At 65.0% G+C, this 56,825-nt stretch carries 49 protein-coding genes and 5 tRNA genes; 30 read left to right on the forward strand and 24 right to left on the reverse strand.

Going from position 1 to position 56,825, the window contains the following annotated elements; genetic code table 11:
* Positions 1-13 precede the first annotated feature (13 nt).
* From FHT09_RS07025 to ykgO, 4 genes are all read right to left on the reverse strand, one after another.
* Complete coding sequence (locus tag FHT09_RS07025) at positions 14-898, reverse strand: carbon-nitrogen hydrolase (RefSeq protein WP_104537168.1); 885 nt, start codon at positions 896-898, stop codon at positions 14-16.
* 80 nt (positions 899-978) lie between these two features.
* Positions 979-2,013: an agmatine deiminase family protein gene (locus tag FHT09_RS07030; protein ID WP_181141212.1), complete on the reverse strand. Its 1,035-nt coding sequence runs from the start codon at positions 2,011-2,013 to the stop codon at positions 979-981.
* A 232-nt stretch (positions 2,014-2,245) separates the two neighbouring features.
* Positions 2,246-2,575 (reverse strand): hypothetical protein, encoded by a 330-nt coding sequence (locus tag FHT09_RS07035; protein ID WP_104604708.1) that lies wholly within the window; start codon positions 2,573-2,575, stop codon positions 2,246-2,248.
* Between the two features lie 240 nt (positions 2,576-2,815).
* Complete coding sequence (gene ykgO / locus FHT09_RS07040) at positions 2,816-2,941, reverse strand: type B 50S ribosomal protein L36 (protein WP_005913193.1); 126 nt, start codon at positions 2,939-2,941, stop codon at positions 2,816-2,818.
* Between the two features lie 172 nt (positions 2,942-3,113).
* On the opposite strand from ykgO, the gene cmk reads away from it, so the two are divergent.
* The 9 genes from cmk to FHT09_RS07085 all read left to right on the forward strand — a co-directional run bounded on the left by cmk (position 3,114) and on the right by FHT09_RS07085 (position 11,678).
* Positions 3,114-3,797 (forward strand): (d)CMP kinase, encoded by a 684-nt coding sequence (gene cmk, locus FHT09_RS07045; RefSeq protein WP_104604706.1) that lies wholly within the window; start codon positions 3,114-3,116, stop codon positions 3,795-3,797.
* A 183-nt stretch (positions 3,798-3,980) separates the two neighbouring features.
* A complete protein-coding gene (gene rpsA, locus FHT09_RS07050; RefSeq protein ID WP_016903550.1) occupies positions 3,981-5,666 on the forward strand; it encodes a 30S ribosomal protein S1 in 1,686 nt (561 codons plus the stop codon).
* An 88-nt stretch (positions 5,667-5,754) separates the two neighbouring features.
* Positions 5,755-6,066 carry an integration host factor subunit beta gene (locus tag FHT09_RS07055; protein ID WP_104537172.1) on the forward strand — a complete coding sequence of 104 codons (312 nt, stop codon included), beginning with the start codon at positions 5,755-5,757 and terminating at the stop codon, positions 6,064-6,066.
* Positions 6,067-6,131: 65 nt separating this feature from the next.
* Complete coding sequence (locus FHT09_RS07060) at positions 6,132-6,437, forward strand: LapA family protein (protein WP_104537173.1); 306 nt, start codon at positions 6,132-6,134, stop codon at positions 6,435-6,437.
* A 6-nt stretch (positions 6,438-6,443) separates the two neighbouring features.
* Positions 6,444-7,622 (forward strand): lipopolysaccharide assembly protein LapB, encoded by a 1,179-nt coding sequence (lapB, locus tag FHT09_RS07065; protein ID WP_104537174.1) that lies wholly within the window; start codon positions 6,444-6,446, stop codon positions 7,620-7,622.
* Positions 7,622-8,599: a glycosyltransferase family 4 protein gene (locus FHT09_RS07070; RefSeq protein ID WP_104604704.1), complete on the forward strand. Its 978-nt coding sequence runs from the start codon at positions 7,622-7,624 to the stop codon at positions 8,597-8,599. The genes lapB and FHT09_RS07070 overlap by 1 nt, the downstream gene beginning before the upstream one ends.
* A 13-nt stretch (positions 8,600-8,612) precedes the next feature.
* Positions 8,613-10,520, forward strand: a complete 1,908-nt coding sequence (locus tag FHT09_RS07075; RefSeq protein WP_181141211.1) for a nucleoside-diphosphate sugar epimerase/dehydratase — start codon at positions 8,613-8,615, stop codon at positions 10,518-10,520.
* A complete protein-coding gene (gene galU, locus FHT09_RS07080; RefSeq protein ID WP_104604702.1) occupies positions 10,520-11,413 on the forward strand; it encodes a UTP--glucose-1-phosphate uridylyltransferase GalU in 894 nt (297 codons plus the stop codon). The genes FHT09_RS07075 and galU overlap by 1 nt, the downstream gene beginning before the upstream one ends.
* 94 nt (positions 11,414-11,507) lie before the next feature.
* Positions 11,508-11,678: a hypothetical protein gene (locus FHT09_RS07085; protein WP_166774689.1), complete on the forward strand. Its 171-nt coding sequence runs from the start codon at positions 11,508-11,510 to the stop codon at positions 11,676-11,678.
* Here FHT09_RS07085 and FHT09_RS07090 read toward each other — a convergent pair.
* Positions 11,660-11,980, reverse strand: a complete 321-nt coding sequence (locus FHT09_RS07090; protein WP_104604700.1) for a DUF1244 domain-containing protein — start codon at positions 11,978-11,980, stop codon at positions 11,660-11,662. The genes FHT09_RS07085 and FHT09_RS07090 overlap by 19 nt on opposite strands.
* A gap of 49 nt (positions 11,981-12,029) precedes the next feature.
* On the opposite strand from FHT09_RS07090, the gene folD reads away from it, so the two are divergent.
* The 3 genes from folD (at position 12,030) to guaA (ending at position 16,128) form a co-directional block, all read left to right on the forward strand.
* Positions 12,030-12,914 carry a bifunctional methylenetetrahydrofolate dehydrogenase/methenyltetrahydrofolate cyclohydrolase FolD gene (gene folD, locus FHT09_RS07095; RefSeq protein WP_104604698.1) on the forward strand — a complete coding sequence of 295 codons (885 nt, stop codon included), beginning with the start codon at positions 12,030-12,032 and terminating at the stop codon, positions 12,912-12,914.
* Positions 12,915-13,004: 90 nt separating this feature from the next.
* Positions 13,005-14,462, forward strand: coding sequence for an IMP dehydrogenase (gene guaB, locus FHT09_RS07100; RefSeq protein ID WP_104537180.1), 1,458 nt, complete (start codon positions 13,005-13,007; stop codon positions 14,460-14,462).
* A gap of 100 nt (positions 14,463-14,562) precedes the next feature.
* Positions 14,563-16,128 (forward strand): glutamine-hydrolyzing GMP synthase, encoded by a 1,566-nt coding sequence (gene guaA / locus FHT09_RS07105; RefSeq protein WP_104604696.1) that lies wholly within the window; start codon positions 14,563-14,565, stop codon positions 16,126-16,128.
* On the opposite strand, the gene FHT09_RS07110 is transcribed toward guaA, so the two are convergent.
* Entirely contained in the window at positions 16,083-16,271 is a 189-nt protein-coding gene (locus FHT09_RS07110; protein WP_146096431.1) for a hypothetical protein, read from the reverse strand. The two genes, guaA and FHT09_RS07110, sit on opposite strands and share 46 nt — an antisense overlap.
* Positions 16,272-16,292: 21 nt before the next feature.
* Positions 16,293-17,639 carry an Nramp family divalent metal transporter gene (locus FHT09_RS07115; RefSeq protein ID WP_104604693.1) on the reverse strand — a complete coding sequence of 449 codons (1,347 nt, stop codon included), beginning with the start codon at positions 17,637-17,639 and terminating at the stop codon, positions 16,293-16,295.
* Between the two features lie 145 nt (positions 17,640-17,784).
* On the opposite strand from FHT09_RS07115, the gene mntR reads away from it, so the two are divergent.
* The 3 genes from mntR (at position 17,785) to orn (ending at position 19,419) form a co-directional block, all read left to right on the forward strand.
* A complete protein-coding gene (gene mntR, locus FHT09_RS07120; protein ID WP_104604901.1) occupies positions 17,785-18,252 on the forward strand; it encodes a manganese-binding transcriptional regulator MntR in 468 nt (155 codons plus the stop codon).
* Positions 18,249-18,764 (forward strand): tRNA adenosine(34) deaminase TadA, encoded by a 516-nt coding sequence (gene tadA / locus FHT09_RS07125; RefSeq protein ID WP_181141210.1) that lies wholly within the window; start codon positions 18,249-18,251, stop codon positions 18,762-18,764. Before mntR ends, tadA begins: the two co-directional genes overlap by 4 nt.
* 70 nt (positions 18,765-18,834) lie before the next feature.
* The gene (gene orn, locus FHT09_RS07130; RefSeq protein ID WP_104537879.1) at positions 18,835-19,419 is read left to right on the forward strand and encodes an oligoribonuclease; all 585 of its coding nucleotides are present in this window, start codon (positions 18,835-18,837) and stop codon (positions 19,417-19,419) included.
* Positions 19,420-19,612: 193 nt separating this feature from the next.
* On the opposite strand, the gene FHT09_RS07135 is transcribed toward orn, so the two are convergent.
* Entirely contained in the window at positions 19,613-20,578 is a 966-nt protein-coding gene (locus FHT09_RS07135) for a mechanosensitive ion channel domain-containing protein (RefSeq protein ID WP_104537230.1), read from the reverse strand.
* Entirely contained in the window at positions 20,578-22,956 is a 2,379-nt protein-coding gene (ppsA, locus tag FHT09_RS07140) for a phosphoenolpyruvate synthase (protein WP_104537231.1), read from the reverse strand. Before ppsA ends, FHT09_RS07135 begins: the two co-directional genes overlap by 1 nt.
* A 142-nt stretch (positions 22,957-23,098) precedes the next feature.
* Here ppsA and FHT09_RS07145 point away from each other — a divergent pair, with 142 nt between their 5' ends.
* The 3 genes from FHT09_RS07145 to FHT09_RS07155 all read left to right on the forward strand — a co-directional run bounded on the left by FHT09_RS07145 (position 23,099) and on the right by FHT09_RS07155 (position 25,180).
* Entirely contained in the window at positions 23,099-23,920 is an 822-nt protein-coding gene (locus tag FHT09_RS07145; protein ID WP_104537232.1) for a pyruvate, water dikinase regulatory protein, read from the forward strand.
* 197 nt (positions 23,921-24,117) lie between these two features.
* Positions 24,118-24,627, forward strand: a complete 510-nt coding sequence (locus FHT09_RS07150; RefSeq protein WP_104537233.1) for a DUF1249 domain-containing protein — start codon at positions 24,118-24,120, stop codon at positions 24,625-24,627.
* A 64-nt stretch (positions 24,628-24,691) separates the two neighbouring features.
* On the forward strand, positions 24,692-25,180 hold the full coding sequence (locus FHT09_RS07155; RefSeq protein WP_104604900.1) for an 8-oxo-dGTP diphosphatase: 489 nt from the start codon (positions 24,692-24,694) through the stop codon (positions 25,178-25,180).
* 323 nt (positions 25,181-25,503) lie between these two features.
* Here the strand turns inward: FHT09_RS07155 and FHT09_RS07160 are convergent, their stop codons facing one another.
* Positions 25,504-26,265, reverse strand: a complete 762-nt coding sequence (locus FHT09_RS07160; RefSeq protein ID WP_104604898.1) for a 3-hydroxybutyrate dehydrogenase — start codon at positions 26,263-26,265, stop codon at positions 25,504-25,506.
* 82 nt (positions 26,266-26,347) lie between these two features.
* Here FHT09_RS07160 and FHT09_RS07165 point away from each other — a divergent pair, with 82 nt between their 5' ends.
* The 5 genes from FHT09_RS07165 to FHT09_RS07185 all read left to right on the forward strand — a co-directional run bounded on the left by FHT09_RS07165 (position 26,348) and on the right by FHT09_RS07185 (position 30,085).
* On the forward strand, positions 26,348-27,010 hold the full coding sequence (locus FHT09_RS07165) for a CDP-alcohol phosphatidyltransferase family protein (protein WP_181141209.1): 663 nt from the start codon (positions 26,348-26,350) through the stop codon (positions 27,008-27,010).
* A gap of 55 nt (positions 27,011-27,065) precedes the next feature.
* Positions 27,066-28,223: a class III poly(R)-hydroxyalkanoic acid synthase subunit PhaE gene (gene phaE, locus FHT09_RS07170; RefSeq protein WP_104604897.1), complete on the forward strand. Its 1,158-nt coding sequence runs from the start codon at positions 27,066-27,068 to the stop codon at positions 28,221-28,223.
* Positions 28,220-29,296 carry a class III poly(R)-hydroxyalkanoic acid synthase subunit PhaC gene (locus FHT09_RS07175; protein WP_104604689.1) on the forward strand — a complete coding sequence of 359 codons (1,077 nt, stop codon included), beginning with the start codon at positions 28,220-28,222 and terminating at the stop codon, positions 29,294-29,296. Before phaE ends, FHT09_RS07175 begins: the two co-directional genes overlap by 4 nt.
* A gap of 103 nt (positions 29,297-29,399) precedes the next feature.
* Positions 29,400-29,600, forward strand: coding sequence for a PspC domain-containing protein (locus tag FHT09_RS07180; protein WP_104537237.1), 201 nt, complete (start codon positions 29,400-29,402; stop codon positions 29,598-29,600).
* A complete protein-coding gene (locus FHT09_RS07185; RefSeq protein WP_104537238.1) occupies positions 29,570-30,085 on the forward strand; it encodes a hypothetical protein in 516 nt (171 codons plus the stop codon). Before FHT09_RS07180 ends, FHT09_RS07185 begins: the two co-directional genes overlap by 31 nt.
* Here the strand turns inward: FHT09_RS07185 and FHT09_RS07190 are convergent.
* Positions 30,043-31,254, reverse strand: coding sequence for an FAD-dependent oxidoreductase (locus tag FHT09_RS07190; protein WP_104604687.1), 1,212 nt, complete (start codon positions 31,252-31,254; stop codon positions 30,043-30,045). The genes FHT09_RS07185 and FHT09_RS07190 overlap by 43 nt on opposite strands.
* A 192-nt stretch (positions 31,255-31,446) precedes the next feature.
* Here FHT09_RS07190 and FHT09_RS07195 point away from each other — a divergent pair, with 192 nt between their 5' ends.
* Positions 31,447-31,674 carry a hypothetical protein gene (locus tag FHT09_RS07195; RefSeq protein WP_016904406.1) on the forward strand — a complete coding sequence of 76 codons (228 nt, stop codon included), beginning with the start codon at positions 31,447-31,449 and terminating at the stop codon, positions 31,672-31,674.
* A 245-nt stretch (positions 31,675-31,919) separates the two neighbouring features.
* Positions 31,920-34,286 carry a Tex family protein gene (locus FHT09_RS07200; protein ID WP_104604685.1) on the forward strand — a complete coding sequence of 789 codons (2,367 nt, stop codon included), beginning with the start codon at positions 31,920-31,922 and terminating at the stop codon, positions 34,284-34,286.
* 388 nt (positions 34,287-34,674) lie between these two features.
* Here the strand turns inward: FHT09_RS07200 and FHT09_RS07205 are convergent, their stop codons facing one another.
* On the reverse strand, positions 34,675-38,448 hold the full coding sequence (locus FHT09_RS07205; RefSeq protein ID WP_104604683.1) for a PAS domain S-box protein: 3,774 nt from the start codon (positions 38,446-38,448) through the stop codon (positions 34,675-34,677).
* A 203-nt stretch (positions 38,449-38,651) separates the two neighbouring features.
* Positions 38,652-39,032 (reverse strand): response regulator, encoded by a 381-nt coding sequence (locus FHT09_RS07210; RefSeq protein WP_104537243.1) that lies wholly within the window; start codon positions 39,030-39,032, stop codon positions 38,652-38,654.
* A gap of 139 nt (positions 39,033-39,171) precedes the next feature.
* Between FHT09_RS07210 and FHT09_RS07215 the strand changes: the two genes are divergently transcribed.
* Positions 39,172-39,258, forward strand: a tRNA-Leu gene (locus tag FHT09_RS07215).
* Between the two features lie 302 nt (positions 39,259-39,560).
* Positions 39,561-39,737: a hypothetical protein gene (locus tag FHT09_RS07220; protein ID WP_043909075.1), complete on the forward strand. Its 177-nt coding sequence runs from the start codon at positions 39,561-39,563 to the stop codon at positions 39,735-39,737.
* A 208-nt stretch (positions 39,738-39,945) separates the two neighbouring features.
* Here FHT09_RS07220 and FHT09_RS07225 read toward each other — a convergent pair.
* From FHT09_RS07225 to FHT09_RS07250, 6 genes are all read right to left on the reverse strand, one after another.
* Positions 39,946-40,021, reverse strand: a tRNA-Glu gene (locus FHT09_RS07225).
* Between the two features lie 48 nt (positions 40,022-40,069).
* A tRNA-Ala gene (locus FHT09_RS07230) sits at positions 40,070-40,145 on the reverse strand.
* Positions 40,146-40,650: 505 nt separating this feature from the next.
* A tRNA-Glu gene (locus FHT09_RS07235) sits at positions 40,651-40,726 on the reverse strand.
* 45 nt (positions 40,727-40,771) lie between these two features.
* Positions 40,772-40,847 (reverse strand) — tRNA-Ala (locus tag FHT09_RS07240).
* 104 nt (positions 40,848-40,951) lie between these two features.
* Positions 40,952-41,413, reverse strand: coding sequence for a cytochrome c (locus FHT09_RS07245; RefSeq protein ID WP_104604681.1), 462 nt, complete (start codon positions 41,411-41,413; stop codon positions 40,952-40,954).
* Positions 41,414-41,421: 8 nt separating this feature from the next.
* The gene (locus tag FHT09_RS07250; RefSeq protein WP_104604679.1) at positions 41,422-41,808 is read right to left on the reverse strand and encodes a cytochrome c; all 387 of its coding nucleotides are present in this window, start codon (positions 41,806-41,808) and stop codon (positions 41,422-41,424) included.
* Positions 41,809-42,012: 204 nt separating this feature from the next.
* Here FHT09_RS07250 and FHT09_RS07255 point away from each other — a divergent pair, with 204 nt between their 5' ends.
* From FHT09_RS07255 to FHT09_RS07265, 3 genes are read left to right on the forward strand one after another with little or no spacing between them, the layout of a single operon-like run.
* Complete coding sequence (locus FHT09_RS07255; RefSeq protein WP_181141208.1) at positions 42,013-43,146, forward strand: efflux RND transporter periplasmic adaptor subunit; 1,134 nt, start codon at positions 42,013-42,015, stop codon at positions 43,144-43,146.
* Positions 43,143-46,655 carry an efflux RND transporter permease subunit gene (locus FHT09_RS07260; protein ID WP_104604677.1) on the forward strand — a complete coding sequence of 1,171 codons (3,513 nt, stop codon included), beginning with the start codon at positions 43,143-43,145 and terminating at the stop codon, positions 46,653-46,655. The genes FHT09_RS07255 and FHT09_RS07260 overlap by 4 nt, the downstream gene beginning before the upstream one ends.
* The gene (locus tag FHT09_RS07265; RefSeq protein ID WP_104604675.1) at positions 46,652-49,738 is read left to right on the forward strand and encodes an efflux RND transporter permease subunit; all 3,087 of its coding nucleotides are present in this window, start codon (positions 46,652-46,654) and stop codon (positions 49,736-49,738) included. Before FHT09_RS07260 ends, FHT09_RS07265 begins: the two co-directional genes overlap by 4 nt.
* Before the next feature lie 941 nt (positions 49,739-50,679).
* Here the strand turns inward: FHT09_RS07265 and FHT09_RS07270 are convergent.
* From FHT09_RS07270 to zwf, 5 genes are all read right to left on the reverse strand, one after another.
* Positions 50,680-51,339, reverse strand: coding sequence for a bifunctional 4-hydroxy-2-oxoglutarate aldolase/2-dehydro-3-deoxy-phosphogluconate aldolase (locus FHT09_RS07270; RefSeq protein WP_104604672.1), 660 nt, complete (start codon positions 51,337-51,339; stop codon positions 50,680-50,682).
* A 52-nt stretch (positions 51,340-51,391) separates the two neighbouring features.
* Positions 51,392-53,308 (reverse strand): phosphogluconate dehydratase, encoded by a 1,917-nt coding sequence (edd, locus tag FHT09_RS07275; RefSeq protein WP_104537307.1) that lies wholly within the window; start codon positions 53,306-53,308, stop codon positions 51,392-51,394.
* A 94-nt stretch (positions 53,309-53,402) separates the two neighbouring features.
* On the reverse strand, positions 53,403-54,122 hold the full coding sequence (gene pgl / locus FHT09_RS07280) for a 6-phosphogluconolactonase (RefSeq protein WP_104537308.1): 720 nt from the start codon (positions 54,120-54,122) through the stop codon (positions 53,403-53,405).
* A complete protein-coding gene (gene glk, locus FHT09_RS07285; RefSeq protein WP_016902597.1) occupies positions 54,119-55,126 on the reverse strand; it encodes a glucokinase in 1,008 nt (335 codons plus the stop codon). The genes pgl and glk overlap by 4 nt, the downstream gene beginning before the upstream one ends.
* The gene (zwf, locus tag FHT09_RS07290) at positions 55,123-56,553 is read right to left on the reverse strand and encodes a glucose-6-phosphate dehydrogenase (protein WP_104604669.1); all 1,431 of its coding nucleotides are present in this window, start codon (positions 56,551-56,553) and stop codon (positions 55,123-55,125) included. The genes glk and zwf overlap by 4 nt, the downstream gene beginning before the upstream one ends.
* Positions 56,554-56,825: the final 272 nt, after the last annotated feature.

Consider the following 56,825-nt stretch of genomic DNA (forward strand, 5'->3'; position numbering starts at 1 on the left):
GACAGGCATGCGGTCAGTCGATGTAGCGCTTGAGCAGGTCGCCATACGCATCGATGCGGCGATCGCGCAGGAACGGCCAGATGCGGCGCACGTGTTCGCTGCGCTGCAGGTCGACGTCGCACACCAGCACCGTCGGGTCCTGTCCGGCTTCGGCGATGAACTCGCCCTGCGGCCCCAGCACATGGCTGTTGCCCCAGAACTGGATGCCCGACGCGCCCAACGGCGAGGGCTCATGGCCGACGCGGTTGCACGACAGCACCGGCACCCCATTGGCGACCGCATGGCCGCGATGGCTGAGCACCCAGGCATCGCGCTGGCGCTCCTGCTCGGGTTGCTGGTCATCCGGATCCCAGCCGATCGCGGTGGGGTAGAGCAGCAGTTCCGCACCGGCCAGCGCCATCAGGCGCGCCGCTTCGGGGTACCACTGGTCCCAGCACACCAGCACGCCGAGCCGGCCGACCGAGGTGTCGATCGGCGCAAAGCCCAGATCGCCCGGGGTGAAATAGAACTTTTCATAGAAGCCCGGATCGTCCGGGATATGCATCTTGCGGTACTTGCCGAGCAGGCGGCCGTCCTTTTCGAACACCACGGCGGTGTTGTGATACAGCCCGGCCGCGCGGCGCTCGAACAACGAGGCCACCAGCACCACGCCGTGTTGCTTGGCCAGCGCGCCCAGCCGCTCGGTGCTGGGGCCGGGGATCGGCTCGGCCAGGTCGAATTCGTCCACCGACTCGTGCTGGCAGAAATACGCACCGTTGTGCAGTTCCTGCAGCAGCACCAGCCTGGCGCCCTGTGCGGCAGCTTCGGCCACGCGCGATTCGATGATGGCCAGATTGGCCGCGGCGTCGCCGTGGTTGCGCTCCTGGATCAGCGCGACGGGAAGGAGATGACGGGTCATGGCGATTCGTCCAGCTAGGTGACGCACTAAGGTAGCGCGCGATGGTGTAACACCGGCCTGCCGGCCGGAACAGGAGTGACTCAGGCGGCCAGCAGACCGGCGGGCAGTTGCATGGTCAAACAGTGCAGGCTGCCGTTCTGCCAGATCAATGGGCGGCACGGCACCGGCACGATGGCGTGCTGCGGAAACGCCTCGGCCAGCACTGCCTGCGCGCTCGCGTCGGCCTTGTCGCCGTAAGCCGGCATCAGCACCGCACCGTTGACGATCAGGAAATTGGCGTACGAGGCCGCCAGGCGCCGGCCTTGATCCAGGATCGGCTCTGCCCAGGGCAACGCGAACAGGCGATACGGCTGCCCATCGGCCTTGCGCAATGTAGCCAGTTCGGTGCCCATCGCCTGCAGTTCGGTGTAATGCGAATCGCTGGCCACATCGCAGCCCTGGTAGACGATCGCATCCGGGCCGGCGAAGCGCGCCAGCGTATCGATATGCGCGTCGGTGTCGTCGCCTTCCAGATAGCCGTGATCCAGCCACAGCACGCGGTCCTGCGCCAGCCACGCGGCAAGATCGGCACTCAGCGAATCGCGCGTGCGCTGCGGATGCCGCTCGTGCAGGCATTTCCAGGTGGTCAGCAAGGTGCCCGCACCATCGGTCTCGATTGCACCGCCTTCCAATGCAAAGTCGACCGTCTGCACCTGCGAGGATACGAACACCCGGGCCGCGTCCAGCGAGGTGACCAGTTGATCGTCCAGGCTGGCCTCGAACTTGCCGCCCCAGCCGGTGAAGCGGAAATCCATCAGGCGGAAACCGCCATCCTGGCGCAGCGTGATCGGGCCGGAATCGCGTAGCCAGGTGTCGTTGTAAGCCGCAATCACGAAGCGCACCCGCGCCATATCCACCCGTGCCGAGCGCAGCCGCGCTTCCGCATAGATCTGCAGATCGTCATCGGCCACGCACACGATCACCGGCTCGAAACGGGAAATCGCCGCGACCAGCGCGATATAGGTCTCCTCCACCTCGGCAAGACGCTCGGCCCAGTCGGTGCCCGCGTGCGGCCACGCAATCAACACGGCGGACTGAGGTTCCCACTCGGCAGGAAAGCGAACGCTATCGGTCATAACTTGCAACTACCTAATCAATGCCAGGCAACGCCGGGCCGTTAATTCAATCCCCGCACATGGACGTGCGGGCTCTTGCGAGGGACTCGCGTCAAATCGGCTCTTGCGAGGGATTGACGTCAAATCGCCCTTTCGAAGGATTCGCCTTGGCGACCCACGGTGATCGCTTTTTGCATCATCGGATCAGCCCACTGTTGCAGTCTCCATCCGCTGGAGCCCGAACAACCCGCGATCACCTGATCGGCGGTTTGGGCCCGATCTCGTTGGCATTGGCCTGATTGGCCACCACGTCGATCACCCGGCTCTTTTCGAAGTACACGGTGAAGGCCGGATACACCCAGCGATGGATCGTCGGCCACTGGCGCTTCTGGCCACCGCGCGGTGCCAGCTTTTCCTGCGGCGCGCCGTAACGGCCTTGGACCTGACTCATGCTGTCGCCGCGCAAGGGCAGGGCAGCGGCAGGCTTTTGCTGTGCACGGTCGACCAGTAGCGTATCGGCCCAGGCAACGGCACTGATCCCCATCAACGCGATCAACGGCAGGCCAAACAAACGGTTGCGCATGTCATCTACTCCCCAGTGGACAAGATTCGGATGGTGATTACAGCAAAAACCAGGACGGGCGTGCTTGCAGAGCAGTGTCACCCAACGCCGCCCCGGATGCCTGCCAGCTCCACCGTTACGCGGAGCCGGCCAAGACCTGAGACAGTGCAGCCGGCATGTCGCAACCACCGACCTGAGACACCGGCCAAGAAAAAACCGCCCGGAGGCGGCTTTCTCGGGTCTTGCGCGCGCGGCAAAGGCTTAGCGCTGACGCGCCTTGAAACGCGGGTTCGACTTGCAGATCACGAAGACCTTGCCGCGGCGGCGGACCACCTTGCAGTCGCGGTGACGGGTCTTCGCAGACTTCAGGGAGGACAGGACTTTCATGGCACACCTCGGCGTAAACGGTTGGATTCGATGGAAGAGTGCCCGCAATCGAGGGTGCACCCGGAATTAAGCCGGCAATTCTAACCGGCTTTTCGTCGTGCTTTCAAGTGGTTGCATCCGAATTCCAATCAGCGGCGCTACACTACCGCCTGATGACCTTCCGGAAACCTGAATGACCGACCTTTCGCCCGTTCTCACCATCGATGGTCCCTCCGGCGCCGGCAAGGGCACCGTGAGCCGGATCGTAGCCGCACGGCTGGGCTGGCATTACCTCGATTCGGGTGCGCTGTACCGCGCGGTGGGCGTGGCGGCGAGCTGGGCCGATCTGGACGTTTCCGACCCGGCCGCGCTGGTGCGCTGCACCTTCGACACCAAGGTGGACTTCGACGATGCCGGCGAGGCGGGGCTGCGGGTACTGGTCAACGGGGTGGATGCCACCGGCGAACTGCGCCTTGAGACGACCGGTGCGCTGGCTTCGGCGATTGCCGCCATCCCTGAGGTGCGTAGCGCACTGAAAGAGCGGCAACGCGCATTCAGGCGGGCGCCCGGCCTGGTCGCAGACGGGCGCGACATGGGTACGGTGATCTTCCCCGATGCCGCCTACAAGGTGTTTCTGACCGCCAGTGCTGAAGAACGTGCGGGCCGTCGCCATAAACAGTTGATGGAAAAGGGTGTTTCGGTTATCTTTGAGGACCTGCTGCGCGAGATCATGGCTCGAGATGCCCGTGATGCGCAGCGGGTGGTGGCGCCATTGCGGCCGGCCGAAGACGCCGTGCTGATCGATACCAGCGGAATGGGGATCGAGGATGTCGTCCAGCGTGTGGTTGGGTTGTTAGCCGTTCGCACGTCGTCGTAAGCGTTCCGCAAGCGGGTATGTCCCGCCGACCGTAAGGCGTTCCAAGGCTCCGTCGCACATCCCGTGTGGCGGTTCTATTACTACTTAACCGACTCGCTGTCCGGAGTCGACCAACAGGCTGGGCGCTTGGCATCTGTCGTATTCGACGATCAACGCCCGTGTGTTCAACTGAGTAAAATTCAAATGACAGAATCTTTTGCTGAACTGTTCGAAGCCAGTCAAGCCAATCTGGCGAAGCTGAAGCCGGGCTCGATCGTCACCGGTACCGTCGTGGAAGTGCGCGGCGACGTGGTGGTGATCAACGCTGGCCTGAAGTCCGAAGGCATCGTGCCGATCGAGCAGTTCCGTAATGACGCTGGCGAGATCGATGTCGGCGTCGGCGACCAGGTCAAGGTTGCCCTCGACTCCATCGAGAACGGCTTCGGTGAGACCGTGCTGTCGCGCGAGAAGGCCAAGCGCGCAATGGTGTGGGACGAGCTGGAAGAGGCGTTGGAAAAGAACGAAACCATCACCGGCCGCATCAGCGGCAAGGTCAAGGGTGGTTTCACCGTGGACATCAAGGATGTCCGCGCGTTCCTGCCTGGTTCGCTGGTGGATGTGCGCCCGGTGCGCGACCCGGCCTACCTGGAAGGCAAGGAGCTCGAGTTCAAGCTGATCAAGCTGGACCGCAAGCGCAACAACGTGGTGGTCTCGCGTCGTGCCGTGGTCGAGAGCGAGCACTCGGAAGAGCGCGAGCAGCTGATGGACAAGCTGCAGGAAGGCGCGATCCTGAAGGGCGTGGTCAAGAACCTGACCGATTACGGCGCGTTCGTGGACCTGGGCGGTATCGACGGTCTGCTGCACATCACCGACATGGCCTGGAAGCGCGTGCGCCATCCGTCCGAAGTCGTCAATGTCGGCGACGAGCTGGACGTGCGCGTGCTGAAGTTCGATCGCGAGCGTAACCGCGTCAGCCTCGGCCTGAAGCAGCTGGGCGAAGATCCGTGGGACAACATCGCACGTCGTTACCCGGCCAACAGCCGCGTGTTCGGCAAGGTCTCCAACGTCACCGATTACGGCGCATTCGTCGAGATCGAGCCGGGCGTCGAAGGTCTGGTGCACGTCTCCGAGATGGATTGGACCAACAAGAACGTCAACCCGTCCAAGGTTGTGCAGGTTGGTGACGAAGTCGAAGTGATGGTGCTGGATGTCGACGAGGAGCGTCGCCGCATCTCGCTGGGCATGAAGCAGGTTGCCGCCAATCCGTGGGAAACCTTCGCCGCCACCCACAAGAAGAACGACAAGGTGTCCGGTCAGATCAAGTCGATCACCGACTTCGGCATCTTCATCGGTCTGGACGGCGGCATCGACGGCCTGGTCCACCTGTCCGACATCAGCTGGAACACCACCGGCGAAGATGTCGTGCGCAACTACAAGAAGGGCGACACGCTGGAAGCCGTTGTGCTGGCAGTCGATCCGGAGCGTGAGCGCATCAGCCTGGGCGTCAAGCAGCTGGAGCAGGATCCGTTCGGCCAGTACATGGCTTCCAACCCGAAGGGTTCGAAGGTCGAGGGCGTGGTGCGTGAAGTGGATGCCAAGGGCGCCACGATCGACCTGGCCGATGGCATCGAAGGCTACGTTGCTGCACGCGACATCGCCAACGAGCGTGTGGACGATGCGACCCAGCACCTGAAGGTCGGCGACAAGATTGAAGCCAAGTTCGTGGGCATGGACCGCAAGGGCCGCACCCTGCAGCTGTCGATCAAGGCCAAGGACGATGCCGAAATGCGCGAAACGCTGGAGGAATACCAGTCTTCGGCCGCATCCGGTGGCATGACTCAGCTGGGCGCGCTGCTGCGTGCACAGTTGAACAGCAACAAGTCCGAGTAAGCGCGTAGCGCTCGCAAGAGCGTGATGGATCGGCCCGGGCTTGCCCGGGCCGATTCCGATGTGTCAGTCGAAAAAAGCAAGTCTTCCCATGACCAAGTCCGAATTGATTGAAATCCTGGCGCAACGTCAAGCGCATCTGAAGGCGGACGACGTGGATCTGGCAGTCAAATCGCTGCTGGAAATGATGGGGCAGGCGCTCTCCGATGGTGATCGGATCGAAATCCGCGGGTTTGGCAGCTTCTCGCTGCATTACCGCCCGCCACGTCTTGGCCGTAATCCGAAGACCGGCGAGTCGGTCGCGTTGCCTGGCAAGCATGTTCCGCATTTCAAGCCCGGCAAGGAATTGCGTGAGCGTGTCAGCTCCGTGGTCCCGGTCGATCTGCTGGATGCGGCTGACTAAAGTCGTTCTGCCGCTGTGTTTATGTCGGCTCGGTTAAGCTAAGCCTCTTTCGACGGAGTCTGGCCATGAAGGTGTTTCGTTTGCTGGTGATGCTGGCCTTCCTGCTGGTCGGTCTGATCATCGGTGCGGTCAATTCCCAGGACGTCACTCTCGACTTCCTCTTCTCCAGTGTGCGCACGACCTCCGGGATCGCGATCATCGTCGCGCTGCTGGTCGGCGTGTTGATCGGTGCCGGCATGGTGCTGGTCAGTGTGGTGATTCCCCTCTATTCCAAACTGCGCCAGGCCAACAAGGCTGTTGCAGTCAGTCGCACCGACGCCAGGCCCATTGCGCCTGCCGCAGTCGAGCCGCGCCCCTTTGATGGACTGTAAGCGCGTATGGACTTTCTGACCGAGTGGATCTGGTTCTTCCTGTTCGTGCCGTTGGCAGCGTTGGGGGGCTGGATCGTTGGCCGCCGCGGTGGTCAACGCCACGGCGATACCCAGGTCAGTCGCCTATCCAGCACCTACTTTCGCGGTCTGAACTATCTGCTCAACGAGCAGCCGGACAAGGCGATCGAACTATTTCTGCATATCGCCGAACTGGACAAGGAGACCTTCGAGACCCAGGTCGCGTTGGGGCATCTGTTCCGCCGTCGCGGTGAAGTCGATCGCGCGATCCGGCTGCACCAGGGTCTGGTGCAACGTGCCGACCTGACCGATCAACAGCGCGTGCAGGCCTTGCTGGCGCTGGGCGAGGACTATATGAAGTCCGGCCTGCTGGATCGTGCCGAGACCGTGTTCACCGAACTGGCGCAACTGGATCAGCGTGCCCCACAGGCACTGCGTCATCTGATCGGCATCTATCAGGCCGAGCGCGATTGGGAAAAGGCGATCGACAACGCCACCCGTTACGAAGAAGTCACCGGCGAGCCGATGGGCAAGCTGATTGCGCAATTCGAGTGCGAGCTGGCCGATCGCTATCGTGGCCTGAGCAAGCCCGACGAAGCGTTGCAGGCGATCGCGCGCGCGTATCAGGCCGATGGCACTTCGGTACGCGCCGGCATTCTGGAAGGACGCATCGAAGCCGAGCGTGGACACGATGAAGCGGCCGTGCGCGCATTCGAACGCGCCGCCCGGCATGATCCGGAGTACCTGCCTGAAATCATCCCTGCGTTGATGGCGGCCTATCGCCGGGTCGGCGATATCGCCGGTGCGCGTAATTTCCTGTCGGAGATGACCGAGCACTACCGCGGCATCGCCCCGGTGCTGGCATTGACGCAGCTGATGGAAGCGCAGGACGGCGTGGCCCCTGCGCTGGCTTACCTGGGTCGTCAGCTCAAGGACCGACCATCGGTCCGCGGCGAGTCGGCGTTGATCGACCTGACCCTGGCCGAAGGCAGCGACCCGGTCGGCACCCTGCAGGATCTCAAGCACATCACCGACCAGTTGTTGGTGCGCAACCCGAGCTACCGCTGCACCCGCTGCGGCTTCGGCGCGAAGACGCACCACTGGCAGTGCCCGAGCTGCAAGGAATGGGGAACGGTCAAGCCGCTGTTGAACTACGCGGTGGTCTGATGCCGCAGGTCTGGCTGTGGTGGTGTCTGTTGCACCTGACGGTCGCGGCAGTGGGGACCTGGTTGCTGCGACGCTACGCGCTGCATCGGCGTCTGCTCGATCATCCGGGCGAACGTCGCAGCCATGGGGTCGCCACTCCGCGTGGCGGTGGCATGGCAATCGTTGCCGCGCTGCTGTCCGGGTGCCTGACGGCAAGCGTGTTCTGGCCGGCGGCAGGCTCGGTCATCTATTGGTTCGCTGCCGGGCTGGTGCTGGTGGCCGGGGTAGGTTGGTGGGACGACCATCGTCCGCTCTCGGCCAGGCTGCGGTTCGCGATCCATCTGCTGGCGTCGGCCATGCTGGGTTGGCTGGTCAGCCGTTACACGGGCCAGCTCTGGGATGGCGTGCTCACCGCCATGGCATCGGTGATATTGATCAATGTCTGGAACTTCATGGACGGCATCAACGGCCTGGCCAGCAGCCAGGCGGCGCTGGCCGCACTGGCGTTTGCTGCGGTCGTGCCTGCCGCATGGGCGTGGGCGGGTCTTGCCGTCGCTGCATCCTGCCTGGGATTTTTGCCGTTCAACTTTCCGCGTGCGCGCATCTTTCTGGGCGACGGCGGCAGTGGTGCATTGGGATATGTACTGGCTGCATTGCTGGCGCTGACGGTGGCCAGCGGGCAAGTGAGTTGGTGGATCAGCTGGTTGCCGCTGACCGCGTTTCTCGTAGACGCCGGCTTCACGCTGCTGTCTCGCATGCTCGCCGGGCAACGGTGGTGGGAGCCGCATGCCCAACATCTCTATCAGCGGCTGGCACGCAGGCTTGAGACGCACGTTCCGGTAAGCGCTATTTATTTTGCTTTCAGCGTCGCTGCTGTCTGCTTGTATGTGTTAATTCGTCATGATGCAAATTGGCTGCAGGTCTCTGGAGCCTTGGTATGGGGTCTAGGTGCCACCGCAATCTGGCATTTTCTGCGCGACGGACTGCGCAATTGCTGAGTAATGGACGTTTATGATTTCCTGGCGTGACCATTTGACCAAGGCCCTGCCGCAGGCTGCGGTGGTGCTGCATGACCTGTTGATGGTGTGGGTGTGCTGGCAGCTGTTGCATGCCGGCCGCTACTCCATGCTGCGCGAGGCTCCCGATCTGCCGTTGTGGGATTGGCGCACCGCCGTGGTCCTGGTGGCACAAGGCCTGGTGTTCTGGAAGATGGGCCTGTATCGCGGGCTGTGGCGCTTCGCCTCGGTGCCGGACTTGTGGAACATCTTCAAGTCGAGTTTTCTGGGTCTGGTCGCGATCGTGCTGGCGCTGTCCTACGACCGCCTGGATGGGGTGCCGCTGTCGGTGTTGGTGGTCTACCCGTTTGCCCTGTCGGCATTGCTGGGTACCCCGCGGCTGCTGTATCGCGCCTGGAAGGATTACCAGATCGCGCACTCCGGCGATGCGGCGCAACGGGTGTTGATCCTCGGCGCGGGTCGCGCTGCCGAGGGTCTTGTCCGTGATCTGCGCCGCACCGGTGCATTCGTGCCGGTCGGGTATCTGGACGATGCCAACAATCTGCATGGCGCCAAGATTCAGGGCCTCAACGTGCTGGGCAACCTGGACCAGGCCGCAGCCATCGCCAAGGAGACGGCAGCCAAACTGCTGGTCATCGCGATTCCGTCGCTGGACGCCTCGGGCATGCAGCGCGTGGTGGCCATCTGCGAAAGCACCGGGCTGCCGTTCCGTATGGTGCCCAAGCTGATCAACGTGCTGGAAGGGCGCTCGTTGCCCGGCGAGTTGAAGGAAGTCGCGATCGAGGACCTGCTCAATCGCAAACCGGTCACGCCGGATTGGCGCCTGATTCGCGACTGGTTGACCAACAAGACGGTGATGGTGACCGGCGCGGGTGGCTCGATCGGTTCGGAAGTGTGCCGCCAGTGCGCCCGTCACGGTGCGCGGCGCATCGTGCTGCTGGAAATCGATGAGCTGGCATTGCTGACGATCGATTCTGACCTGCGTCGGTTGTTTCCCGATATCGAAGTGGTGCGTGTGCTTGGCGATTGCGGCGACCCGGCCGTGGTTGCGCATGCCTTGCACACCGCCCCGCCGGATGCGGTGTTCCATGCAGCCGCCTACAAGCAGGTGCCGTTGCTGGAAGAACAATTGCGCGAGGCGGTACGCAACAATGTGCTGGCCACCGAAAACGTGGCGCGCGCCTGTCAGCGTGCACGCATCGAGACCTTCGTCTTCATCTCCACCGACAAGGCGGTCGAGCCGGTCAACGTGCTGGGCGCGAGCAAGCGCTACGCAGAGATGATCTGCCAGAGTCTTGACGCGCGCGATGCGCCGACGCGCTTCATCACCGTGCGCTTCGGCAACGTGCTGGATTCGGCCGGCAGCGTGGTGCCGTTGTTCCGTGAGCAGATCCGGCAGGGCGGCCCGGTCACGGTGACGCATCCGGATGTGACGCGTTACTTCATGACCATTCCGGAAGCCTGCCAGCTGGTGGTGCAGGCTGCGGCCTCCGCCTCGCATGGCGCGATCTATACATTGGACATGGGCGAGCCGGTGCCGATTCGCCTGCTCGCCGAACAGATGATCCGTCTTGCCGGCAAACAGCCCGGTAAGGATGTGGCGATCCTCTATACCGGCTTGCGTCCGGGAGAGAAGCTGCACGAAACCCTGTTCTATTCCGACGAGCACTATCGCCCCACCGCGCATCCCAAGATTCTGGAAGCAGGTGTGCGCGAGTTCTCGCACGAGCAGGTATTGCAGCTGGTGACGCGCTTGCGTGAGGCGGTCAACCGCTATGACATCAAGGCGATGGAAACTGTGCTGGGCAGTCTGATGCCGGATTTTGCGGCTGCTCGACGGAAAGTCGACGCGCGATCTGATACGGTCGTTCCATTCCCCGCACGTGAGGTCAGAAGACTTTAATGAGCAAGCGTATTCGCAAGGCCGTATTCCCCGTCGCAGGTCTTGGGACCCGCTTTCTTCCGGCAACCAAAACGGTTCCGAAGGAAATGCTGCCAATCATCGACAAACCGCTGATCCAGTACGCCGTCGACGAGGCCATCCAGGCCGGTTGCGACACGCTGATCTTCGTGACCAATCGCTACAAGCACTCGATCGCCGACTACTTTGACAAGGCCTACGAGCTGGAGCAAAAGCTCGAGCGCGCCGGCAAGCTCGAACAGCTGGAGCTGGTGCGGCATGCCTTGCCGGAAGGCGTGCGCGCCATTTTCGTGACGCAGGCCGAGGCGCTCGGCCTGGGGCACGCCGTGCTGTGTGCCCAGGCCGTGGTCGGCGACGAGCCGTTCGCGGTGTTGCTGCCGGACGACCTGATCTGGAACCGTGGTGACGGTGCGCTGACCCAGATGGCGGATGTGGCCGAGGCCTCGGGCGGCAGCGTCATCGCCGTCGAGGATGTGCCGCACGACAAGACCGCCAGTTACGGCATCGTGGCCACCGATGCGTTCGATGGCCGCAAGGGGCGCATCAACGCCATTGTGGAAAAGCCCAAGCCGGAAGTGGCACCGAGCAATCTGGCGGTGGTCGGTCGTTATGTGCTCAGCCCGGCGATCTTCGAGTTGCTCGAACAGACCGGTGCCGGTGCTGGGGGCGAAATTCAGCTGACCGATGCAATCGCCGGACTGCTGCAGCAGGAGACCGTCGACGCCTATCGCTTCGAAGGCCGTCGTTTCGATTGTGGTGCGCACATCGGCTTGATCGAGGCGACCGTGCATTTCGCGCTCGAGCACGAGAAGCACGGCGGGCCGGCCAAGGAAATCCTGCGCACTGCATTGGCCGAGGCCGACGCGCGCGGCTGATCGTCTGGCCATCGGCTGCATCCACGAACGACGCCATCTGGCGTCGTTCGTCATTGAGATCTTCTGCCTGCGGGCCCTCCAGGTCGCGGTCCGCGTGCTGGTGCTGACCGGCATCGGCGTGTTGCTCGGCGTCACGCCGCCGCTGGCATTCGTCGCCGTGTCCGGCGTCGTGCCGACCTCCACGGCGGTGCTAGGGCAGCTGGCCGAGCCTGGCGATGTCGCCTGGCTGCAGGGTCACAAAAGCGTTCAGCCGTGCCGGCGTTGAGCGGCCGCGAAGGCTTCCAGCTGCGCAGGCGTGGCGTCTTTCTGGTGCCGCTGTTTCCAGTCGGCAAACGGCATGCCGTACACCGCTTCGCGTGCCTGCTCCTTGCTCATCGGCTGGCCATGCGCTTCGGCGGCTTCGCGGTACCAGTCGCCCAGGCAATTGCGGCAGAAGCCGGCCAGGATCATCAGATCGATGTTCTGCACATCCGGGCGCTGCTGGTTGAGATGCTGCAACAGACGGCGAAATGCGGCCGCTTCGATGGACGTGGTGATGGAATCGGGTGTCGAGGTGGTGTCGGTCATGACGGAATCGGGGACAATAGACGGCCTTCGACTCTACACCTGACGCCCCATGACCGTTTCCGCGCCAGCTGCCTCTGCTCCGGCCCGCCTTCTCGATGGTCGCCGCATCGCCGAGGAACTGCTCGACGGGCTGAAGCTGCGCGTGGATGCGCGCCTGGCGGCCGGCAAGGCGCGCCCTGGGCTGGCGGTGGTGCTGGTCGGCGGTGATCCGGCCTCATCGGTGTATGTGCGCAACAAGCGGCGTGCGGCCGAAAAGGTCGGCATCGAAGCCTTCGATTACGACTTGCCGCAGGGCACCAGCGAGGCCGAACTGGCGCTGCTGATCGACCAGCTCAATGCCGATCCCAAGATCCACGGCATCCTGATCCAGCTACCGTTGCCGGGGATTCCCGATGCCAACCGCTTGATCCAGCGCATCGATCCGCGTAAGGACGTCGACGGCTTCCATCCGCAGAATGTCGGGCACCTGGCGCTGCGCGAATTCGGCCTGCGTCCGTGCACGCCGCGTGGCATCGTGACCTTGCTGGGGCACACCGATCAGCCGGTGCGTGGCCGCAACGCGACCATCGTGGGCGTGAGCAATCACGTCGGCCGGCCGATGGGCCTGGAGCTGCTGATCGCCGGTTGCACGGTCACCAGCTGCCACAAGTTCACCCCGCCCGAGGTGCTGGAAGCCAGCGTGCGCAACGCCGACATCCTGGTGGTGGCGGTGGGTCGGCCAGGCCTGATTCCGGGCGAATGGGTCAAGCCGGGCGCGGTGGTGATCGATGTCGGCATCAATCGCCTGGACGATGGCCGCCTGGTCGGCGATGTCGGTTTCGACGCGGCGGTGCAACGTGCGGCCTGGATCACGCCGGTGCCGGGTGGAGTCGGGCCGATGACGGTCGCCACGCTGATGCAGAACACGCTGGAAGCGGCCGACGCGGCTGGCTGAGGCGCGCGTAACGCTGCATTGCAGTCGCGTTGTGTCTTCGTGAAGGCTTTCAGGGTAAAATGCCGCGCTTCCCCAAACTCGGGTCCGCCGATGCTCCGCATCCAGGCTGAAGCTCTCACCTACGACGACGTTTCCCTCGTCCCCGCTCATTCGATCGTCCTGCCCAAGGACGTCAGCCTGGAAACCCGGCTGACTCGCGATCTGCGCCTGAAACTGCCGATTCTCTCGGCCGCGATGGACACAGTGACCGAACACCGCCTGGCGGTGGCCATGGCCCAGCTGGGCGGCATCGGCATCATCCATAAGAATCTGACCCCTGCGCAGCAGGCCGGCGAAGTCGCCCGGGTCAAGAAGTTCGAATCCGGCGTGATCACCGAGCCGTTCACGGTGAGCCCGGACACGACCATCGGCGAGGTGCTCAAGCTGACCCGTGCGCGCAACATCTCCGGTGTGCCGGTGGTGGATGGCAGCGAACTGGTCGGCATCGTCACCAGCCGCGACATGCGCTTCGAGAAGAAGCTCGACGATCCGGTCCGCCACATCATGACCAAGAAAGATCGCCTGATCACCGTGCGCGAAGGCGCCAGTGACGAGGAAGTGCTGGAGCTGCTGCACCGCAACCGCATCGAAAAGATCCTGGTGGTCAACGACAGCTTCGAGCTGCGCGGCCTGATCACGGTCAAGGACATCCAGAAGAAGACCGACAACCCCAACGCCGCCAAGGACGGGTCCACGCGCCTGCTGGTCGGCGCAGCGGTCGGCGTAGGCGGCGACACCGAGCAGCGCATCGAACTGCTGGCGGCGGCCGGCGTGGACGTGGTCATCGTCGATACCGCGCATGGCCATTCGCAGGGCGTGATCGATCGCGTGGCCTGGGTCAAGAAGGCGTATCCGCAGCTGCAGGTGATCGGCGGCAACATCGTCACCGGCGATGCCGCGCTGGCGCTGATGGACGCCGGCGCCGATGCGGTCAAGGTCGGCGTGGGCCCCGGGTCGATCTGCACCACGCGCGTGGTCGCCGGTGTCGGCGTGCCGCAGATCACCGCGGTGGACATGGTCGCCGAAGCGTTGCAGGACCGTATCCCGCTGATCGCCGATGGCGGCATCCGCTACTCCGGCGACATCGGCAAGGCGCTCGTCGCCGGCGCCTCCACGGTAATGGTCGGCGGCCTGTTCGCCGGCACCGAGGAAGCGCCCGGCGAGGTCGAACTGTTCCAGGGCCGTAGCTACAAGAGCTACCGCGGCATGGGCAGCCTGGGCGCGATGGAGAAGGGGTCCAAGGACCGTTATTTCCAGGATTCCAGCGATGCCGACAAGCTGGTGCCCGAAGGCATCGAAGGGCGCGTGCCGTATCGCGGCCCGGTCGGTGGCATCGTCCATCAGTTGATCGGCGGCCTGCGCGCGACGATGGGTTACGTGGGCTGCGCGACCATCGAGGAGATGCGCACCAAGCCGAAGTTCGTCGTCATCACCGGTGCCGGCCAGCGCGAAAGCCATGTCCATGACGTGCAGATCACCAAGGAACCGCCGAATTACCGCATGGGCTGATGCCCATGCGTGAATGGGGAATCGGGAGTCGGGAATCGATGAACCAGCGTCTGCGCCGCTTTGCCCATTCCCGATTCCCCGTTCCCGATTCCCGGCGCCAATGACCAACATCCATAGCTACAAGATTCTCATCCTCGACTTCGGCGCGCAGTACACCCAGCTGATTGCGCGGCGTATTCGCGAGATCGGGGTGTATTGCGAGATCTGGGCCTGGGATCATGACCCGTCGGAGATCGCCGGTTTCGGCGCCAAGGGCATCATCCTGTCCGGTGGTCCCGAGTCGACCACCTTGCCGGGTGCGCCGGTTGCGCCGCAGGAGGTGTTCGACAGCGGCGTGCCGGTGTTCGGTATCTGCTACGGCATGCAGACGCTGGCTGCGCAGCTGGGCGGCGCTACGGAAGCGGCGGATCAGCGCGAATTCGGCCATGCCGAAGTCGAGGTGGTGGCCGCCGATGCCTTGTTCGCTGGGCTGACCGATCATGCCGGCGCGTCGCGCCTGAACGTGTGGATGAGCCACGGCGACCACGTGTCGCAGGTGCCGCCGGGCTTCACCGTCACCGCGGTGACCGACCGCATTCCGGTGGCGGCGATGTCCAACGAGGACAAGCGCTGGTACGGCGTGCAGTTCCACCCCGAAGTCACCCACACGCTGCAGGGCCAGACCTTGCTGCGCCGCTTCGTGGTCGATGTCTGCGGCTGCCAGACGCTGTGGACGGCGGCCAACATCATCGACGACCAGATCGCGCGCGTGCGCGAGCAGGTGGGCGATGACGACGTCATTCTCGGTTTGTCCGGCGGCGTCGATTCGTCGGTGGTCGCCGCGCTGTTGCACAAGGCGATCGGCGACAAGCTGACCTGCGTGTTCGTCGATACCGGCCTGCTGCGCTGGCAGGAAGGCGACCAGGTGATGGCGATGTTCGCCGAGTACATGGGCGTGAAGGTGATCCGCGTCAACGCGGCCGATCGTTACTTCGCCAAGCTCGAAGGCGTGAGCGACCCGGAAGCCAAGCGCAAGATCATCGGCAACCTGTTCGTGGAGATCTTCGACGAAGAATCCAGCAAGCTGGCCAATGCCAGGTGGCTGGCGCAGGGCACGATCTATCCGGACGTGATCGAGTCGGCCGGCAGCAAGACCGGCAAGGCGCACGTGATCAAGAGTCACCACAACGTCGGTGGCTTGCCCGAGCACATGAAGCTGGGCCTGGTCGAGCCGCTGCGCGAGTTGTTCAAGGACGAAGTGCGCCGCCTCGGTGTCGAGCTCGGCCTGCCGCGCACGATGGTGTACCGCCATCCGTTCCCGGGCCCCGGTCTGGGCGTGCGCATCCTGGGCGAAGTGAAGCGCGAGTACGCCGAACTGCTGGCCAAGGCCGATGCGATCTTCATCGACGAACTGCGCAAGGCCGACCTTTACGACAAGACCAGCCAGGCGTTCGCGGTGTTTCTGCCGGTCAGGTCGGTCGGCGTGGTCGGCGATGCACGCGCCTACGAATGGGTGATCGCGCTGCGCGCGGTGGAGACCATCGACTTCATGACCGCGCACTGGGCGCACCTTCCGTACGATTTCCTCGGCACGGTGAGCAACCGCATCATCAACGAACTACGCGGCGTTTCGCGCGTGGTCTACGACATCTCCGGCAAGCCGCCTGCGACGATCGAGTGGGAGTGAGTTGAACGACAACGGCGCCGCAAGGCGCCGTTGATGCAGGGGCGGTGCATCTCGGTGACGTTGAACGAGCCGGACGCTTCCTGCAGTACCAGCGCCTCGCGTTCGCGCAGGACGTCGGTTGGCGAACGGAGTTCAGCGGACATGGCCTCGCTCCTTGCATCGCGTCAATGCAGCGCGATATCCCACAGCAGCTTCAGGTTCAAGCCGACGATCACCGCCGCGATGACCCAGGCGATGCGCACCAGCCATGGCGGTGCCACCAGTGCACCCATCAAGTCGCGATCCGACACGAAGCGCACCAACGGGATTACCGCAAACGGCAGCTGCATCGACAGCACCACCTGGCTCAGTACCAACAACCGCGCGGTACCGGCCTCGCCATACAGCCCGGTCACGATCACCACCGGCACGATCGCGATGCCGCGCGTCAGCAGACGGCGCAGCCACGGCGGCAGCCGCAGCTGCAGAAAGCCTTCCATCACGATCTGCCCGGCCAGCGTGGCAGTGACGGTGGAATTGACGCCGGAGGCCAGCAGCGCCACCGCAAACAACGTCGAGGCCAGGCCCACGCCCAGCATCGGCGCGAGCAGGGCATGGGCCTGTTCGATTTCCTGCACATCGGTGCGGCCCTGCGCATGGAACACTGCCGCCGCCAGGATCAGGATCGAGGCGTTGATGAACAGCGCGAACATCAACGCCGCGGTGCTGTCGGTCACCGCCCAGCGCAGTGCCGACCTGCGGCCCACATCGGTGCGGGGGTACGCACGTGTCTGCACGATCGACGAATGCAGGTACAGGTTATGCGGCATCACCGTCGCACCGATGATGCCGATCGCCAGATACAGCGCATGCGGGTCGGTGACCACCTGCGCACGCGGAATGAAGCCGCCCAGCACGGCTGCGATCGGCGGTGCCGCCAGCGCGATCTGGATGCCGAAGCACACGGAGATGATCAACAGCAGTGCGATTACGAACGCTTCCAGCGCGCGGAAGCCGCGGTTCATCAGCAACAGCACCAGCACCACATCCACCGCGGTGATGATGGCGCCTATGGTCAGCGGAATGCCGAACAACAGCTTCAATGCGATGGCGGTGCCAATGACCTCGGCCAGATCGCAGGCGATGATGGCCAGTTCGCAGATGCCCCACAGCGCCCGGTTCACCCCGCGCGGGTAACGCGCCTGGCAGGCCTGTGCCAGGTCCAGCCCGGTCGCGATGCCCAGCCGCGCCGACAGGCTCTGCAGCACGATCGCCATCAGGTTGGACAGCAGGATCACCGACAGCAGCAGATAGCCGAACTGCGAGCCGCCGGCCAGGTCCGTGGCCCAGTTGCCCGGGTCCATGTACCCGACCGACACCATGTAGCCCGGACCCAGAAACGCCAGCAGCCGGAACCACCAATGGCCGCCCTTGGGCACGGCGATGCTGGCGTGGTGATCGCCCAGCCCGCCAAGGGCCGCGGCCGGCGAGGGGAGGGGTGAGGCTGCGTGAGGACGGAGATCGAAGGACATGCGGAAGCAGGCTGGCTAAGGTTTGTACCGATGATATAGCAACGGCTATGCTGTTGAGCATTGGCAATCTAAATCGTAATGATCGGCTGCGTGCTTCAAACTACGCATCCCGGCAGTCGCGCCGGACGTGATGACGAGGATGAGGGTGGGCAAGAGCGAAAAGCTGGAAGCAGCCGCGCCGGCGCTGATCGACGCACAGGTGCATATGGAGAGCTTCCGTCAGGTGCGCGAAGCGCGCCGCGCCGAGCTGGTCGAGGACTACGTGGAGCTGATCTCCGACCTGCTGGTCGACGGCGGCGAGGCGCGTCAGGTCGATATCGCCGCGCGCCTGGGCGTGGCGCAGCCGACCGTGGCCAAGATGCTCAAGCGGTTGGTGCGCGACGGCTGGGTGGTGCAGCGCCCGTACCGCGGGGTGTTCCTGACCCCGGCCGGCGAGGCGCTGGCGGCGTCCAGCCGGCAGCGCCATCAGATCGTCGAACGTTTCCTGCTCGCCCTGGGCATCGACGAGGCCACCGCGCGCCGCGACGCCGAAGGCATCGAGCACCATGTCAGCGAAGCCACCGTGGCGGCGTTCGCCGCGTTCCTGGATCGCCAGAGCGGCAGCGCCGCGTGAGCATGCCGGTGGAGACCGCGGTCGACGCGGCGCAGGCGCTTATCGACCAACAGTGGATGCAACGCGCCCTGCACCTGGCCGAGCGTGCCGAACGCGACTTTGACGAGATCCCGGTCGGCGCGCTGCTGATCGATGCCGGAGGCACGGTGCTGGGCGAGGGCTGGAACTTCAATATCGCCAGCCACGATCCCAGCGCACATGCCGAGATCATGGCCATGCGTGAAGGCGGCCGCCGCCTGGCCAACCACCGGCTGCTCGGCTGCACGCTGTATGTCACGCTGGAGCCGTGCGCGATGTGCGCGATGGCGATGGTCCACGCACGCATCGCGCGGGTGGTGTTCGCCGCCAGCGACCCCAAGACCGGCGCCTGCGGCAGCGTGTTCGATCTACCCGCCGATCCGCGCCACAACCACCGCGTGCAGGTCAGCGGTGGCGTACTGGCCGCCGAGGCGGGTCTGCGGCTGACCAATTACTTCAGGGCCAAGCGCGGCAAGCCACCCCTCGCGCCCTGAGCGGCGCGGCCGCGGTATGATGCGCGCCCTTCAGCATCCGGCCGGCGACGGCCCTCCACAGGACGGCGACATGGCAGACACCCTTGCAGGCAACGACCGACTGATCTGGATCGATCTGGAAATGACCGGCCTGGATACCGATCGCGATTCCATCATCGAGATCGCCACCATCGTGACCGATGCGCAGTTGAACGTGCTTGCCGAAGGGCCGGAACTGGCCATCGCCCACCCGCTGGCCACGCTGGAAGCCATGGACGAGTGGAACCGCAATCAACACCGCCGTTCGGGGCTGTGGCAGCGCGTGCTCGACAGCCAGGTCACCCACGCCCAGGCCGAAGCGCAGACGGTAGCCTTCCTGAGCGAGTGGATCCGCGCCGGCGCCTCGCCGATGTGCGGCAACTCGATCTGCCAGGACCGCCGCTTCCTGCACCGCCAGATGTCGCGCCTGGAGCGCTACTTCCACTACCGCAACCTGGACGTGTCCACCATCAAGGAGCTGGCACGGCGTTGGGCGCCGACGGTGGCCAGCGGTTTTGCCAAGAGCTCGGCGCACACCGCCTTGAGCGATGTGCGCGATTCGATCGACGAGCTGCGCCACTACCGTCAGTTCATGGGCGCGTTGGGCGGCGATTCCCAGGCCGACGTGCAGGGTTGAGTGCTGGTCGGTTACGGCGGCGTTGCACGCCGTAGGCGTGTCGCCGGCGTCCAGTCGCGTACGAGGCAAAGGCTGCATCAGGCAACGCTGGCCGCCGACCGCGCAGGCTAGACGCCGCTCGGTGGCAACGCATCCAAAAAAGGCCGCATCGTTCGATGCGGCCTTCTGCTTTTCCATCACGCCATTGAGTGCATCAGCGCGCCAGCGGCGGTCCCTTGCTCAAATCGCCATCGTCGGCGATGCCTTTCAGCAACAGATCCGAAATGGGCTTGCCGTCGGCATCGTGGTGATACACGTGCAGGTCGCGCTGCGGATACGGGATGTTGAGTCCGTTCTCGAGCAGCTGATTGCGGATCTGTTCCAGGGTGGTGCTCTTGGCTGCGCCGAAATTGCCGTTGGTCGCATAGGCAAACAACATCAGATCGACCGTGCTCTCGCCCAGATTGGTGACCTGCACAAACGGCGCCGGCGACTCCAGGATGTTGGGATTGTCCTTGGCAATCTGCAGCAGTAGTTGCTGGGCTTTCTTCAGGTCGTCTTCGTAGCCCACACCCACCGTCACTTCCAGGCGCCGGTTGGGCAGGGTGCTGTAGTTGACGATCGGTGAGGTGGTGATGGTGCTGTTGGGCAAGGTGATCATGCGCTCGTCGAACGAGCGGATCCGGGTCTGGAAGATCCGGATTTCATCCACGATGCCTTCCTGGCCGGCAATCACCACATGGTCGCCATCGCGCATCGGCCGCAGCACGATCAGCATCACGCCTGCAGCGATGTTGGACAGCGAATCCTTCAACGCCAGACCGACTGCCAGGCCGGCCGCACCCAGCACTGCGATCAGCGAGGTCGGCGGCACGCCGATCTTGCTCAACGCACTGACGAAGACCAGCACCAGCAACAACGCATACAACACGTTGCGCAGGAAGTTGGTCAGGGTGATCTCGACGCGGGCGCGTGTCAGCGCACGGTGCAGCCACTGGCTGAGTTGCTTGGCCAGCCACATGCCGACCACCAGGATCAGCAGGGCCAACCCCCAGTTGAGCGCGTATTGCGCCCACGGGATGTTGGCCCAGTTGAACGCCGGTTCCGTGGCCTTGGCCACCACCGGCCTTGCGGCGACTGCTCCCGCAGCCGCCGCCGACACCGCCCCCAACATGCCCATCAGCTCTCGCTCTTCAACTTGGCCAGACGCAGCCAGGTGTCGACCACGGTGTCAGGATTCAGCGACACCGACTCGATCCCTTCCTGCATCAGCCATTCGGCCAGTTCCGGATGATCCGAAGGACCCTGGCCACAGATACCTACATACTTGCCCTTGGCGCGCGCCGACTTGATCGCCATCGACAGCAGCTTCTTGACCGCCGGATTCCGCTCGTCGAACAGGTGCGCCACGATCGACGAATCGCGGTCCAGGCCCAGGGTCAGCTGGGTCAAATCGTTGGAGCCGATCGAGAAGCCGTCGAAGATCTCCAGGAATTCGTCGGCCAGCAGCGCATTGGACGGCAGTTCGCACATCATGATGATCTTCAGGCCGTTCTCGCCCTGCTTGAGTCCGTTCTGCTCCAGCACCTCGATCACCTTGCGACCTTCTTCCAGCGTGCGTACGAACGGGATCATCACCCAGAGGTTGTCCAGGCCCATCTCGTTGCGCACCTTCAGCACCGCCTTGCACTCCAGCGAGAAGGCCTTGGTGAAGGACGGATCGACATAGCGGCTGGCGCCGCGAAAGCCGATCATCGGGTTCTCTTCATGTGGCTCGTAACGCGAGCCGCCGATCAGGTTGGCGTACTCGTTGGACTTGAAGTCCGACAGGCGCACGATCACCGTATTCGGCGCCACCGAGGCGGTCAGCGTCGCGATGCCTTCGGCCAGGCGATTGACGTAGAAGCTCACCGGATCGCCGTAGCCGGCGGTCTTGGCGTCGATCTTCTTGCGGACGTCGGCGTCCTGTTTGTCGTATTCCAGCAACGCGTTGGGATGGATGCCGATATGCGCGGCGATGATCATTTCCAGACGCGCCAGGCCGATGCCGGCGTTGGGCAGCTGGCCGAAGTCGAACGCACGCTCCGGGTTGGCCACATTCATCATGATCTTGAGCGGGGCAGGCGGCATGTTGCCCAGGTCGGTGGTGGTGCGCTCGAATGGCAGCAGGCCATCGTAGATGAAGCCGGTGTCGCCTTCGGCGCAGCTTACCGTCACTTCCTGACCATCGCTGATCACATCGGTGGCATTGCCCGAGCCGACCACGGCCGGTACGCCGAGTTCGCGCGCGATGATCGCCGCGTGGCAGGTGCGGCCACCGCGATTGGTGACGATGGCCGAGGCGCGCTTCATTACCGGCTCCCAATCGGGATCGGTCATGTCGGCAATCAACACGTCACCGGCCTGCACGCGATTCATGTCGTCCAGCGAGCGCACCACGCGTGCCACACCGCTGCCGATCTTGGCGCCCACCGCACGGCCTTCGACCAGGATCTTGGCGTCCTTGGCTTCCAGCGAGAACCGCTCGATCTGGGTGGCATGGCTGCGCGACTTCACGGTTTCCGGACGCGCCTGCACGATGAACAGCTTGCCGCTGACACCGTCCTTGGCCCACTCGATATCCATCGGGCGGCCGTAATGCTTTTCGATCACCAGCGCCTGCTTGGAAAGCTCTTGCACATCTTCGTCGCTGATCGAGAAGGTGCTGCGTAGTTCCACCGGGGTGTCCTCGGTGCGCACGCGTTCGCCGGGCACGTCCGAGTACACCATGCGGATCGCCTTGCTGCCGAGCGAGCGGCGCAGGATCGCCGGCTTGCCTGCGGTCAGCGTGGGCTTGTAGACGTAGAACTCGTCCGGATTGACCGCGCCCTGCACGACCATCTCGCCCAGGCCGAAGCTCGATGTGACGAACACCACGTCGCGGAAGCCCGATTCGGTGTCCAGCGTGAACAGCACGCCGGCCGCACCGACGCCCGAGCGCACCATCAACTGCACGCCGGCCGACAGGAACACGTCTTCGTGCTTGAAACCATGATGCACGCGGTAGGCGATCGCGCGGTCGTTGTAGAGGCTGGCGAACACTTCCTTGACCTTGTGCACGACATCGTCGGCACCGGTCACATTGAGGAAGGTCTCCTGCTGGCCGGCGAATGAGGCATCGGGCAGATCTTCGGCGGTTGCCGACGAACGCACCGCCACGGCCACCTCGCCCCCGCCGTTTTCCGCGCACAGCTGTGCATACGCGGTGCGGATATCGCGGTCCAGTTCCGGATGCAGCGGCGCATCGATCACCCAATCGCGGATCTCTTTGCCGGCCACGGTGAGGGCGGTGACGTCCTCGACGTCCAGCGTTGCCAGCTTGTCGAAGATGCGCTTGGAAAGATCGTTATGCGCGATGAAGTCCTTGAAAGCTTCGGCAGTGGTCGCATATCCACCGGGAACCGAGACGCCAAGCCCGGCCAGGTTGCCGATCATCTCGCCGAGCGAGGAATTCTTACCGCCTACGCGGGCCAGGTCGGCCAGGCGTAGCTCATGCAACCACAGGATATTCTCGTTCAAGCGCGATGCTCCGTATGGCCATCGCCCGAGCGGGCTGGATGGCCGCGTCCGTAGGAAGAAGCCGCTATGATGCAGTGCACAGCGGAATCTGCACAAGCATGAACCCGTAAGTTTTGGACACCAGTTCAAAGAGGTGGTCTTGATGTCAACAATTCGACCGGTGTTCTACGTCTCCGATGGAACCGGTATCACCGCTGAAACGATTGGGCATAGCCTGCTCACGCAGTTCAGCGGGTTCAACTTCGTGACTGACCGCATGTCGTTCATTGACGATGCAGAAAAAGCACGCGATGCGGCACTTCGGGTGCGCGCGGCAGGCGAGCGGTACCAGGTGCGCCCGGTGGTGGTCAATTCCTGCGTCGATCCCCAGTTGAGCATGATCCTCGCCGAAAGCGGCGCCTTGATGCTGGATGTGTTCGCGCCCTTCATCGAACCGTTGGAGCGCGAGCTCAACGCGCCGCGGCATTCGCGCGTAGGGCGTGCGCACGGCATGGTGGACTTCGAGACCTACCACCGCCGCATCAACGCAATGAATTTCGCGCTGAGCCACGATGACGGCATCGCACTCAGTTACGACGAGGCCGACGTGATCCTGGTGGCGGTATCGCGTGCCGGCAAGACGCCGACCTGCATCTACCTGGCCTTGCATTACGGCATCCGCGCCGCCAACTATCCGTTGACCGAGGAAGATCTGGAAAGCGAGCGTCTGCCGCCGCGCCTGCGCAATTACCGCAGCAAGTTGTTCGGCCTGACCATCGATCCTGAGCGTCTGCAGCAGATCCGCCAGGAGCGGCGCGCCAATTCGCGTTACAGCGCGGCAGAGACCTGCCGGCGCGAGGTGTCCACCGCCGAGCGCATGTTCCAGATGGAGCGCATTCCGACCCTGAGCACCACCAATACCTCGATCGAGGAAATTTCCAGCAAGGTGTTGTCCACCCTGGGGCTGCAGCGCGAGATGTTTTGAGGTGGGGATTGGTGTGGCGGGATTGGGGATTGCACACGCGCATGGCGCGTTCAGGATCCGGGTGGCCGTGAGGTACTGCGCTCTGTTGGCAAGCTTCAGGCGAACAAAGCGGGCGGAGCAGGGCTCTGCCAAGGTAGGCCTGCCCATGGCTGGTCGTCAATGCTGCCGTGTGGCAGCGCAGCGTGTAGGATCGGTTCATGGCGCAAGCACTGAGTAAACTCGAACGCATCCCCAAGTTGAGCCGGTTCGGCTGGCTGATGGGCTTGTACGCAGAGAACTTCCAGCACCTGACGCGGCTGTTCGCACCGGCCGACCTCGCTCCCGGCTCCTATGTGTCGTCGATCGGCGATGGCCTGGACCTGCGTCTGGACGTGATCGAATGTCACCGTTACACGGTCGAGCTGCGGCTGACCTACGACCTGTGCGACCCGGTGACCGGCGAGCCGGACCCGTCGGCCTATGTGCGCCTGTACCGCGATGCCCGCCAAGCCGAGACCACCCATTGCTACGTCGGCCGTCGCTGGCAGGACGTGATGGGCATGTTCCCGCCGCCGGCCGAACTGATCAGCCACCGCATGCGCATGAACACATTCTTGGGCAAGTGGCTGGACTATCTGGCCGAGCGCGGTCATGGCGTGGCCACCTTGCGTTTGGATACCGACAACGTCGCGCCACCGCGCCCCGGCTCGCACGCCGCCGTCGGCTGAGGCTGCGTCGCGTCGTTTGCGCGGCATCGGTCATACTGATGCGCTCGATGTCAGCTCGCCCGCCATGCCCTATACCCCCATCGTCGCCACGCTCGGTTACCTGTTGTCGCCCGACGGCACGCAGGTGTTGATGATCCATCGCAATGCCCGCCCCGGCGATCAGCACCTGGGCAAGTACAACGGGCTCGGCGGCAAGGTGGAACCGGATGAAGACATGCTGGCCGGCATGCGCCGCGAGATTCGCGAAGAGGCCGGCGTGGAGTGTGGCGACATGCAACTGCGCGGCACCATCAGCTGGCCGGGCTTCGGCAAGCACGGCGAGGACTGGCTGGGCTTCGTGTTCCTGATCCGCAGCTTCAAAGGCGAGCCGCAGGCCTCCAACCCGGAAGGCACGCTGGAATGGGTGGCAATCGACCGCATGGACCAGGTGCCGATGTGGGAGGGCGACCGCAATTTCCTGCCTCTGGTCTTCGATGGCGACCCGCGTCCGTTTCATGGCGTGATGCCGTATCGCGACGGGCGCATGCAATCGTGGACGTATTCGCGCATCTGAGCGGGGATTGAGGGGCTGCGCCGCCGCCCAGGCGAGCGCGGCTGTTGCTGCTGGCTGGCGCGATCACCGAAGTAGCGAACTTCTACCTTGCCTGCTGTCGCTGATCGCGTTCGGTCTGCTGCCGGCAATGCGCACGCGGTCGGATTAGCCAGCGCAAGCGCAAGCCGGCGCTGCACGCTGTGGCGGCATGCCGGCTGCATTCTGCTTCGTGCATTTCTCCACACCCGCTGTGGATGAACCCTGCGCAAGTCTGTGGACAACTGCGCGCGCGCCTCGCGGCGCAAGGCGGTCACGTCGGCTGGTGAAAATTTCGCCAGCCGTGCTTATTGCGCAGTCCAGCCGCCATCGATGGCGATCGCCTGCCCGGTGATGTTGCGCGCGGCATGCGAGATCAGGAACGCGACCGTGCCGGCGAGTTCGTCGTAGTCGATGAAGGCGCCCTTGGGCATCGGCTTGAGCATCACATCGCGGATCACCGCCTCTTCGGCAATGCCGCGCGTGCGCGCCTGGTCGGCGATCTGGCGCTCCACCAGCGGAGTGCGCACATAGCTGGGGCATAGCGTGTTGGCGGTGATGTCGCAGTCGGCGGTTTCCAGTGCGATGACCTTGGCCAGGCCGACCAGGCCGTGCTTGGCGGCGACATACGCACTCTTGCAAGGGCTGGCGACCAGCGAGTGGATGCTGCCGATGTTGACGATGCGCCCATAGCCGGCCGCGCGCATGCCGGGCAGGACCGCACGGCTGAGCCGGGCGGCGCCGGTCAGCATTACATCCACCAGCAAGGCCCAGCGCTGCATCGGGAAATCTTCCAGCGCGGCAACCTGCTGCAGCCCGGCGTTGTTGACCAGCACCTGCGGCGCACGCGTTGCCCGCATCAAGGCCTGCGCGATGCTGTGGTCATCGGTCACGTCCAGCGCCAGCGCTTCGGCCGAGCCGCCGGCGTCGCGCAGGCTCTGCGCCGTGCGTTCGGCTGCCGTCAGGTCCATATCGCTGACGATCAGATGGTGGCCGTCGGCAGCCAGTTCGGTGGCGACGCCGGCGCCGATGCCACTGCCTGCGCCGGTGATCAGGATGCTGCGCTTCATGCCGTCCTCGTCGTCGATCGTGCCCGGCCGGAGCGGCCACGCTGATCGCCAGCCTAGCCGATAGCGCGAAACGGTCGCCTGCATGGCGTGCGCGCGTTACCCTTTGCGCCTCGATCACCTCAGGCTGCGCATGAAACGCCATTTCTCGATGCTGCGCGATTTCCAACTCGCGGACTGGTTCACCCTGGCCAACGCCTTTTGCGGCACCGGCGCGGTATTTGCGTCGATGCGCTTCCTGCAGGAGGGCTATCGCGGCGACCTGCTGCTGGGCATGGCGCTGATCCCGCTGGCGTTCGTGTTCGATGCGCTGGACGGGCATGTGGCGCGCTGGCGCAAGGCGTCCTCGACCCTGGGCCGCGAGTTGGATTCGCTGGCCGATGTGATCTCGTTCGGGGTGGCGCCGGCAGCGCTGGGCTATGCCTGCGGCATGCGTGGCGGCTGGGACTGGCTGGTGCTGAGCTATTTCGTCTGCTGCGGCGTCAGCCGGTTGGCGCGCTACAACGTGACCGCCGAAGAGATCGCCGGCGCAGCCGACAAGGTGCCGTATTTCGAAGGCACCCCGATTCCCACCAGTCTGCTGCTGGTGATCCTGCTGGCGGTGGCCGCCAGCAGCGGCCATATCGGCCAGAGCTTGTGGTGGGGCCAGTGGCAGCTCGGACCGTGGCAGTTTCATCCGTTGGTGCTGCTGTTTGCGGTGTCCGGCTCGCTGATGATCAGCAAGACGCTGCGCATCCCCAAACCCTGAGCGGTACAGCCGGGCACACGCGGTAGGATGGCTGGTGGACAGTCACGGGAAGGGGATCATGGCAACCAGCGGTTCGGACAACGGCAACTTCGAAGACAAGGCGCGCCAGTACTGGAGCGCCTGGGGAGATGCCTTGCGCCACGGCCAGTCCGGCGCCGCTGCGCAGCCTGGCGCCGTTCCCGGGACGGGGCCGGGCACCGAGCCACCGCAGGATTGGCGCAAGGCGATGGACTGGTGGTCGCAACTGCTGCCCACCCAGGCCGCACCGCAGGCGCAGGAGGCGATCGACCGCTTCCGTCATCAGGCCGGCGACTGGTTCGGCACCATGCAGCAGGTGGCCGCGCAGTTTGCCGGGAGCGACACCTCGGCCAACGAAGTCTCCGAGGCCTGGCGGCGTGCCGTGCAGGGGCAGGGCGAACAGCTGATGCAGTGGACGCTGGGCTCGCTGCGTGGCGGCAGCCCGGGCGGCTTCGACCCGTGGCTGCAGGACGCCGCGCAGGCCCTGGCGAAGTGGCGGGAAGAAAACGCGCCGTGGCTGGACATGCCGGCGTTCGGCGTGAACCGCAATCACCAGGCCCGCCTGCAGACGCTGGCCCGTGCGCAGCAGGACTACCAGGCGCAGTCGCAGGCCTATGGCGAACAACTCAAGTCGGCCATCGAACAGGCGTTCGGGCGGTTTGCCTCCAAGCTGGGCGAGCACGAAAGCAGCGGTAGTCAGTTGACCAGTGCGCGTGCCTTGTTCGACCTGTGGATCGAGGCCGCCGAGGAGTCGTATGCCGATGTCGCCTTGTCCGATCAGTTTCGCGAGGTCTACGGCGGCTTCGCCAACGCGCATATGCGCTTGCGTGCCGCGCTGCAGGAAGAGGTGGAGCAGTTGAGCGAGCGTTTCGGGATGCCGACGCGTTCGGAGATGGACGCCGCGCACCGCCGCATTGCCGAGCTGGAGCGTGCGGTGCGGCGCATGCTGCGCGCCGCCACCAGCCCGTCCGGCAAGCCCGCTGCGGCGGCTGATCCGGTTGCGCCGGCCACGGCCAGACGCGTGCCGGCAGCGAGGGCGGAGACCGCGCCCAAGCCGCCAGCGGCGGCCAGGTCGGCCAGGAAACCGTCAGCGAAAACCGCCCCAGCCAAGAACACGAAGGCGGCCAAAGGCGCCGCCTCCAGGCCATCCGCCGGCACGCCGGCCGCACGCAAGTCACGTGGAGCGCAGGCATGAAAGGCCCGTTGGGATTCAGCGCCGAAGACCTGATGCAGGAAACCCTGTCGATGCAGCGCAAGCTGCGCGAAGGGCTCAAGCTGCTGCCCGGCGTGGAAGACGTGGATTACGGCGTGACCGAGCGCGAGGAAATCTGGCGCGACGGCAAGGTGGTGCTGTACCGCTTTGTCGGCGAGCAGGCGCCGGTGGCCAGGACGCCGCTGCTGATCGTCTACGCGCTGGTCAACCGCCCCTACATGGTCGATCTGCAGGCCGACCGCTCGCTGGTCAAGGGCCTGCTGGGCCACGGCCAGGACGTCTACGTGCTGGATTGGGGCTACCCGGACCGCTCCGAGCGTTACCTCACCCTGGAGGACTATCTGCTGCGTTACATCGATGGCGCGGTGGATCACCTGCGCGCGCAGTCCGGGCTGGAGGCGGTCGATGTGCTCGGCATCTGCCAGGGCGGCACGTTTGCGCTGTGCTATGCGGCGCTGCAGCGGCCGAAGGTACGCAACCTGATCACCATGGTGACGCCGGTGGATTTCCACACCCCCGACAACATGCTCTCCAACTGGGCGCGCATGGTCGATGTGGATCTGTTCGTGGACACCATGGGCAACGTGCCGGCGGATCTGATGAACGCCAGTTACCTGATGCTCAAGCCGTTCCGGCTGAACCTGCAGAAGTACGTGGGCTTGCTCGACATCCTCGACGACAAGCAGGCACTGGAAGATTTCCTGCGCATGGAGAAGTGGATCTTTGATTCGCCCGATCTGGCCGGCGAGGCCTTCCGCGAGTTCGTCACCCAGTTCTATCAGCGCAATGGGCTGGTGAGCGGGCAGGTGCGCATCGGCGGGGAGGCGGTCGATCTGCGGGCGGTGGACATGCCGGTGCTCAACATCTACGCCGAACACGATCATCTGGTACCGCCCGACGCCTCGCGTGCATTGCGCGGTTTGGTCGGCAGCGACGACTACACCGAGCTGAGTTTCCGCGGCGGGCATATCGGCATCTATGTTTCCGGACGTGCGCAGCGCGAGGTGCCGGTGGCGATCCACCGCTGGTTGCAGGAGCGTGGCGGCAACGCGTAATGCGACTTCGCGTTGCGCTGCACCTGGGACAAGCAGCCGCAGCCATCACGACGCGCTGTCGCTGCGCTTTTTAGACTGGGCATCACGTTCGAAGGAGCCTTCCATGGCCACGACCACCGCATTGTCCCGTTCCCTCAACGATCGCATGATCGCCGGCGTTATCGGCGGCATCGCGCGCCGGTTCGGCTGGAGCTCCACGCTGTTACGGATCCTGTTCGTGATCGTGTCGATCGCTTCGGCCGCGTTTCCCGGCATCCTGGTCTATCTGATCCTGTGGCTGCTGATCCCCAACCAGGCCGATTGACGCCCGGCCGGCGCCGGTGGTCTGCCGTGCAGGTGCTGGGCGCGTTGTGGACGCTGCCCAACACCTTGCTCGGTCTTGCGATCGGTGCCACGGGAAGCTGCTTTGGCGCGCGTCCGCGCTGGTCCGGTGAGGAACTCGCCTTGGTGTTCCATGCCTGGCCATGGGGACCGGGCGGGGCGATGACGCTGGGCAACGTGATCCTGCTCAAGGGCGCCTCGCTCGATCTGCAATGCAGCACGTATGCGCATGCCGCCGGGCGTTGTCGGCACCCGCCGGTGCGCCTGGGCGACCACGAGCGTGCGCATGTCTACCAGTACATGCTGCTTGGCCCGCTGTTCTTGCCGGTGTATTTCCTGTGCGGCGGCATCCATGTACGCAACCCGCTGGAACGGGCCGCCGATGCGTATGCGATGCATGGCCACGGCTGGTGGCCGTGGGGACTTCAGCGTAATCGCGAAAAACCGAACAGTTCCGACAACGGGTGAGGCCTGCCTTCCAGTTGCGCGCGCAGCAGCCCCGCGCCGATCGCGCTGTAGGTGATGCCGTTGCCGCCGTAAGCCATCGCGAACGACACCCGCGGCCCATGTTCGGGATGTGGGCCGAAGAACGGTAGTCCATCGGCGGTTTCGGCGAAGGTGCCGCCCCAGGCGAATGCCGGACGCAGGCATATGTCCGGCATCGTCTGGTGGATCTTCTTCAGCAGCGTCTTAAGCTTGCTCGTGACACGTGCATCGCGACGTGCGGGGAGATCGATATTGTCGTCTTCGCCGCCAGCCACCACGCGTCCATCCGGCGTGCTGCGCAGGTAGAGATAGGGGCGCGCGGTTTCCCACATCATGGTGTGCTTGAGCGCGCCCATCTCGCCGTCGTGCAGGGGATCGGTCACGAATGCGTAGCTGCTGCGATTGCGTGCCACGCGCTGCGACAGCCACTGTTGGTTTCCGTAGCCTGCGGCCATGACGACATGCCGGGCGCGCAGCGCGACCCCGTCCCGGGTACGCAACTCGACATGCCGGTCGTGGGGTGTGAGGGTGGCGATCGTGGTGCGATCGTAGATGCGCGCACCGTATTGTTCGCCTTCTGCAAACAAGCGGTAGCACAGCCGATAGGGGTCGACGCTGGCGGCCAGACGGCTGAGGATCGCGCCCTCGGAGCGCACGCCGTAGTTCTGCCACAACGGCGCGCGCCCGATCCATTCGACCGGAAGACCGTGGGTTTCTCGCATATCCAGTTCGCCGCGCAGGTCGTCGAGATCCCGCGACCGGCTGGCGTAGTAGAGACTATCCTGACGGCTGAAGTCGCAGCCGCCCAGCGTATTGCAAAGGCCTTGCAGGTCGAGGATGGCTTGCGCGCACGCGGCGTATGCCAGCGCGGCGGCCGGCATGCCGTATTGATTGGCCAGATCGATCATCGGCGTGTCGATTTCGTACTGCAGCAGGGCAGTGCTGGCCGAGGTGCTGCCCCAGCCGATCTCGCGTTGCTCGACCACCACCACCTCGTGCCCGTGCTTGAGCAGCTCGTGCGCGATCAGGGCGGCGGTGACACCGCCACCGACGATGGCCACCTCGCAATCGGTGTCCTGCTCCAGACGCGGATAGGCGCGCATCAAACCGTTGCGGATCGACCAGAACGGGTAGCCACTTTTGAGATCCATGCGGTTTCGTAGGTGCGGGCGGAGCGCAATTGGACGGGCAGGCGGGGTGAAGCGGTCGTGCAGACCGGCGAGGGGATCCAGCCGTCACCAAACCGCAAACAGCCGGCGTTAACGTGCGTGGAAAGCTCCTCACGGCACGGTCGTTATGCTCGCGCCACTAACGTAGTCACAGTTGTTAACGAGGGTGTGGGCATGTCGATCGTTCTGTACGTCGGTGGCAGCAAAGATGGCGACAAAGGCGTTGTGCCTTATGGGTTCAGCAAGTCGCGTGCGATGACCGACGCCGGCCCGGAGATCTATGTCGAGCGCATGGTGCCGTTGAAGGACGTCGGCAAGATCCGTGTGATGGCGTTGGAATCCCTGCACGAAAGCATCCTGGTCGAGCGCGCGGCGACCCATTACGCAGGTCGCGCCAGCTAAAGAGCGGCCACTCAGAGGGCTGCGCCTGTTGCCAGCTGGCGTGCCAGGCATCCGGTACCGGATGTACCGTTCCTGGACTCTGATTCCTCCGCACCATCCACGCCTGCCTGACGACCTTCCGTTGGGTCTGTACATGTCGAAAGACGCGTCGGCATAGGCTTAGGGCGATCCTGTCAACGGGTTCCCGCAGCGGCCCAGCACTGCGAAAATGCTTTTTTCAGTGAAGCGGCTCCGGCCGCGCCGCCATGCACGACAGCCAGCTTGCCCAGCAAATCGCCCGCACCATCGCCGACGAGATCGGCGCCCAACCCGCCCAGGCGCGTGCCGCCATCGCCCTTCTCGACGAAGGCGCCAGCGTTCCATTCATTGCGCGTTACCGCAAGGAAGTCACCGGCGGGCTGGACGATACTCAGCTCCGCAATCTGGAAACGCGCCTGACCTATCTGCGCGAGCTGGAAGAGCGCCGCGCCGCGATCCTGTCCAGCATCGGCGAGCAGGGCAAACTCAACGACGAATTGCGCGGGGAGATCGTGGCGGCCGACACCAAGTCGCGGCTGGAAGACCTGTACCTGCCTTACAAGCCCAAACGCCGCACGCGTGCGCAGATTGCGCGCGAGGCCGGCCTGGAGCCGCTGGCCGACGGCCTGCTGGCCGACCCGAACCAGGTGCCGGAAGTCGCTGCTGCACCGTACATTGATGCAGACAAGGGCGTGGCCGACATCAAGGCGGCGCTGGAGGGCGCACGCGCCATCCTGATGGAGCGCTGGGGCGAGGATGCCGCCTTGGTGGGCGAGCTGCGCAGCTGGTTGAACGACAATGGGGTGATCCGCGCGCGCGTTGCCGAGGGCAAGGAGGAGGCCGGCGCCAAGTACCGCGATTACTTCGATCATGCCGAGTCGCTGTCCAAGATTCCCTCGCACCGCTTGTTGGCGCTGTTTCGCGCGCGCCGCGAGGAATTCCTGTATCTGGATCTGGAGCCGGGCAACGATGCCGAGGCCGGCCATCAATACGCCGAGGGCCGTGTGGCGCGCAATGCCGGCATCTCCAACCAGAACCGCCCGGCCGATCGCTGGTTGCTGGATGCCTGCCGTCTGACCTGGCGCGCCAAGCTGCACATGCATCTGCTGCTGGATCTGTTCAACCAGGCGCGCGAGAAGGCCGAGGCCGAGGCGATCGCCGTGTTCGGCGACAACCTCAAGGACCTGATGCTGGCCGCGCCGGCCGGCCCACGCGTGGTGCTGGGGCTCGACCCCGGTATCCGCACCGGCTGCAAGATCGCCGTGGTCGATGCCACCGGCAAGCTGGTGGCCACCGAGACGATCTACCCGCATGAGCCCAAGCGGCAATGGGACCAGTCGCTGCAGACGATCAGGAAGCTGTGCCTGCAGCACAACGTGGAGCTGATCGCGATCGGCAATGGCACCGCCAGCCGCGAGACCGACAAGCTCGCCGGGGAGGCGATCGCGCTGTGCGGGGCGAGCAAGTTGCAGAAGATCGTGGTCAGCGAAGCCGGTGCGTCGGTGTATTCGGCGTCCGAGTTCGCCGCCAGGGAGTTCCCCAACCTGGACGTGTCGCTGCGCGGTGCGGTGTCGATCGCAAGGCGCCTGCAGGATCCGCTGGCCGAACTGGTCAAGATCGAGCCCAAGGCGATCGGTGTGGGCCAGTACCAGCACGATGTGGACCAGTATCGGTTGGCCAAGGCGCTGGAGGCGCGCGTGGAAGACTGCGTCAATGCGGTCGGCGTGTACGTCAATACCGCGTCGGCAGCGCTGCTGTCGCGCGTGTCGGGGCTGTCGAGCACGGTGGCGGAGAACATCGTGCGCCATCGCGACGACAACGGTCCGTTCAAGCGCCGCAAGGACCTGCTCAAGGTGCCGCGTCTGGGCGACAAGACCTTCGAGCAATGCGCCGGTTTCCTGCGCATCGCCGATGGCGACGAGCCGCTGGATGTGTCGGCGGTGCATCCGGAAGCCTATCCGGTGGTCGAGCGCATCGTCGGCAGCACCGGCAGGCCGATCAAGGCCTTGCTGGGCGACGGTGGCTTTCTGCGCGGACTCAAGCCGGAGCTGTTCACCGACGAACAGTTCGGTGTACCGACCGTGCGCGACATCCTCAAGGAGCTGGAAAAACCCGGCCGCGATCCGCGCCCCGAGTTCAAGGCGGCACAGTTCGCCGAAGGTATCGAGGACATCAAGCACCTCACGCCCGGCATGGTGCTCGAAGGCGTGGTCAGCAATGTGGCCGCATTCGGTGCGTTCGTCGATATCGGCGTGCATCAGGATGGTCTGGTGCACATCTCCGCGTTGTCGGACACCTTCGTCAAGGATCCGCGCGATGTGGTCAAGGCCGGCGACATCGTCAAGGTCAAGGTGCTGGAAGTGGAAGTGGCGCGCAAACGCATCGCACTGACCTGCCGTCTGTCCGATACGCCACCGCCAGCCGATGGCGCGGCCCAATCGCGCGATCAGCGCGGCAACGGCGGCCCGGGGCAGGGCCGGCGCGATGGTGGCGGTGGGCGTGGCCCGGCGCAGGGCAACGGCAAGCTGCGTACCACTGCGCCGCCGGCCGACAACGCGCTGGCCGCGGCGTTCGCACGCGCCAAGCGCAGCTGAGCCAGCGTGCCAGGCGGCTGCCCTGGCGTGGCTGGGCAGTGTAGATAGACCCGTTCGCAAGGTGGCGGGTCCGCTGCTGCGATTGGACCGCGCTTGGGCAGGCTGATCTACAACTTGGCCGCGGGGTCCGTGCACTCCGACCATCGCGGTGCGCTTATGCAGATACGATCAGTCGTCAAGCGACTGATCTGAGGCATTGCTGCAGGGCCCTTGCCCGCCCACCGTCGCAGGACACGCCGCAAGGACGTCCGTGTAGGCGCTTGCGCGGCATCCATGCCGCATAAGGTCCCGCGACGGTGGGCGGGCAAGGACCAGCCGGGATGGTCGGTGTGTGTGTTGCAAGCAGCACGTGGTTGACCACGCTGTTTTACTGCGTTTCCAGGCGATCTCACGCCTCGCTGCGTACCGTGCGCGTCGGCAAGATCAGGCGCTCGATCAGGTCGACCAGACCAGGTGGCTCCACCGGCTTGCCCATATGCGCATCGAATCCTGCAAGTACCGCGCGGTCGCGGTCTTCTTCGCGCACGTAGGCGGTCAGAGCGATGGCGGGGATGTGCCGGGGCAGGTCGGCGCGACCGGAGCGTACCGTGCGGATCAGGTCGTAGCCGTCGCGCGCCGGCATCGCAATATCGCTGACCAACACATCGAAGGGTGCCTCCGCAAGGCATTGCTCGGCCGCCTCCACCGAGCCGGCCGCATGCACCTGCGCGCCGGCAAGCGTCAGGAACTGCACCACCGCCTCGCGCGAATCCTGGTCGTCGTCGACCAGCAACAGGCGCACGCCATCCAGGCGTCCGAGGCAATCGCGCGGCAGCGGACCGACCTGCAGCGACTCGGCCGACGCCGGGCGCAGATCGCTGACCCCGTGCTGGAACGGCAGCACGATGGTGAAGGTCGAGCCCTTGCCTTCGCCCGCACTGGATGCCCCCAGGCTGCCGCCGTGCAGATCGATCAACTGACGGGAGATCGACAAGCCTAGCCCCAGCCCACCCACGCGCCGCGTGGTGCCGGCATCGGCCTGCCGAAAGCGGTCGAATACATGCGGCAGGAATTCGGCCGCGATCCCGATGCCGGTGTCCTGCACGCACAGCCGCAGCCGGTCGTCCTCGATGTCCAGCCCCACCCGCACCGTTCCTCCGGGTGAGGTGAACTTCAGTGCATTGCTGAGCAGGTTGGACAGCACCTGCTGCAGGCGCCCGGCATCGCCGAAGAACCACAGCTCGCCTTCGCCGGGCGCATCCAGCTCCAGCGCGATGTCGCGCGCCGCTGCCGACGGCTGCATCAATTCCACCGTGCTGCGCATCAGTCCTGCGATATCGAAGTGCTCTGCCTGCAGGCGGACTTTGCCGGACAGGATCGCGCTCATATCGAGCAGGTCGTCGATGATCTGCGTCTGCGCACGCGCACTGCGCTCGATGATGATCAGGCCCTTGCCCAGATTGGCCGGCTCGAACACCTCCGACTGCATCAGCCGCGACCAGCCCAGGATGGCATTGAGCGGCGTGCGCAATTCGTGGCTGAGCGTAGCCAGGAACTCGTCCTTGACCCGGCTGGCATGCTCGGCCTGACTGCGTGCGACGGTCTCGGCCTGCAGCGATTGCTTGAGCTTGGCATCCACGCGCGTGCGCTCGATGACGATGCCGGCCAGATGCGATGCAGAGCGCGCCATCGCCTGTTCGCGCAGCGAGGGCAGGTGGACGCGGTCGTAGTAGATGTTGAGCGTGCCCAGCACCTGCCCGTTGCTGTCCAGGATGGGCGTCACGCAGCAGGCGACGATGCCCAGCGCCGCCGAAATCGCGTGGTGGTCGCTGAAGCTGGGGTCGGCCTGGATGTCCTCGCAGATCACCTGCTGCCCGAGATAGGCCGAGCGCGCGCACGGCGGCCCGTTCGGTCCGATCGGCGAGGCTTCGAAATGCCCGCGGTACTCGACCGGAAAATGTGGCGCCGAGCCGAAGCTCAGCGTCTTGCGTACTTCATCCAGCACCATCACCGCGCAATACAGCGCAATCTCGCCACGCGCTTCCACGCTCGATGCGATGGCGTCAAGCACTGCCGGTAGCGGTGCGCCGGTGGTGATCAGGCTCAGGATGGCGCGGTCGGAGGCGGTGGCATCTTCGATGTGCTTGCGTTCGGAGATATCGGTCAGCGAACCGATGTGGCCGAGAAAACGTCCGTCGCTGGCGAAGTGCGGCGACGCGGTATCGATGCACCAACGGTATTGCCCGTCATGACGACGCACGCGGTACTCGGCCAGGAACTCGCCATGCTGCGCCAACGCCTGTCCGAATGTGTCGCGTACGCGCACGGCATCGTCGGGATGCATCACATCCCACCAGCCCTGGTCCATCGCCTGGTCTTCGGCCTGCCCGGTGAAGTGATACCAGCGCGGATTCCAGTACACGCAGTCGCCCTGCTCATCGGCCATCCAGATCATCGCCGGCACCGTCTCGCACAAGGCACGGAAGCGCACTTCGCTTTCGCGCAGCTGTTGCTCGAATGCACGCCGGTCATGGATATCGGTGTAGGTACCGATCCACTCGCTGATGCTGCCGTCGTCGCCGCGCACGGGCAGGGCGCGCGCCAGATGCCAGCGCCGCTGGCCGTCGCGGCATTGCAGTTCGCACTCCATTTCGTAGGCGCGCTCGCCCTCGATGGCCAACGCCCAGGCCTGCGCGGAGTGCTGCAGGCCATCGGTGGTGTGGGCCCGATGCCACGCAGCGCTCTGGCTGTCGGCAGGATCCAGTCCGGTGTATTCGTACCAGCGCCGATTGAAGTAATGCGGCTGACCCTCCGGGTCGGCGATGAAGATGATCTGCGGCAGTGTGTCGGCCAGTCGGCGCAGCCGTGCCTCGTTGGCGGCCAGTTGTTGCTGCGCCTTGGCGCGTTGCATGGACTCCCAGCAGCGCGCCGCAACCAGGCGGACCACTTCGATCTCGGTGGGCAACCAGCGCCGCGGTGCGCGCTGATGCACGCCGATGGCCGCAACCAGGCGGCCGTGTTTGTGCAGCGGAATCGCCAGCGACGCGCGCAGGCCGGAGCGCCGATACTGCTGCGCCACATAGTCCGGTGCACCGGGCGCCATCGCATCGGTAGTGAACCAGGGGCGGTTTTCCAACAAGGCGTCGCGCAGGCCTTGCGCCACTTCCAGCGGAAAATCGCCTTGCAGGCTTGGCATGTCCTGCACATGGTCACTGATCACGTGCATGGTTTTGCCGTCGGCCGCCGCCAGGCCGAATGCGCAGCGATTGACCTGCAGATGTTCGCCCAGCAATCGCACACTGGTATCGATGATCTGACGCGGATCGGAAACGTTTTGCAACGCGTCTTCAAGCATCAGCAGGAAGCTGTCGCGACTTGCCATGCTGCGTTGCTGGGTGACGGAGAGTCCGTGCACCAGGATTGCATCGAGGCGGCCATCGCGCTCGCGCATCGGCTGATACAGGAAATCCACGAAGGTCTGATCGAGTGCATCGCCGGGCATACGCTGCAGATGGGCGGTCATCGACTCGCCGATGACAGGACGGCCGCTGCGTCTCACCTCATCGAGCAGCTCGAGATAGCCCTTGTCGGCGATTTCCGGCATCGCCTCGAGTAATGCACGGCCCAGCAACGGACGCTGGCCGATCAGCTCGTGGAAGCGTTGACTCGCGCTTTCGACGATGTAGCTGGGTCCACGCAGCACCGCCATGAAGGCCGATGACTCATCGAGTGTGGGGGCAACCGCCGCGGGCACGGCCTCGCGACGGGTCGGCCCAGCAGCAGGGGCGGGGGTGCTGGCGACATACAACATGCCCACATGTTCGCCGGCATGCAGCACCGGGCTGCAGGACCACGCCGACAGCGTCAATGCCACACGCGCCTCGGCAGAGGTGCGGTCGGCTTCAGCGCTGTCTGCAAGCTCTGCCAATGGCTGGCCGAATGCTGCCGGGTGGCGTTCGCCCAGCAGCGCGATGCAGGCATCGTTATAGATGCAGCGCGACGGCTTGCCCCAGACCAGCAGCATCGGAACCTGCGCGTGCAGGCACACTGACAGCGTCGTCCGCAGCGCCTGGCAGTCGCGCAGCAGCGGATCGGCGGCGCACGCGGACGACGCCAGCAACAATCCGGCTGTCTCGCACGTTTCCGGCAACAGGCCGGCAAACGGCGACACGGCGATATCCATTCGGTGACCTACCCCATCATGCCTGGATGCACGATTCTAGTGGCAAGCGGGCAGCGATCGAGAGTGGCGGCAACCGGCACGACCGCGGGAATGGCCTGCGTCAAGCGCGGCAGGCGCGCAGCCAGCAGAGGCGGCTGGCAATGGAGAGCGTCAAACGTCGGCCACGCCCGCATGCTGGTGACGCACCGGCTGTGCTGTCGCCCTCAGCTGGCGGCACCGCTCAGTTGCCGCGCCCTGGACAGAGCGCCGATCAGTTCGTCGGACAGGTAGGGCTTGGTCAGGATCACGCCGCGTTCGAAGCCGCGGGGGATGGTGCCACTGGCAACACCGGTAGCCAGCACGAACGGAATCCCGAGCTCCGCCAGCAGTCGGGCGACCGGCTCGCTGGTCTCGCCGTTGCCGAGCCGGTAGTCGAGCACTGCGATCTCCGGCGCCTCGGCCTGGATCAGCGCCAGCGCTTGTGCAACTTCTCCGACCGGACCCAGCACGACCGCGCCAGCCTGGACGAGCTGCAGGTCGAGCAGCATGGCATTCATCTGGTCGTTCTCGACCACCAGCACCCGAACTCCACGCAACACCGACATTGCTTACTCCTTCATCTAAGTGGGTCAGTATATCGACACCGCTCCACCGCGGCGCTGATGGCTCCGCTTGCACCTGAATTCGTCAGGCGCGGTCTGACACTGTTCGTTTCATACACAAGCCGCTATACTGCGCGGCCACGCCGAAGTGGCGGAATCGGTAGACGCAGCGGATTCAAAATCCGCCGCCCTTAAAAGCGTGTGGGTTCGAGTCCCACCTTCGGCACCAAGATGTAGCAGCACAAGTAGAGCCCTTCTGGCATATCCAGAGGGGCTTTTCTTTTGTGCGCTCGGCCGCTGTGCCGGAGCGGGTGAATGCCTGCCGCTTTTTGCATCGCTACGCCTGAGCCATGCCGTCAGGGCAGCGTCACCTTCTTCGCATGGCGGCGTGTCCCACTGCGGCGCACCGCTCATGCGTGTCCGCTGAAAAATTCCGGCGAGACGAGTTCGGTTTGCCGCCAGATGCTTGCAGGCACGCAACCATCACGCGCGGTGCGTACCTTGGAGAACTCTTTCAAGCAGGTGGCTTCCATGGATTTCGATTCTTCGCAGCAGCTGCGCATTTTGCGCGACATCCACGACACCACGCCGGTCGCCGACGAAGAGGCCAACTGGGCGGTGCGCGCCGGCTATGCGACACAGGCCGAGGACGGCGATATCGATCTCACCCACGAAGGCCGCAAGGCGCTGGATGACGGCCAGACCTGATCCGTCGTTGCGCCAATTCGTTCGATTCGCGAGCGGTGCAAGTGCTTCATCGAGCGCGTACGTTCCCCCGTCGATACGCGTGTGCGTGAGTGTGGATGGAGTGACACGATTTGCGCGTATCGTGCCGCCACCTATTGCATGCGGTGGAGTGGAGTGGCCTGAATTTCAGGCAAAAAAAGCCCCGGCAATGCCGAGGCTTTCAGATGATTGGCGTCCCCACGGGGATTCGAACCCCGGTGTCCACCGTGAAAGGGTGGTGTCCTAGGCCTCTAGACGATGGGGACGCGTATCAAAACCTGGTTGTAGATTCCAGACGGCCTATGTCGGGAATTTGGTGGAGCCAGGCGGGATCGAACCGCCGACCTCCTGCATGCCATGCAGGCGCTCTCCCAGCTGAGCTATGGCCCCACGATGCTGCGAGCCGGCAATCATAGCGACATCGATGACGCTTGGGAAGTGGTCTGTGCAAAAAGTTTTGCGCGACCGATTCGCACGCGGCGGGGATCAACGTGAGACGTGGCTTCGCGAGGAATCGATGAGTGCGCGCCCCGCAGGCTGATCGACCTTGATGTCGTCTGCATGCACGAGTGTCTGACTGCGTAGGGTGTGGCGATGCAGTGGCCGTGGCATCTTTTGCACGTCGGTCATGCGCAACAGTCTGCGCACAACATTCGATCAGCATCGCAACATCCTGCGTTTGCTTGCACCGCCGTCTGCGTAGCCGTGCCGGCAACCGCAGCAGGTGAGGTGCAAAGGTCCAGGTCGCACTACGCTGATGCGGAGCTGTTGCATCATCGATATCGACAGATGACACGCCATACCACGAGCACCGCGTGCAGATAGCCGCGCACGCAATCGATGCCGAAAACACACGCAAAAAAAAGCCCCGGCAGTGCCGGGGCTTTCAGATGATTGGCGTCCCCACGGGGATTCGAACCCCGGTGTCCACCGTGAAAGGGTGGTGTCCTAGGCCTCTAGACGATGGGGACGCGTATCAAAACCTGAGTTGCCATCCTGACGGCCTAAGCCAGGAATGGTGGAGCCAGGCGGGATCGAACCGCCGACCTCCTGCATGCCATGCAGGCGCTCTCCCAGCTGAGCTATGGCCCCACGAAACTGAGAACGAAATGATAGCGGCCTGTTAATGCTCCTGCAAGTGCTTTTTCATTCCGGATGAGACGCAGCGTGCGTGCGGCACGCTGTGCGACAGCCCCTCACTTGACGCCGTGCAGGTCGCGCAGCTGCGTCTGCCGTGCACCGAAATAGGCGGCCAGGTCGGCGATGTCCTGGTCGCTCAGCGCGGTGGCTTGGGCCGTCATCAGCGGGTGCTGACGATCGCCACTGCGATAGGCTTGCAAGGCGTGCGCAAGATAATCGCCGTACTGTCCGCCGAGCTTGGGATAGCTGGGGTCGATGGGTGCATTGCCGTCGGCACCATGGCAATCGATGCAGCTCTGGCCGGTCGCCTTGCCCTTGGCGTGCGCCAGCTTGTCGCCAGCTTCGGCGCGTCCGTTCGGCAGGCCGGCTGACGAGCCGGAGCCATGTTCGCCACTGGCGTGGCCGGCATCGCCGGCGGAATGGTCGGGGGACTCAACCTGGGATTGGGAGCAGGCCGCCAACATCAGGGCAGCGACCAGGGCGATGGCTAGACGCGGAGCGTGCAGGGCGTTCGGCATGTGGGCGCTTATTTGAGGGTGGACAGGTAGGCGGAGATATCGGCGATGTCCTGCTCGGAAAAGCTCTGCGCCTGCGCTTGCATGGTGGGATGCTTGCGTTTGCCCTGGCGGTACTCGGTCAGCGCCTGGGTCAGATACTGGCTGGACTGGCCGCCGATCTTGGGCACGCGATAACTGGGATAGGCGTTCTTGTAGCCGGTGACGCCGTGGCAGCCCTGGCAGGTATAGGCCAGCAAACGTCCGTTGGACGGGTTGCCGGCGGGCGCTGCGGGCATGGCCGCCGCCGTGGCGGGCGCGGCGGGTGCCGCTGGCGTGACTGACGGTGTCGCTGATGCGCCCCCAAACGGCAGGAAGACGACCAGAGCGAGGCAAGCGGCGAGCGGCTGCGGGCGCATGGTTTCGTATCCGGAAGACTGATTGAACGTCCGCACGTGGGGGCGTGGCGGAACCGGTCCGAGTATGCCTGCGATTTGGCGCGGCGCAAACGGGGTGAATACGCGAACTTGAACAGACCATGACCTTTGGCGCATTGGCGGCATGATCGTTCGGGTGGTCTACTTGCCTACAACACCTGTTCACGCATCCACTAGGACACGACGATGTCGCCACTCTCCTTCCTGCCCGGCCGCAGCGGAACCTGCGCCGCTGCATTGTTGATCACCACGAGCCTGTTGTTGGGCGGCTGCAAGGCGGGAGATAGCGAGGCCAAGGCCGCCGAGGAAAAGAAAACCGTCGATGCGGTGCCGGTGGAAATTGCCAAGGCCGCACGCCGTGCAGTGGCGGCCAGCTATACCGGCACCGCCGCCCTGGAGCCGCGTGCCGAAGCGCAGGTGGTGGCAAAGACCTCCGGCGTGGCACTGGCTGTGATGTTGGAAGAGGGGCAGAAGGTGGCCGCTGGCCAGGCACTGGTCCGCCTGGATCCGGACCGCGCGCATCTGGCGGTGGCGCAAAGCGAAGCGCAGTTGCGCAAACTGGAGAACAGTTATCGCCGTGCCACCCAGTTGGTGGGGCAGCAGCTGGTCAGTGCCGCCGATGTCGATCAGCTCAAGTTCGATGTCGAGAACAGCCGCGCGCAGCACCGCCTGGCATCGCTGGAGCTGTCCTACACCACCGTGCAGGCGCCAATTTCCGGGGTGATCGCCTCGCGCTCGATCAAGACCGGCAACTTCGTGCAGATCAATACGCCGATCTTCCGCATCGTCGACGATTCGCAGCTGGAAGCCACGCTCAATGTGCCCGAGCGCGAACTGGCCACGCTCAAATCCGGCCAGCCGGTGACCCTGCTGGCCGACGCCTTGCCCGGTCAGCAGTTCATCGGCAAGGTCGACCGCATCGCGCCGGTGGTGGATTCGGGCAGCGGCACCTTCCGGGTGATCTGTGCGTTCGGCCAGGGCGCCGAAGCGCTGCAGCCGGGCATGTTCGGGCGCATCCGTATCGATTACGACCAGCGCAAGGACGCATTGGTGATCCCGCGCCTGGCGCTGCTGGACGACGGCGAGCCGGCGGTGTTCGTGGTACGCAACGGCAAGGCCAGCCGGGTACCGGTGAAACTCGGTTATGCCGAAGGGCCGTGGCTGGAAGTGCGGCAAGGCCTGAAGGAAGGCGACCAGGTGGTGACCGCCGGCAAGGTGGCGCTGCGCGATGGCACGGCGGTGCAGGTCATCGGCCAGCCCGATCGCAAGCCGGTTGCGGCTGCGGCACCGGCAACCGGAAGCGACGGGAAACGCTCATGAGCGATCACGGCAACGCGCACGGCCCCGTGCACGACCCGCATGCGCCTTTGCACGGAGGTGGCGGTGGCTTGGTGGCCTTCGCCACACGGCGTCGGGTGACCATCGCGATGATCACCGTGACCATGCTGCTGTTCGGGCTGATCGCCCTGCGCAGTCTCAAGGTCAATCTATTGCCGGATCTGAGCTATCCCACGCTGACCGTGCGCACCGAGTACACCGGTGCGGCGCCAGCGGAAATCGAGACGCTGGTGACCGAGCCGGTGGAAGAAGCGGTCGGCGTGGTCAAGAACCTGCGCAAGCTCAAGTCGATCTCGCGCACCGGGCAAAGCGATGTGGTGCTGGAGTTCGCCTGGGGCACCAACATGGACCAGGCCGGCCTGGAAGTGCGCGACAAGATGGAAGCCCTGTCGCTGCCACTGGAAACCAAACCGCCGGTATTGCTGCGCTTCAATCCCTCGACCGAGCCGATCATGCGGCTTGCGCTGTCGCCCAAACAGGCGCCGGCATCCGACAACGATGCGATCCGCCAGCTCACCGGCTTGCGTCGCTATGCCGACGAGGATCTGAAGAAGAAGCTCGAGCCGGTGGCCGGCGTAGCTGCGGTCAAGGTCGGCGGCGGGCTGGAAGACGAGATCCAGGTCGATATCGATCAGCAGAAACTCGCCCAGCTCAATCTGCCGATCGACAACGTGATCACCCGGCTCAAGGAAGAGAACGTCAACATCTCCGGCGGCCGCCTGGAAGAAGGCTCGCAGCGGTATCTGGTGCGCACGGTCAACCAGTTCGTGGATCTGGACGAGATCCGCAACATGTTGGTGACCACGCAAAGCAGCAGCGGCAGCGCTGCGGACGCGGCGATGCAGCAGATGTATGCGATCGCCGCGTCCACCGGCTCGCAGGCGGCGCTGGCGGCAGCGGCCGAAGTGCAGAGCACCTCGTCGGCAGCCAGCAGCAGCATTGCCGGCGGCATGCCGGTGCGATTGAACGATGTGGCCCAGGTGCGCCAGGGCTACAAGGAGCGCGAGGCGATCATCCGCCTGGGCGGCAAGGAAGCGGTGGAGCTGGCGATCTACAAGGAAGGCGATGCCAATACCGTGTCCACCGCCGCGGCGCTGCGCACACGTTTGGAGCAACTCAAGGCCACGGTGCCGGGCGATGTGGAGATCACCACCATCGAGGATCAATCGCACTTCATCGAGCACGCGATCAGCGACGTCAAGAAGGATGCGGTGATCGGCGGCGTGCTGGCGATCCTGATCATCTTCCTGTTCCTGCGCGATGGCTGGAGCACCTTCGTGATCAGCCTGTCGTTGCCGGTGTCGATCATCACCACGTTCTTCTTCATGGGCCAGTTGGGGCTGAGCCTCAACGTGATGTCGCTGGGCGGGTTGGCGCTGGCCACCGGGCTGGTGGTGGACGATTCGATCGTGGTGCTGGAAAGCATCGCCAAGGCGCGCGAACGTGGCCTGAGCGTGCTGGATGCGGCAATCGCCGGCACCCGCGAAGTCAGCATGGCGGTGATGGCGTCCACGTTGACCACGATCGCGGTGTTCCTGCCGCTGGTGTTCGTCGACGGCATCGCCGGGCAGTTGTTCCGCGACCAGGCGATGACCGTGGCGATCGCGATCGCGATTTCGCTGGTGGTGTCGATGACGCTGATCCCGATGTTGAGTTCGCTCAAGGGTGCGCCGCCAATGGCATTCCCGGACGAGCCAAGCCGGCCGCAGTGGCAGCCGCAGCAGCGCTGGCTCAAACCGGTGGCCGCCGGCCGGCGCGGGGCCGGCGCGAGCATGCACTATGCGGTCTTCGGTGTGGCGTGGGCGGTGGTCAAGCTGTGGCGCGGCATCGCGCGGGTGGTGTCGCCGGTGATGCGCAAGGCCAGCGACCTGGCGATGACGCCATATGCCCGCGCCGAGCGTGGTTATCTGGCGGTGTTGCCGGCGGCATTGCGGCGGCCCGGCCTGGTGCTGGGACTGGCGGCTGCCGCGTTTATCGGCACCGTGTTCCTGGTGCCGATGCTGGGTGCGGATCTGATTCCGCAACTGGCGCAGGACCGCTTCGAAATGACGGTAAAGCTGCCTTCCGGCACGCCATTGGCGCAGACCGATGCATTGGTGCGCGAATTGCAGCTGGCGCACGACAAGGATCCGGGCATCGCCTCGTTGTACGGCGTCAGCGGCAGCGGCACGCGGCTGGATGCCAATCCCACCGAGAGCGGCGAGAACATCGGCAAGCTCACCGTGGTGATGGCCGGCGGCGGCAGCCCGGCAGTGGAAGCGGCGGCCACCAGGCGGCTGCGCAGCCGCATGGCCGGGCATCCGGGGGTCCAGGTGGATTTCGCACGGCCGGCGTTGTTCAGCTTCTCCACGCCACTGGAAGTGGAGTTGCGCGGGCAGGATCTGGGCGAACTGGAACGTGCCGGGCAGAAGCTGGCGGCAATGCTGCGGGCCAATGGCCACTACGCCGACGTCAAGTCGACGGTGGAAGAGGGCTTCCCGGAAATCCAGATCCGCTTCGATCAGGAACGTGCTGGTGCGCTGGGCCTGACCACCCGCCAGATCGCCGATGTCATCGTCAAGAAAGTGCGCGGCGATGTAGCCACGCGCTACAGCTTTCGCGATCGCAAGATCGACGTGCTGGTGCGTGCCCAGCACAGCGACCGCGCCAGTGTGGATGCGATCCGGCAGCTGATCGTCAACCCGGGCAGCAGCCGACCGGTGCGTCTGGCGGCGGTGGCCGAGGTGGTGGCGACGACCGGACCGAGCGAGATCCATCGCGCCGATCAGACCCGCGTGGCGATCGTCTCGGCCAGCCTGCATGACATGGATCTGGGCGGCGCGGTGCGCGAGGTCGAGTCGATGGTGCACAACGATCCGCTGGCCGCCGGCGTGGGCATGCATATCGGCGGGCAGGGCGAGGAACTGGCGCAATCGGTCAGGTCGCTGTTGTTCGCGTTCGGTCTGGCGATTTTCCTGGTCTATCTGGTGATGGCCTCGCAGTTCGAATCGCTGCTGCATCCGTTCGTCATCCTGTTCACCATTCCGCTGGCGATGGTCGGCGCGGTGCTGGCCTTGCTGATGACCGGCAAGCCGGTGTCGGTGGTGGTGTTCATCGGCTTGATCCTGCTGGTGGGGCTGGTGACCAAGAACGCGATCATCCTGATCGACAAGGTCAACCAGCTGCGCGAGGAAGGCGTTCCCAAGCGCGAGGCCTTGATCGAAGGCGCGCGTTCGCGCCTGCGGCCGATCGTGATGACCACGCTGTGCACCTTGTTCGGCTTCCTGCCGCTGGCGGTGGCGATGGGCGAGGGTGCCGAAGTGCGCGCACCGATGGCGATCACCGTGATCGGCGGGTTGCTGGTGTCCACGCTGTTGACCCTGCTGGTGATCCCGGTGGTGTACGACCTGCTGGATCGCCGCGCCGATGCGTACTACCTGGAGCGTGGCCGGCGCATGGCCGGCCAACGAGCGCAGGCGACCGGGAACGCCGACGGGCTGGAGGCGCTATGAGTGTTGCCGCCTTCAGCATCCGTCGCCCGGTCACCACCATCATGTGCTTCGTCTCGCTGGTGGTGGTGGGGCTGATTGCCGCGTTCCGGCTGCCGCTGGAAGCGCTGCCGGACATTTCCGCACCGTTCCTGTTCGTGCAGTTGCCGTACACCGGCTCCACCCCGGACGAGGTGGAACGCAACCTGGTGCGGCCGGCCGAAGAGGCGCTGGCGACGATGACCGGCATCAAGCGCATGCGCTCGACCGCCACCGCCGATGGCGCCAATATCTTCATCGAGTTCTCCGATTGGGATCGCGACATCGCCATCGCCGCATCGGATGCGCGCGAGCGGCTGGATGCCATCCGCGACGATTTTCCGGAAGATCTGCAGCGCTTCCACATCTATAAATGGTCCAGCAGCGACGAACCGGTGCTGAAGGTGCGCCTGGCCAGCCAGACCGATCTGACCGGCGCGTACGACATGCTCGACCGCGAGTTCAAGCGACGCATCGAACGGATTCCCGGCGTGGCCAAGGTGGAGATCTCCGGCGCACCACCGAACGAAGTGGAGATCGCCATCGCCCCGGACCGGCTCACCGCGCACGACCTCAGCCTCAATGATTTGAGCGAGCGTTTGGGCAAGCTGAATTTCTCGGTGTCTGCAGGCCAGATCGACGACAACGGCCAGCGCATTCGGGTACAGCCGATCGGCGAATTGCGCGATCTGCAGGAGTTGCGCGATCTGGTGCTCAATGCCAAGGGGCTGCGGCTGGCCGACATCGCGCAGGTGCGGCTGAAGCCGACGCGGATGAATTACGGCCGCCGCCTGGACGGACGTCCGGCGATCGGGCTGGATATCTACAAGGAGCGCAGCGCCAACCTGGTGGATGTGTCCAAGGCGGCGTTGAAGGAGGTCGAGGACATTCGCGCCGAACCTGCGATGCGCGATGTGCAGATCAAGGTGATCGACAACCAGGGCAAGGCAGTGACCTCGTCGCTGGCGGAACTGGCAGAGGCCGGCGCAGTGGGCTTGCTGTTGTCGATCACGGTACTGTTCTTCTTCCTGCGCCACTGGCCATCGACGCTGATGGTGACGCTGGCGATTCCGATCTGCTTTGCGATCACGCTGGGCTTCATGTATTTCGTCGGCGTCACGCTCAACATCCTGACCATGATGGGCCTGCTGCTGGCGGTCGGCATGCTGGTCGACAATGCGGTGGTGGTGGTGGAAAGCATTTACCAGGAGCGCGAGCGCATGCCCGGTCAGCCACAGCTGGCAGCCTTGCTGGGCACGCGCAGCGTGGCGATCGCGCTCAGCGCCGGCACCTTGTGCCATTGCATCGTATTCGTGCCGAACCTGTTCGGCGAGACCAACAACATCAGCATCTTCATGGCGCAGATCGCCATCACCATTTCGGTCTCGTTGCTGGCCTCGTGGCTGGTGGCGATCAGCCTGATTCCGATGTTGTCGGCGCGCATGAGGACACCGCCGATGGTGAGTTCAGAGCGCGGCGTGATCGCACGGCTGCAGCGCCGTTACGCCAAGCTGCTGACATGGACGCTGGCCCATCGCGGCTGGAGCGTGGCCGGCATCGTGTTGGTCAGTGCAATCAGCCTGGTGCCGATGAAACTGACCAAGGTCGACATGTTCGGCGGCGACGGCGGCAACGAGGCCTTCATCCAGTATCAGTGGAAAGGCTCGTACACGCATGAGCAGATGGGTGAGGAGGTGGGGCGGGTCGAGCATTACCTGCAAGCCAATCGCGCCAAGTACCACATCACCCAAATCTATTCGTGGTTCAGCGAAGCGGAAGGCAGCAGCACCACGGTGACCTTCGACGCGAGCAAGGTCAAGGACCTGCCGCCGTTGCTGGAACAGATCCGCAAGGCATTGCCGCGCTCGGCGCGGACGGACTACAGCATCGGCAATCAGGGCGATGGCGGTAGCGGCAATCAAGGCGTGCAGGTGCAGTTGGTCGGCGATTCGACCCAGGCCCTGCAGGCCCTGGCGGACGATGTGATCCCGCTGCTGGCGCAGCGCAAGGAACTGCGCGACGTGCATGTGGACACCGGCGACCGCACCAGCGAGTTGGCGATCCGGGTCGACCGCGAGCGTGCGGCAGCCTTCGGATTCAGTGCCGAGCAGGTGGCGAGCTTCGTCGGCCTGGCATTGCGCGGCACGCCGTTGCGCGAGTTCCGCCGCGGCGACAACGAGGTGCCGGTGTGGGTGCGGTTTGCCGGTGCCGAACAGAGCAAGCCGGAAGACCTGGCCAGCTTCACGGTGCGTACCAAAGATGGTCGCAGCGTGCCGTTGCTCAGTCTGGTGGATGTACAGATTCGCCCGGCCGCCACCCAGATCGGCCGCACCAACCGCCAGACCACGCTGACCATCAAAGCCAATCTGGCCAGCAAGGTCACCGCACCGGAAGCACGCGCGGCAATGGAGAAGCCGCTCAAGGCGATGCGTTTCCCGGCCGGTTACAGCTATACCTTCGACGGCGGCGATTACCAGAACGACGGCGAAGCGATGGGGCAGATGGTGTTCAACCTGGTGATCGCGCTGGTGATGATCTACGTGGTGATGGCGGCGGTGTTCGAGTCGCTGCTGTTTCCTGCGGCGATCATGAGTGGCGTGGTGTTTTCGATCTTCGGGGTGTTCTGGTTGTTCTGGATCACCGGCACCTCGTTCGGGATCATGTCCTTCATCGGCATCCTGGTGTTGATGGGCGTGGTGGTGAACAACGGCATCGTGATGATCGAGCACATCAACAACCTGCGCCGCCGTGGCATGGGGCGTACCCAGGCACTGGTGGAAGGCTCGCGCGAGCGCTTGCGGCCGATCATGATGACGATGGGCACCGCCATCCTGGCGATGGTGCCGATCTCGCTGACCAGCACCACGATGTTCAGCGACGGCCCGCCGTACTTCCCGATGGCCCGCGCGATCGCCGGCGGGCTGGCGTTCTCGACGGTGGTGAGCCTGCTGTTCCTGCCGACGATCTACGCAATTCTCGATGACATGAGCAACGGCGCAGCCGCGCTGGTACGACGTGCGCGTGGCGTGTCGAAGACGCCGCCGACAAGCGTCGCGCTGGAATCGTGAGCGCCAACACTGCTGAAGTTTCCCCGGCCTAAGGCATTCACCAGCGCACTGAGGCCCTGGGTGACAAGGCGCAAAGCCCCTCTCCCGGTGGGGCGAGGAGGCACGGCTTGCGCGCCATGGACGCGCGTGCCTTGGAGCGACCGCGCCGCAAGCGTGGGCCGGGCGCGGGGCGCGGGGTTGGGGTGAGAGAGTACGGGTTGTCTGGGTACTGCTCAGTACACGGCTGCCATTCGCTGGCTTCGGTGAGGGCGACAGCGCGTCCGCGGACTGGCTCCTCGGCTCGGTCAGACATCCTGTCTGACTCGCCGCCGCGGCACATCCCTGTGCCGCTCTCCGCCAATCCCCGGCCACGCTGTCGCTTCGGCGAGTCGTTTCCGCGACGTTGAGCGACGAAAAACGACAGCCGATTCAGTGCTCGATTGTGGTGCCAATCATCTGCCAAGGTCGCCGCACGTCTTCTGGACCTTCGACTTCGTAGCTCTCAGACAAACCGCCCAGATGCCAACTACTCAGAAGTGCACGGTTCCCAGCGCTTTCAATCCGCCGCCTTCAAGAGGGATGCGAAGAGGCCCCTGCCTCATTAGGCGGGGCAACGACCAAAGCTAGGTCGGGCATGCCCTGCGGCGGTGGCTGCTCTCCGTTCCGCCAACACAGGAACAGTCGAAGAGTGGTCCGCGGGCGCCGGGGCGGGACCTTACACGACAAGGCGCATGTAAGGTCCCCACGGATGGGTCCACGGCGTGTCCTGCCCCGGCGCCCGCGGGCCGCTCACACGCTTGAAATAAGGCGCCTGCCAGCAGCCTTACGTCAACCGAAATCAAAGCGCCAGCAAACCGGGCTTTCCTCATTTAAAACCAAAGCGCCAACTGATCAGCTTTCTTTAGCCATCCAGCTTTCCCGGCAACCTGGGTTCCAAGCCGCTGGATACGCCGGCCGGAGAATCAGCCCGCGCGTACCTGCCGAACGATCGCCGCCGCCTTGGCCGAGCTCTCTTTGACCTTGTCCCACTCGCCCTGCGCCAGCCAGTCCTTGGGCACCATCCACGAGCCGCCGATGCACAGCACGTTTGGCTGCGACAGGAACTCGGCCGCGTTGGCCTCGCTGATGCCGCCGGTGGGGCAGAGCTTGAGTTCGGACAGCGGGCCGGCCAGGCCCTTGAGCATCTGCAAACCACCCACGGCGGTGGCCGGGAACAGCTTGCAGACGCGGAAGCCCAGGCCCATCAGGGTCAGCAGCTCGGTCGGCGTGGCCGCGCCGGGCACGGCGGGGATCGGCGCATCGGCAAGCAGGCGCGCCAGCGGCGCCGGCGTGCCGGGGGTGACCAGGAAGTCGGCACCGGCATCCACCGACTGACGCAGTTGCAGCTCGCTCAGCACGGTGCCGGCGCCGATCACGATGTTGGGCAGCTCGCGCTTGAGCATGGCCAGCGCTTCGACCGCGATCGGGGTGCGCAGGGTCAGTTCGATCGCGGGCAGGCCGCCTTCGAGCAGCGCATCGGCGACGCGGCGCGCCTGGTCCAGCGTGTCCACGGTGACCACTGGCAGGATGCCGGCGTCGCGCAGCAGCTGTTCGGCGGTGTTCTGAGTCTGGGCAATCGTCATTGCAACTCCGTTAGACGGCGACCGCTGGGCGGTCGCGCAGAGGGAAGGGAAATCAGGCGTCCTTGGACTCGTGCGGTGCGGCGGCGGCCGCTGCATCGGCACCGAGTTCGTACTCGGCGTCGTAGCTCCACAGCGCACCGTCCGGACGGGCGGGGCCGCAGGAAATCGAGATGGCGCCCTGGTCGGCCGGCCCAACCACCTGGCGGTTGATGGCGAACAGGTTGCGCCCCAGATCGTTGCCCGCCACCGAGGTGTTGGGCGCGACTTCGCGCGATGCCCACTCTTCGGCCGAGACCAGCACTTCCAGCGTGCCGGCTTCGCCATCCAGGCGCACGATGTCGCCTTCGCGCACGCGCCCGATCGGACCGCCGCGCGCGGCCTCGGGCGTCATATGGATCGCCGCCGGGAACTTGCCCGACGCACCGGACAGACGACCGTCGGTGACCAGCGCCACACGCCGGCCCTGGTTCTGCAACAGGCCCAGCAACGGCGCCATCGAATGCAGTTCCGGCATGCCGTTGGCACGCGGGCCCTGGTAGCGCAGCACCACCACGAAATCGTGTGGCAGCACGCCGGCGGCATGCAGCTTGTTGAGTACCTGCGGCGTATCGATCACCACCGCTGGCGCTTGGATCGTGCGGTGCTGCGGTTTGACTGCCGACAACTTGATCAGCGAACGCCCCAGGTTGCCGCGCAGCAGGCGCAGGCCGCCCTGCGATTCGAAAGCGGCGCTGACCGGCCGCGCCACGCTGTCGTCGGCGGTGGTCGCAGTGCCGGGCACGTAGACGACCTTGCCGTCCTGCAGGCGCGGCTCGTTGGCGTAGGCGCGCATGCCGCCTTCGACCACGGTGGGCAGGTCGTCGTGCATCAGCCCGGCGTCCATCAGTTCGCGGAACACGAAGGCGGTGCCGCCTGCGGCCTGGAAGCGGTTCACGTCGGCTTCGCCGTTGGGGTAGATGCGGGTCAGCAGCGGCACGGTCTGCGAGATCAGATCCATGTCGTCCCAGGTCAGCACGATGCCGGCCGCACGCGCCACCGCAATCCAGTGGATGGTGTGATTGGTCGAACCGCCGGTGGCCATCAGCGCGACCACGGCATTGACGATGGCGCGCTCGTCGATCAGGCGACCGAATGGACGGAAGTCCTGGCCCAGCGCGGAGATCGCCAGCGCACGCGCGGTGCCCTCACGGGTCAGCGCATCGCGCAACTGCAGTTCCGGGTTGACGAACGAGGCGCCGGGCAGCTGCACGCCCATCGCTTCGAGCAACACCTGGTTGGAGTTGGCGGTGCCGTAGAAGGTGCAGGTACCGGCCGAGTGATACGAGGACGACTCGGCTTCCAGCAGTTCGGCGCGGGTGGCTTCGCCGGCGGCGTAGCGCTCGCGCACTTCGGCCTTCTGCTTGTTCGGAATGCCCGGCGTCATCGGGCCGGCCGGCATGAACAGCGCCGGCAAGTGTCCGAAGGCCAGCGCGCCGATCAACAGGCCCGGCACGATCTTGTCGCACACGCCCAGGTACACCACGCTGTCGAACATGTCGTGGCTCAGGCCGATCGCCGCGGCCTGGGCGATGTTGTCGCGCGAGAACAGCGACAGCTCCATGCCGGCGCGGCCCTGGGTCACGCCGTCGCACATCGCCGGCACGCCACCGGCGACCTGCGCGGTGGCACCGAGCGTACGCGCGGTGTCGCGGATCAGCTGCGGGTAATGCTCGAACGGCTGATGCGCCGACAGCATGTCGTTGTAGGCGGTGATGATGCCCAGGTTGGGTGTGGCCGCACCGCGCAGGCGCGACTTGTCGGTCGGCTCGGACGCGGCGAAACCATGCGCCAGGTTGCCGCAGCTCAGACGGCTACGGAACGGACCCTCGCGCAGGGCGGCATCGAGACCGGCAAGATACGCCGCGCGCGACGGCGCGCTGCGCTTGCGGATACGGTCGGTGACGGCTTGGATGTTCGGATGCAGGCTCATTGGCTACCGGCTATGAGAAACGGGGGGAAGAAAGTAAGCACGCTCTTTTTGATACCCGCACAAGGATGTGCGGGCTCTTGCGAGGGACTCGCATCTAAGCGCACCAGTGAACCCGCAATTTCGGGCCAGGCTGCTGCAGCGCCACCCGGATCGGATACTGGCTGACATCGTCACCGGCCAATGCAGCCTGCAGCACGTCCAGCTTCTGCTTGCCGCGCAATAGCAGCAGGCGGGTCGGGATGGCGGCCAGCCCGACCGGTGTCAGCGTGATCCGCAGCGGCCACTGATTCGAGCCAGGGCAGCCGGTGGCATCCAGCGACGCGTACGGCTGCGGGCTGGACAGCGCCTTGCTCAGATCGGTCGAGCCCGGGAACAGCGAGGCGGTGTGTCCGTCGCCGCCCATGCCCAGCACCGCCAGACACGCGGGTTCGGCATGCGTGGCCTGCAGGTTCGCGGTGTGCACGCACTCGGGCAACTGCTTGCCCGGACGCACCAGCGGAATGAAGGTCGCGGCCGGTGCATGGGTCAAAAAACTGTGATTCACCAGCCAGGCGTTGCTGTCCTGATCCTGCGGGGAGAGCCAACGCTCATCGACCAAGCCCACTTCCACCCGCGCCCAATCCAGCGGACGGTGGGCGAGGGATTCGTACACCGGCGCCGGCGTGGTGCCGCCGGACAGCAGCATGCGCGCCTGGCCGCGGCGCGAAATCTCCTGTTCCAGCAGGTCGGCCATCTCGCTGGCGACCGCCTCGGTCCATTCGGCCGGGTCTTCGTAGCGCACCAGTGTGATGCGCGGATTGTCCTGCAGGTTCATCGCTGCTCCCCTGGATGCTGACGCTGCGCATCCACCGCATAGGCGGCGGCGCCGAGCAGGCCGGCATGCGGATGCATGACGGCCAGCGATGGCACCCGCGACATGATCGCGGAGAAGCGTCCCTTGTGTTCGAAGCGCTGGCGGAAGCCAGAATGCTGCAGCGAATCCAGCACCTTGGGCACCAGCCCGCCGGTGAGGAACACGCCGTCCCAGGCGCCCTGCATCAACACCATGTCGCCGGCGATCGCACCGAAGATGGCGCAGAACAGATCGATGGTGCGCGACGAGCGCGGATCGCCCGCAGCCGCACGCGCGGTGATGTCCTTGGGCTGCAGCGGGCCCGGGTCGACCCCGGCGATCTCGCTGAGCGCGCGATGGATGTTGACCAGGCCCGGGCCGCAGATCAGGCGCTCGTTGGAGACCCGGCCGAACTGCTCGGAGAGGATCTCCAGGATGCGGATCTCCTCTGGCGTGCCGGGCGGGAAGCTGACGTGGCCACCTTCGGTTTCCAGCGGGAAGCAGCGCCCGTTGCGGATGATCAGCCCACCCACGCCCAGCCCGGTGCCCGGGCCGATCACGCCGTAGTTGCGCGGCTGATCGATCGGCGCCGGCCGCCAGCTGGCGCCGCCGACCTGCACCACGTCCTGCGGGCGCAGCAGGCTGATCGCCATGGCCTGCGCGGCGAAGTCGTTGATCAGGTGCAGGGTGCTGAAGCCCAGCATCGCCGCGGTACGCGAGCGCGAGATCACCCACGGATGATTGGTGATGCGCGCCTCGTCGCCGTCCACGCGGCCGGCCACGGCGAACACGCCCTGGGTGGCCTGCACGCCGATCTGGTCGAGGTAATAGCGCGCGGCTTCGCCGAGCGAGCCGAAATCGACCACCGCAAATTCGCGCGAGGTGTCATCCAGCAGCGGCACCGAGGCGTCGACGTCGGCCAGCGCGAAGCGCGCATTGGTTCCGCCGATATCGGCAACCAGCACTGGCTTGGAAGGAGCGGTCATGCGGTGTGTCCCTGTGCGTCGGTGGCCGGGGGCAGGAAGGGGCCCGCGGCATCGGGGCCCCAGCTGCCGGCCGGGTAGGGCTGCAGCGGCAACTGCGCGTCTTTCCACGCATCGCTGACGCTGTCGATCCACGACCAGGCGGCCTTGACCTCGTCGTCGCGCACGAACAGCGCCGGGTTGCCGTTGAAGGCATCCACGAACAGGCGCTCGTAGGCGATGCGGCGGTGCAGGCCGGTCGGCACCGACAGTTCAAGTTCCAGCGGCTGTAGTTCGATCGCGCCCCATTCCGGGCCGGCCAAGCTGCTCATCAGGCCGAGCTCGATGTTTTCTTGCGGCTGCAGCTGGAAGGTCAGGCGATTGGGTACGGCGTTCTGCCGGTCCGGGCGCTCGAACAGCCAATGCGTCACCGGCTTGAGCGTGACCACGATGCGGGTGGAGCGTTCGGCCAGACGCTTGCCGGTGCACAGGTGGAACGGCACCCCGGCCCAGCGCCAGTTGTCGATATGCGCGGTCACCGCGACGAAGGTTTCCACGTCGCTGCCCTCTGGCGGGTGATAGGCCTGCGCCGGCTGGCCGTTGATGCTGCCGGCGGTGTAGCGGCCGCGCACGCTGTCGTGGGCGGCATGCTCGGCGGTCATCGGGCGCAGGGCGCGCAACACCTTGACTTTCTCGTCTCGGATGCGGTCCGCTTCCAGCGAGGCCGGCGGCTCCATCGCCACCAGGCACAACAACTGCAGGATGTGACTCTGCACCATGTCGCGCAGCGCGCCGGAGCGCGCGTAGTAGGCATCGCGCCCGTCCACGCCTTCGCTTTCGGCCACCAGGATCTGCACCGACTCGATGTAGGTGCGGTTCCACACCGCTTCCAGCAACGTATTGCCGAAGCGCAGCGCGATCAGGTTCTGCACCGCCGCCTTGCCCAGGTAATGGTCCAGGCGGAATACGCGGTCTTCGTCGATCAGCGCGCCGATCGACTGCAGGATCTCGCGGGCGCTGTCCGAGTCGTGGCCGATCGGCTTTTCCAGCATCAGCCGATGTGGCGCGGCCAGCGCACCGCCCAGGGCCAGGCCCTGGCAGGTGCTGATGTACAGGCCCGGCGGAATCGCCAGGTAGCTCACGCACTGGCGGCTGGCCAGCTCGCGCACGGCATTGGCCACCGACTCGGCATCGCGCAGATCCACCGAGCGATAGTCGACCCGCTGCAGCAGCGTTTCGATCTGTTCGGGCGTGGCGATCGGCAGCGCGGCGGCCAGGCGCGGGCGCAGGACCTCGCGGAATGCCTCGGTGTCGTGTGGCGACAACGCCAGCGCACGGATAAGGAAATCCTCCGGCAGCAGGCCATCGACGAACAATCGCAGCAGGGACGGGAAGAGATAGCGCTGGGCGAGATCGCCGGTGGCGCCGAACAGGATCAGGGTGTTATGCATGGACCGAATTTCGGATTCTGGAGACATCATGATCAGCAGCTGGTCGGAAAGGCGCCGGACAGCCGGCGGTCGGTACGTCTGTTGCTGAGCGACACTGGCGTGCGCGCAGTGGGGGATGGACGAGCACGCCCAATCCCCGATTGTTGCAGCAAGTGGCCGTCAGCGGTTAGCGCTGCGGCGGGATGCCTGCACATGCGCGGCGAAATGCCGGGCCTTGCACGGTAGGCTGCACCGCTTGAAGCAGCGGCTTGGGTCGGTGGCGGCATGGTCCC

Origin of the sequence: Xanthomonas sp. CFBP 8152, from assembly GCF_014199025.1 — a bacterium.
Taxonomy (GTDB): Bacteria; Pseudomonadota; Gammaproteobacteria; order Xanthomonadales; family Xanthomonadaceae; genus Xanthomonas; species Xanthomonas arboricola_B.

Coding starts and splice junctions, on each gene's coding strand:
- rpsA (WP_016903550.1), top strand. CDS start 3,981: ATGACAGAATCTTTTGCTGAACTGTTCGAAGCCAGTCAAGCCAATCTG.
- glk (WP_016902597.1), bottom strand. CDS start 55,126: ATGACCGCTCCTTCCAAGCCAGTGCTGGTTGCCGATATCGGCGGAACC.
- lapB (WP_104537174.1), top strand. CDS start 6,444: ATGGACTTTCTGACCGAGTGGATCTGGTTCTTCCTGTTCGTGCCGTTG.
- FHT09_RS07035 (WP_104604708.1), bottom strand. CDS start 2,575: ATGCGCAACCGTTTGTTTGGCCTGCCGTTGATCGCGTTGATGGGGATC.
- FHT09_RS07115 (WP_104604693.1), bottom strand. CDS start 17,639: ATGTCCTTCGATCTCCGTCCTCACGCAGCCTCACCCCTCCCCTCGCCG.
- pgl (WP_104537308.1), bottom strand. CDS start 54,122: ATGAACCTGCAGGACAATCCGCGCATCACACTGGTGCGCTACGAAGAC.
- FHT09_RS07250 (WP_104604679.1), bottom strand. CDS start 41,808: ATGCGCCCGCAGCCGCTCGCCGCTTGCCTCGCTCTGGTCGTCTTCCTG.
- FHT09_RS07175 (WP_104604689.1), top strand. CDS start 28,220: ATGAAAGGCCCGTTGGGATTCAGCGCCGAAGACCTGATGCAGGAAACC.
- FHT09_RS07025 (WP_104537168.1), bottom strand. CDS start 898: ATGACCCGTCATCTCCTTCCCGTCGCGCTGATCCAGGAGCGCAACCAC.
- FHT09_RS07135 (WP_104537230.1), bottom strand. CDS start 20,578: ATGGGCATGTTGGGGGCGGTGTCGGCGGCGGCTGCGGGAGCAGTCGCC.
- FHT09_RS07075 (WP_181141211.1), top strand. CDS start 8,613: ATGATTTCCTGGCGTGACCATTTGACCAAGGCCCTGCCGCAGGCTGCG.
- folD (WP_104604698.1), top strand. CDS start 12,030: ATGACCGTTTCCGCGCCAGCTGCCTCTGCTCCGGCCCGCCTTCTCGAT.
- FHT09_RS07150 (WP_104537233.1), top strand. CDS start 24,118: ATGGCGCAAGCACTGAGTAAACTCGAACGCATCCCCAAGTTGAGCCGG.
- FHT09_RS07220 (WP_043909075.1), top strand. CDS start 39,561: ATGGATTTCGATTCTTCGCAGCAGCTGCGCATTTTGCGCGACATCCAC.
- FHT09_RS07205 (WP_104604683.1), bottom strand. CDS start 38,448: ATGGATATCGCCGTGTCGCCGTTTGCCGGCCTGTTGCCGGAAACGTGC.
- FHT09_RS07090 (WP_104604700.1), bottom strand. CDS start 11,980: ATGACCGACACCACCTCGACACCCGATTCCATCACCACGTCCATCGAA.
- FHT09_RS07160 (WP_104604898.1), bottom strand. CDS start 26,265: ATGAAGCGCAGCATCCTGATCACCGGCGCAGGCAGTGGCATCGGCGCC.
- cmk (WP_104604706.1), top strand. CDS start 3,114: ATGACCGACCTTTCGCCCGTTCTCACCATCGATGGTCCCTCCGGCGCC.
- FHT09_RS07260 (WP_104604677.1), top strand. CDS start 43,143: ATGAGCGATCACGGCAACGCGCACGGCCCCGTGCACGACCCGCATGCG.
- FHT09_RS07210 (WP_104537243.1), bottom strand. CDS start 39,032: ATGTCGGTGTTGCGTGGAGTTCGGGTGCTGGTGGTCGAGAACGACCAG.
- FHT09_RS07270 (WP_104604672.1), bottom strand. CDS start 51,339: ATGACGATTGCCCAGACTCAGAACACCGCCGAACAGCTGCTGCGCGAC.
- FHT09_RS07155 (WP_104604900.1), top strand. CDS start 24,692: ATGCCCTATACCCCCATCGTCGCCACGCTCGGTTACCTGTTGTCGCCC.
- edd (WP_104537307.1), bottom strand. CDS start 53,308: ATGAGCCTGCATCCGAACATCCAAGCCGTCACCGACCGTATCCGCAAG.
- FHT09_RS07180 (WP_104537237.1), top strand. CDS start 29,400: ATGGCCACGACCACCGCATTGTCCCGTTCCCTCAACGATCGCATGATC.
- guaB (WP_104537180.1), top strand. CDS start 13,005: ATGCTCCGCATCCAGGCTGAAGCTCTCACCTACGACGACGTTTCCCTC.
- FHT09_RS07070 (WP_104604704.1), top strand. CDS start 7,622: ATGCCGCAGGTCTGGCTGTGGTGGTGTCTGTTGCACCTGACGGTCGCG.
- zwf (WP_104604669.1), bottom strand. CDS start 56,553: ATGCATAACACCCTGATCCTGTTCGGCGCCACCGGCGATCTCGCCCAG.
- FHT09_RS07265 (WP_104604675.1), top strand. CDS start 46,652: ATGAGTGTTGCCGCCTTCAGCATCCGTCGCCCGGTCACCACCATCATG.
- FHT09_RS07200 (WP_104604685.1), top strand. CDS start 31,920: ATGCACGACAGCCAGCTTGCCCAGCAAATCGCCCGCACCATCGCCGAC.
- FHT09_RS07165 (WP_181141209.1), top strand. CDS start 26,348: ATGGCGTGCGCGCGTTACCCTTTGCGCCTCGATCACCTCAGGCTGCGC.
- FHT09_RS07030 (WP_181141212.1), bottom strand. CDS start 2,013: ATGACCGATAGCGTTCGCTTTCCTGCCGAGTGGGAACCTCAGTCCGCC.
- orn (WP_104537879.1), top strand. CDS start 18,835: ATGGCAGACACCCTTGCAGGCAACGACCGACTGATCTGGATCGATCTG.
- FHT09_RS07055 (WP_104537172.1), top strand. CDS start 5,755: ATGACCAAGTCCGAATTGATTGAAATCCTGGCGCAACGTCAAGCGCAT.
- FHT09_RS07190 (WP_104604687.1), bottom strand. CDS start 31,254: ATGGATCTCAAAAGTGGCTACCCGTTCTGGTCGATCCGCAACGGTTTG.
- FHT09_RS07195 (WP_016904406.1), top strand. CDS start 31,447: ATGTCGATCGTTCTGTACGTCGGTGGCAGCAAAGATGGCGACAAAGGC.
- FHT09_RS07060 (WP_104537173.1), top strand. CDS start 6,132: ATGAAGGTGTTTCGTTTGCTGGTGATGCTGGCCTTCCTGCTGGTCGGT.
- FHT09_RS07110 (WP_146096431.1), bottom strand. CDS start 16,271: ATGTCCGCTGAACTCCGTTCGCCAACCGACGTCCTGCGCGAACGCGAG.
- guaA (WP_104604696.1), top strand. CDS start 14,563: ATGACCAACATCCATAGCTACAAGATTCTCATCCTCGACTTCGGCGCG.
- FHT09_RS07145 (WP_104537232.1), top strand. CDS start 23,099: ATGTCAACAATTCGACCGGTGTTCTACGTCTCCGATGGAACCGGTATC.
- FHT09_RS07255 (WP_181141208.1), top strand. CDS start 42,013: ATGTCGCCACTCTCCTTCCTGCCCGGCCGCAGCGGAACCTGCGCCGCT.
- FHT09_RS07245 (WP_104604681.1), bottom strand. CDS start 41,413: ATGCCGAACGCCCTGCACGCTCCGCGTCTAGCCATCGCCCTGGTCGCT.
- ykgO (WP_005913193.1), bottom strand. CDS start 2,941: ATGAAAGTCCTGTCCTCCCTGAAGTCTGCGAAGACCCGTCACCGCGAC.
- galU (WP_104604702.1), top strand. CDS start 10,520: ATGAGCAAGCGTATTCGCAAGGCCGTATTCCCCGTCGCAGGTCTTGGG.